Source organism: Pseudomonas sp. K2I15 (genome assembly GCF_002204795.1).
In the GTDB taxonomy this organism is placed as follows: domain Bacteria; phylum Pseudomonadota; class Gammaproteobacteria; order Pseudomonadales; family Pseudomonadaceae; genus Aquipseudomonas.
This window is the reverse complement of sequence record NZ_NIXO01000047.1, coordinates 1-50,356: the sequence shown is the minus strand read 5'-3', so window position 1 is coordinate 50,356 and position 50,356 is coordinate 1. Positions and strand designations below refer to the sequence as shown.

The following is a 50,356-nucleotide window of genomic DNA, read 5'->3' as shown; positions in this document are numbered from 1 at the left end:
GTTTTTCATAACCCGGCGTCGGCGTGCTCCAATCGCGCACCACGCCCGCCGGCGTATCCTCCAGCCAGCCCATGCGCTTGCCCGGGAAGTAGCCAAACACCGCCGTCACCAACGGCATCACCACATGCCACTTGGCAAACATCCGCCAGCGCCCGCTCGCCTCATAGTCGCGCCAGTAGGCAAACTGCGCGCCCACGGTGACCAGACGCCGAATCACCGCGCCGGACGCCCCGAGGCCCGCCGCACAGCCACCAAAACTGTGCCCGACCACATCAATCGGCTGCCCCGGAAACTCGCGCTGAGCCCGCTGCAGGATCGCCTCGAAATCCAGCACGCCCCAATCCGACCACGAGGCCTTGAACCCCTTCAGCGAGCCGCTGCGGGACTCGCCGATGCCGCGGTAGTCGTAAGTGATTACGTCGAAGCCATTGGCAAACAGGTAATCGGCAAAACGCGAATAGTGTCGGCAGCGCACGGATGTGGCAGCGTTGATGATCACCACGGGGCGCTCAATGTCAGTTCTGATGTGGCGCCAGGTAAAGCCGCCAATCAGGTAACCGTCGGCGGCGGGCTCGCGGAATGCTTCGGCTGGAGGTCGGGTCGGCAAGTTCATGAGCGGGCTCGGTGTTTGCGCTTTCGATGGGGCGTCAAAGGCCCGTGTGCAGTTTTATAAGAACTCGAAACTAACAAATTTCGCGCAACAAAAAACCCCAACGATTTCTCCTTGGGGTTTTGGCGTTTGCCGTTCTACTGCGCCAACGGCAGTGTCACCACAAATTCGCTGCCCAACCCGTCGCCGTCACTCATGCCGATCACCGTGCCGCCATGGGCTTCCACTAGTTCGCGCACCACCGTCAGGCCAATCCCCAGGCCCGCACCGTTGAAGCCGACGGCGTGCACATCCTGAACAAACGGATCAAAGATAAACGGCAGTGCCTGTGCCGAGATGCCGATGCCGGTGTCGATCACGCTCAATACCAGCAGGTTGCGCTCCAGGGTCACCGACAGCCGCACGATGCCGCCGGGAGGCGTGTATTTGATGGCGTTGCCCAGGATGTTGCCGAGGATTTGCGTGAGGCGAATCGAGTCGCCATTGATCATGAATTGCTCTTCAGGCACTTGAGAGGTGAAGTGCAGCTTTTGGGCGAGCATCGATGGGGTGCAGGCTTCGATGGCTCGCTCAATGATCGGCACGATGTTCAGTATCTTGCAGTCCAGCCGCAGTTTGCCGGTGCTGGCGCGGGACACGTCCAGCAGGTCTTCGACCAGGCGCGACATGTGCTGCACCTGGCCTTCGATCAGCGATTGCATGCGGGGCAGTTCGGCACTGGGGACGCGCGCCAGGCGACCGGCGATCATGCTGATGGGCGTCAGCGGGTTGCGCAGTTCGTGGGCCACGAGCGCCAGGATGTTCTTTTGTTGAATCAGTGCCCGTTCGGCGGCGGCTTGCAGGTCTTGGGCGCTGAGGGCGGCAATCACCAGTTGCGCGTTGGCTTCGCGCATTTCCTGGGACAGCTGCTGTTGCTCCGTGTGCTGGGGGGGCACCGCATCCGACTGGGCGAGGAGGATGGCGAGGACCAATTGTTGATTGGCCTCCACCAGTTGCTCGATCTGCTGGCTGTCGCCCAGGCGATTTTTGACGTCGATCAGTTCTTGTTGCAGGGCCGCGAGCACGGCGCGGGCCTCGACGGTTTTTTGGCCGAGCAGGAACAGTTCGCGCGCGGCACTGGCCACGGCGTCCTTGTTCTTGTCATCGGCCTTGCTCATAAGAGTGACTCACGCATTGACGCCGCCGGGGTGCTGTCGGGTTGGGCGGCCACCGAGCAAGCCTTCCTGGTCGGGCAGGCGCTCGCCGATCTGCAGGCCGTTGTCATCAATGTGGTATTGGCGCAGCTCATCGGAATGCGCACTGCTGCGCACCTTGACCACGGCCATGATGCGCAGCAGTCGGCTTTGCACTTCGATGTAGCGCTGCACGATGATCGCGTCGGTGAGGAACGCCGTGCCGTAGGGGCTGAAGCGCAGGTCGGTGTAGCGGTCTTCCAGCTCGGAGGTCATCAGCACGCTGACGCCGGCGCCGGTGAGCGCTGAGACCATGCGTGACAGTGACTCGCGAAAGTCATCGCGAAAGGTCGGCGCCAGCGCCAGTTCGAAGCCCGACAGCGAATCGATCACCACACGGGTGGCCTTCAGGCGGGTGATTTCGGTGAGCAGCAACTGCACCACTTCATCGATGGACAGGTCGGGGGCGCGGCTGTCCACCAGGCCCACTTGGTCGCTTTCAATCAGTTTGGCGAGCGCGACGTTTTGCTGGTGGTTGGGGCGTTGTTCAAACGCCGCGATCACGCCGGTTTCGCCGTTGCGCGCACCTTCGGCAAGGAACGATGCCGCAAGGATGCTTTTACCTGAGCCGGAAGGGCCCGCCACCAACAACGAATAACCACGGGGCAGGCCGCCGCCGAGCATTTCGTCCAGGCGCGGTATACCCATTTTCAGGCGTGGCGTTGCCGCTGTCAGGGTTGCCGCAGGGTGGGCAACTGCAGGAGGGAAAACCTTGATGCCCGAGGTCGCAATACGGAAGGTGTGCAGCCCCGGCAAGGTCGGCTGGCCGCGCATCTTCATGATTTCCATTTTGCGCACCATGGAATTGCGCTGCACGCTCTGGCGCAGCCAGATCAAGCCATCGGCCACGGTGAAAATCGGGTTGGTGTCGGTTTCGGTGAAGTACTCGCCGATCAGGAAGGTGGTGGCCTGCCAGGTGGTCATCAGCATGCCCAGTTGCTGGACGAACTGCGGCAGGTTGTTGTTGGGGTTGTCCTGGGTCTGGCTGGCCAGCACCACCGAGCGGAACGAGTCGACAAACACCAGCGCCGGGGCGTGGGTTTCGACGGCGACGACGATGCGCCGCAGCACTTCGTCGAGGTCACCGGCCAAGGTGTCGTCGGCCAGGTTGATATAGCGAATAGAATGGTTGATGGCCTCGCTGTCGAAAAAATCGAACTGCTGCTGGTAGCGCAGCATTTTCAGCGGTGGCTCGCCCAGCACGGTGAAAAACAGCGCCGGGCGTTCGGGGGTGGCCAGGGCGAACATCATCTGGTGGGCCAGGGTGGTCTTGCCGCAACCCGGAGGGCCGGCGATCAGGTTGAACGAAAACTCCGGCAAACCTCCGCCAAGCACCTCGTCCAGTCCTGGCACGCCGGTGGCCAGGCGGTTGATTGTCACTTTGGTGCTCATGGCGAAGTATCCTGCGCAGGGTTGCCGCTCAAAGAGTTTTCCCACACGGCGCGCAGCAAGCGTGCGGTGAGCGAGGGCCCGATCAGTGTGGTCAGCAACTCATAGAGTGTCTTGAGCAGCGTTTCGCCAAAAAACAGGCTGTCGGCTTCGCTTTGCTCAAGCAGTAGGGTTTTGAGGGCGGTCATGTCGCCGGCGGGCAGGCTGTCAAAGCTGCCGGCCAGACGCGGATGGCCGGCGGCGCACAACAGCAGGCTGCGCCGGTACAGGGCGGCAACGCCGTGCTGGCCGATAATCGGGGTGAGGGCGCTGTCGATGTCCTGCAGCGTGGCAATAATTGCATCAGTTGCCCGTGACGGGCCGGAATTACCGCCCATCCGCTGCGCCAGAGAGGCGACTATCTGGCTACTCTCTTCGCTTTCCGGGGGCATGGCAGACTGATTGTGGTTGAATGCAGCCTTGATGGTACACCTTCTATACGGGTATAGAGATTCATTTGCCCCTGTGCTGGCATATCGTTAAATCCACTTCGATGGGATGTTCGACTTGGTGCCTGCCGATGCTAGGCTTGCGACCTTTTAGCCAGGAAGGAAGCATTAATGAGCCGCGATGCACTTGAGCGCAACCAGATACCGATCTACTTCTGCGCGGTGATCGTGGCGGCTGTCGCCGGGCTGCTGGCGCCTTCGATGGCGCGGGAACTGAATGCGTGGGTCACGCCCGCCATCGCTGTGTTGATGTACGCGATGTTCCTGCAAATTCCCTTTCTGGACCTGCGCCAGGGCTTGGGCAACAAGCGCTTCATGGCCGCGTTGCTGCTGGCCAATTTCATCCTGATTCCGCTGCTGGTGTGGGCGTTGACCCGTGGCCTGGTGGCGCACCCGGCAATCCTGGTGGGGGCGTTGCTGGTGCTGTTGACGCCGTGCATCGACTACGTGGTGGTGTTCACCCATATCGGCAAGGGCGATTCGCGGTTGATGCTGGCCGCGACCCCGATTCTGTTGCTGCTGCAACTGCTGCTGTTGCCGGTGTACCTGGGGGTCATGCTCGGGGCGCAGTCGCCGGTGGTGGTTTCGGTGGGGCCGTTTGTGGAGGCCTTCCTGCTGCTGATCGTTGCACCCATGATTCTGGCGGTGCTGACGACTTCCCTGTCCCGGCGATCACGCGTCATCAGTGCCTGGAACGATGCCTGGGCCTGGTTGCCCGTGCCGGCCATGGCGCTGGTGCTGATGGTGGTGATCGGTTCGCAGATCACTGCGGTGGTCCGCGATATTGGCCTGCTGGCGCCGGTGATCCCGGTGTATATCGGCTTCCTGTTGCTGGCCCCGCTGATGGGGGCACTGGCTTCGCGGCTGTTCGCGCTGCCGGCGAGCATGGCGCGGGCGGTCACCTTCAGCGCTTCCACACGCAACTCCTTGGTGGTGCTGCCGCTGGCGCTGGCGTTGCCTGAAGACATCCGTGGGCTCGCCGCCGCCGCGGTGATCACGCAAACCCTGGTGGAACTGGTGGGAGAGCTACTCTACATCCGGCTTATACCGCGGCTGATATGGCCCGCTCGTCGTTAGGCTGATGAATGTTTGATTCCGTTCAGGGGTTATTCAGGGGGGCGTTCGGCAACATGGGCCGGTTTACCCCACCTGACAGGCTGAATAATGGATCAACACAACCGCTTTCGAATGGAATCGCTGGGTATCTTTTTTATCGCCTTGCTGCTCTTCACCCTGGGCATCTGGGACCAGCAGCCACAAGGCTTTGACGGCCGCTGGGCCGTGTTCATGCAAGAGATGTTTCGCCACGGCGCGAGCCTCTTTCCTACCACTTATGGCGAGCCTTACCCGGACTATCCGGGCACCGCGACCTACCTGAGCTACCTCTTTGCCCGCTTGTTCGGTGCGCCCAACGACCTGGCTAACGTGATGCCCACCGCCCTGGCGTCTGCCGGGGTCATGGTGCTGATCTACCGCCTGCTGGCGCCGTCCAGCCGGGCGTGGGCGCTGCTGACGGTGCTACTCACGGCATTGACCGCCCAGTTGCTGGAGAAGTCGCGCTCGGTATGCCTGGACCAGATGGTCTCGTTTCTGTGCCTGTCCAGTTTCTATCTGTTGCATACCGGCGAGCGCATGGGCTCGAGGCTGCGCCAATACGCGGTCTTTCCGTTGTTTGTGGTTGCGTTTGCCATTCGTGGCCCGCTGGGGCTGATCGAGGTGTGCGGGGTGGTCTGTGTCTACTGGGCACTGGGCACTGCGCGCACGCGGCAAGAGCGAATTGCACTGCTGAAAAAGGTCATTGCCTACGGGGTTGTCGGGCTCATTCTGCTGGCCGGCTGTTGGTGGGTGCTGCTGAAGCTGGCGCGGATCAGCGGCGGCGATGCCTTCGTCGATGATGTGCTGCGGATGCAGTTTGCCGGGCGCCTCGATGACACCGGCGAGGCGTTCTACTTCTACTTCCAGTTGAGCCTGTACCGCTATTTCCCGGTGGTGCCGCTGGCGTTGGCGACGATGATTGCCCTGCGCCACAAATGGTCGATGCGTAGCGAGGATGCCGACGTGCAGCTGATGCTGCGCCTGGCCGCCTGCGGGTTGATGATTTTGCTGGGCCTGTCCATTCCGCACTTCAAGCGCGCCTATTACATCGTGCCCATGGTCCCGATGTTTGCTGCTGTGGCTGCCTACGGTTTGCTCCAGGCCCAAGGCTGGCTGCGCGGGGTGCGTCGTGGCTATGAGTGGCTGGTGGCGGCCTTGCCAGTGCTGGGCATCATCGTGGTGTTCGTCTGTCGGCAGCTGTGGCAAAAGCACGGTTACTGGCCGCAGGTTTCAGTGCCGGCGTTGGTTGGTGTGCTGATTGTGCTGCAACTGGCAGCGGTGATTGCCTGGCAGCGTTTGCGGGGCAATCTGGGGCAGCGGCTGGTGGTGCTCAGCCTCATTGCGCTGGCCAGCCAATGGCTGGTGCTGGTGAAGATTGTGGAGCCGGCCAAGGACCTGCAATACGACACCAAGAACTTCGTTGTCGCGGTGGAGAAGCTGCGTGCCGATAATCCTGGAACCCTGGTGTTTGTCGACCTCGCCAAGGACACCTGGGCGATTCGCTACATCATGAACCTGGATCACGACGAGCAGCCATTGTTCATCGGGCGCAACGAGCCCTTGCTGCAGGACGCACTGCCGCGTCCGGCCTGGGTGATTGTGGAGCGCAAGCAAACCGCATTGCTGAGCGGCACGCCACTGGAGCATATGGCGCCGGTGTTCAACGGGCGGCTGAATGACAACCCGCTACTGGTGTTCCTGGTGAAGTGAGTCAGTCGCCCTATTGGTCGAGTGCTGCTTTCCATTTATCGGGCGCGACAATTTCGGGCAGTGCGGTTGTCATGGCGGGATCCTCGTTCCTGGCTCGTGGAGTGGTGCGAGTGGCGATCACCAAGGGAATTAAGGATAGATCAGGGACTCATAAGGTGGAGCTGATCACCGATGGTTTGGATCGTCTTGCTGTATGGTCGCCGTTTAAATGACCGGTGGGTCTGATAACGCGCTTTGCGGCCTGTCGGAAAGCAGGCGTCTGCTAGGCTTTGGTACTTTCGTAGTGATGATTTTGGGTGCGACATGGAAGCAGTAAAAATGGATTTTGAATACGCGGGTGCTGAGAGTGTCGATAGTGCTCACGTGATAGGCCGCTCCTGGTTTGGAGGCCTGAGCATTTGTTTTGACGGAGGCTGCAGCTATCCCTCGATGATCGGGGTGCTGGAGGCGGTGTTTAAGCGCTACGGGCGCCTGGTGCGTTTTGGTGAGTCGCTTTCGGCCCAAGACTGGATTGCCCGGGTGGAGGAGAGTGGTTTTCACATCTCCGAGCAGGAGCGGGCTGCGGTGTTGACGTTGATGCGGGGTGGGGGTTGAGGGACTGCTTCAGGCCTGCTTATGCGTAAGGCTTTTCCAACTGCTCCGGTATGAAGCCTTCTTCGCGAAGTGATTTGATGACGCCTCTTATCAAATAATTGTTTGAGAAACCGATGGTGTATTGCCGCGCGCCTGGGCTAATGGGCAGTAGCATGCCTTGGTCGACTAATTTCTTTATTGGGTAGGTTCTCTGTGCTGCGGAAAGTTTTGGCAACGCCTTGGCGAAAAAACCGCATTAGGGTTAAGTACTCGACCTTCAGTACTGACATTGAAGCCGTACTTCATCAGTAACGCGTAGGTGAGAAGGCGTACGACTCGACCGTTCCCGTTGCCGAACGGGTGAATCCAGCCGAATCGATGGTGGGCAAGTGCAACCTTCATCAGGTCATATTTGGGTGGGTCTTTTTTATTGATAAAGGCGACCAGCTCTTGCATGTATCCGGGCACCAATACTGCGTCCGGGGGCAAATGGTCTGACTGAGCGATACGGACCCCGGCTCCATGATGCTTTCAATGTATTCCATGGCTCTTTCGATATTCGCGATTTCCCGCAACTGGTCAGTTGCTTGCGCCGTTCCTTCGACCTTGCTTTCGATGTAATCGGCCAAGGTCGTGTGGTTGCCTTCGATCCGGGCTGATCCCAGGCTTTCCAGCGTGTGGAAAAGCTCCTTTAACTGGAGGAAAACCGCGGGCGGCGTGTCCCGACCCAATTGCAGGCGTCGCAGATGTTCCAGTTCGCTCAATACGTCAACCAGGCCCGAGTCGAACGAGGGGTTCAAAAGCTCGAGGTCGTGGTGAAGAAACTCGGCCTTGGAAGGAATATCTCAGATGGGGTCGAGGGGGTATCTCGGATAGTAGGCGATTGGGTGCCTATAGATTAGGCACTTGTGCCTAAATGAGAAGCCACACTATCTCAAAAATGCTATTGAGATAAGTAGGATTGTCCAGGACTGGAAGTGGAAAGCTCTCTGTACCGTGTCGTACGGGGTCGGGCGAGGCCACAAATCCCAGACAACAAAAAACCCGCGCTAGGCGGGTTTTTTGTGTGTTTCAGATGACGTTAGCACCACCTGAAACTAATTAGTGGTGCCCAGAGACGGAATCGAACCGCCGACACGGGGATTTTCAATCCCCTGCTCTACCGACTGAGCTATCTGGGCAACGGGGCGCATTAAACGGGTTTTTCAGGGGGTCGTCAAGCAAGTTTTCAAAAAATATTTAATTATTACCGTCGCTTACGGGCCAACCCCCAAATTTGATCAATTATTCAGCAGGTGGCACGTAGCCGTCGGCCTTGGCGTATTCCTCGCCGGAAAAGAACTTGTCCATCTCGCCCTGAAGGTATTTGCGGTCTTCGGCGTTCATCATGTTCAGACGTTTTTCGTTGATCAGCAGGGTCTGGTGCTTTTGCCAGTCGGCCCAGGCCTTGGCCGAGACGTTATCGAAGATGTCCTGGCCCTTGGCGCCAGGGAACGGGGCGCGCTCCAGGGCGGGCAATTCTTCGTGGTACTTGCGGCAGATGATGGTGCGGGTCATGACGGAACTCCTGCGTTCAATACTTCAGCCGCGCGCTTCAGCAGTTTCTTTACCGGGGCGGCAAGGCCCAGGCGCGGCGGGGTGGCGAGGTTATACCAGAGCCAGTCAGCCTCGGCCACGTGATGGGCAGACTCCTGGACCTGGACCAGCCAGGGTTCGATAGCCAGTTGGAAGTGGCTGAAGGTGTGGATCAGGCTCGGCAGTTCCTGCTGCTTGCCCAGCGCCAGCGAGTGCTGGTTGGCCAGGTGTTCCAGGTCGCTCAGGTCATCGAGCTCCGGCAAGCTCCACAAACCGCCCCACAGGCCCGTGGAAGGGCGACGGTAAAGCAGGATCGCGCCCTCGGCATTGGCCAGCAGCGGCATCAGCGTGCGCTTCTGGGGCACGGCTTTGCGCGGCTTGGGGATCGGGTAGCGGGTTTCCAGGCCAAGCATGTGGGCTTCGCAGCCTTTTTCCAGCGGGCACAGCAGGCAGCTGGGTTTGCTGCGGGTGCAGAGGGTGGCGCCCATGTCCATCATCGCCTGGGTGTAGGCGTTGACACGATCATGCGGCGTAAAGCGCTCTGCGGTGGCCCACAGCTGTTTGGCGACCTTCGGCTCCCCCGGGTAACCTTCTTGCGCGGTAAAGCGCGCCAACACGCGTTTGACGTTGCCATCAAGGATCGGCGCTCGCAGGCCCATGCTCAGGCTGGCAATCGCGCCGGCGGTGGACAGCCCGATGCCCGGCAATTCGGTGAGCTTTTCGACGTCACGGGGAAACTCGCCGCCGTATTCGGCAACGACGATCTTTGCGGTCTTTTGCAGGTTGCGGGCGCGGGTGTAGTAACCCAGCCCTGTCCACAGGTGCAGCACTTCGTCTTCCGGTGCGGCTGCCAGGGCTTCGACCGTTGGCAGGGACGCCATGAAACGGTCGAAGTAGTTCAGCACGGTGCTGACCTGGGTCTGCTGCAACATGATCTCCGACACCCACACCCGGTAAGGTGTGATGCCTTGTTGCCAGGGCAGGTCGTGGCGACCGTGGCGGTCGTACCAGTCCAGCACCGCCGTTGAAAATTGCTCGTTTCTCATCGCTTGAACAGGCCCTTCAGAGCGTCTTTCAACTGTGGATTAACCTTGTCGAGCTTCTGTTCAAGCTTCTCGCTGAGCTTGTTGCCCGCCGCCTTGATCGCGACCTGGCTCAAGCCGTCCTTGTCCAGGCGGCAAGCCTTGGCGCCCAGTTCGAGCGGGCCACGGCAGCGCAGCGGGACTTCGATGTTCTGGAAGTTGGAGCCCACTTCGCAAGCCGGGTCCGGAATCTCGCGCTGGTCGCCTTCGACGATGATGCCGACGCGGTAGTCCATGCCCAGCACGCGCAGGTCGATGTCGCCGTTGCCGTTGACGGTCAGGCCCGGGATGCGCACTTTCAGGTCCGGGTTACTGGCCACGCCGTTGCGCAAGGTCAGGTTGCCCTTGAGTTCCTGGAACGGGGTGTCCTTGCCGCGCTGGTCGCCGCTGAGGGTCTTGCGGTTGAGCAGGGCAATGCCGGTGCACAGCTGTTGCTCAAGGTTGGCGTTGAGCAGCACACCGTTGTTGATTGCAAAGCTGGCGGTGCCGTTGAGGCTGTCGATCAGGGCTTTCTGGCTATTACCGCGGCCATTGAGGTTGCTGTCGAGGGTGAGCTGGCCCTTCACCGGCGGGTTCTGCCCCTGGGCTTGCAGGATGCGTTCGACCGGTACTTGCTTGATGCGGGTTTGCAGCGCCAGCAGCGGGATGTCCTGGCGCACGTCAAGGTTGCCGTTGGCCTGGAAAGTGCCGTTGTAAAGGCCGCCGCTCAAGGTGTCGAGCTTGAGCTGGCCATCGAGGCCGGAGGCTTTCAGGGCGGCATTCTGGATCGGCAGCTTGCTCAGGGTCAGTTGGCCGAAGGACAGGTCGGCGTTTACGTCCAGGGTGCGCAGGCGCGTCAATGGCAGCAGTTTGTCGGTGCTCCACGCGCCCTTGGTCGGGGCGTCTGGCAGTGGTGTGGTGCCACCGGCGGCCATGGCGCCGGCTTCGCTGTTCTGCACTTCAGCCTGGCGTGCGGCTGCAGCGCCTTTGGCGGATTCGGACTTGGCCGGCAAGTAGTTGTCAGCGTTGAAGGTGTCGGCCTTGAGCTGCACCCGCAGGGACTGTTTGGCGAAATCTTCCACGGCCACGCGACCGGTAAAGGTGCTGTCGTCGAGTTTCAGGTTGAGGTCTTCAAGCGCCAGGCTGGTGGGCGTGCCCTTGAGGCGGCTGACCAGCTCGACCTTGCTCAGGCTGCCGGCGGCCATCGGCGGCAGCGGGTTGCCGACGCTGTCGAGGAACTTGGCCAGGTCAAACTGGGCAATCGACAGGGCGCCGCTGAGTTGCGGGGTTTTATCCAGGTCGTTGACCTTCAGCTCGCCCAAGGCGCGCAGTTGGTTCAGCGACAGCTTCATGCTGGTCCATTCGGCAATGTTGGCCGACTGGTCCACCAGCAATTGGCCTTGGGTCGAAAAGGTCACTGTCTTGCCTTGCAGCGGTTCGCCGGTTGCTTCACCGGTGACTTTCATGTCTTCGAACTGGTAGCGCTTGAGGGCGCGCTGAATGCGCAAGTTGCCGTTGACCTCGGTCTTGACGCGCATCAGCGGCTGGTTGCTGCCGAAGAAGGCGGTGAGTTTCACCGGGATGCTTGCGCCTTCGTGCACGGCGCCGGCGCTCAGCTGGATGCTTTCGGCGCTGAACTGCTTGCCGGTCTGCTCGTCGTTGTATTCGACGCGGGCGTTGTTGATGGTCAGGCTGTCGATGTCCAGGCGGATCGGCTGGGGCGGTTTTTCAGGCTTGGGCGGCGTGGCCGCTTCAGTCACGGCGGGCGCGGCGGCGGGTGTACCCGCGTCGGGCACATTCTTGCCGATGTCTTCCCAGTTGCCGTGGCCATGCACATCTTTGTTCAGGCGCAGGTTCAGGCCTTCGACACGCACATCGCTCATCTGCACTTCACGGCGCAGCAGCGGCAGCACGCGCACCGACAGGCCAAGCATCTGCAAATCGGCGAACGGTTGGGTCGGGTTGGTCAGGGTCGCAACGCTGGCCTCGTGCAATTCAAGACCGAGCCAGGGGAACAGGCTCCACCCGATGTCGCCATTGAGCGTCAGCTCGATGTGGGCCTTGTCGCGGGCAATCTGGCGAATCTCGTCTTTGTAGTCGTTGGGATCGAAGAGATGGGTCAGGGCAAAGCCTAGAGCCACAATGATCAGCAACAGCCCGAGAAGTACCAGACCCAGGATTTTGCCGAACGCTTTCATGGGCGAGTCCTTGTATGTCGTTTTAAAATTTAGCCGCAGAGTATAACGCCCGAAGGCTTACGTCAGTTCGCGGATAGTTACATTGTATCTATGGCCGGCAAAACGGAATTTTGGCGCCAAAAAAAACAGATAACCTGGAAAAGATGATGGCAGTTTGGTTTTTCTGTCATCCACAGATGCTAATCTCTGCGTGTTCGTCCGCCTTCTGCGGCTAAACGTCGCGCAAAAATGGAGCTTTACTCAACAAATATGGCCACGCCTTGCGTGTAAGGCCAAAAGGAGAGAGCGCCCGACGGACACATACTAATAACTGGGGGAAACACCAATGAGCACTAGCACTGCGGCAGCTTTAACTGCCGCACAGCCCGCGTTCCTGTCCAAGGAACGCATTATCGCCAAGCCCGGGTTCAACCGTTGGCTGGTACCACCGGCCGCCCTGGCCATCCACCTGTGCATCGGCATGGCCTACGGCTTCTCGGTGTTCTGGTTACCGTTGTCCAAGGCGCTGGGTATCACCGCACCGGTCGCCTGCGCGCCGGACATGAGCTTTATCAGCCAGGTCTTCTCGTCCCAATGCGACTGGCCCATCTCCATGCTGGGCTGGATCTACACCCTGTTCTTTATCTTCCTGGGCTGCTCGGCAGCGATCTGGGGCGGCTGGCTGGAACATGCCGGGCCACGTAAAGCGGGTGTCGTGTCGGCCTTGTGCTGGTGTGGCGGCTTGCTGATCTCCGCATTGGGGATCTATACCCACCAGATCTGGCTGATGTGGATCGGCTCCGGGGTCATTGGCGGTATCGGCCTGGGCCTGGGCTATATCTCGCCGGTGTCGACCCTGATCAAGTGGTTCCCGGACAAGCGCGGCATGGCCACTGGCATGGCGATCATGGGCTTCGGCGGCGGCGCGATGGTTGGTGCCCCGTTGGCAGCAGCCCTGATGGGTCACTTTGCCTCGCCGACCAGCGTTGGTGTGTGGCAGAGCTTCGTGGTCATGGCCGTTATCTACTTCGTGTTCATGATCGGCGGCGCCTTGTCGTACCGCGTTCCGCCGACCGGCTGGAAGCCTGAGGGCTGGACTGCCCCGGCGAAGAAAGCCAGCAACGCGATGATCACCCACCGTCACGTGCACGTGAACGTGGCCTGGAAAACCCCGCAATTTCGTCTGGTGTGGCTGGTGCTGTGCCTGAACGTGTCTGCCGGTATTGGCATTCTCGGCATGGCTTCGCCGCTGCTGCAGGAAGTGTTCGGCGGCAAATTGCTGGGTAACGGCCTGACGTTTGGCCAACTGGATGCCGGTCAACTGGCGTCCATCGCGGCCATTGCAGCTGGATTTACCGGTCTGTTGAGCCTGTTCAACATCGGTGGCCGGTTCTTCTGGGCGTCGTTCTCCGACTACCTGGGCCGTAAAAACACCTATTTCGTGTTCTTTGCGCTGGGCTTTGCCCTGTACGCGTTGATCCCGAACCTCGGTCACCTGGGTAACGTTGCCCTGTTCGTGGCCGCGTTCTGCATCATCCTGTCGATGTACGGCGGTGGTTTTGCGACGGTTCCGGCTTACCTGGCCGACCTGTTCGGTACACAAATGGTGGGTGCGATCCACGGTCGTCTGCTGACGGCGTGGGCAGCGGCGGGCGTGTTGGGCCCGGTGCTGGTGAACTACCTGCGTGAGTATCAGCTGAGCATCGGCGTTGAACGCGCTGCCGCTTACGACATCACCTTGTACATCCTCGCCGGCCTGCTGGTGCTGGGCTTTATCTGCAACCTGCTGGTACGGCCGGTGGCAGACAAGTACTTCATGACCGACGCCGAACTGGCCGCCGAACAGGCGCTGGGCCACGACAAGGGCGCCGATTCCAGCACTGTGCTGGAATGGAAAGCCTCCTCCGGCAGCGTGCCATTGGCGGTTGCCGCCTGGCTGGCGGTGGGTATTCCGTTGGCGTGGGGCGTGTGGGTCACGCTGCAGAAAACCGCAGTACTGTTCCACTAACACCGCGTAACCCTTGTGGGGGCGGGCTTGTGTGGGAGCGGGCTTGCTCGCGAATGCGATGGATCAGTCAGTACATGTATTGGCTGACACACCGCTTTCGCGAGCAAGCCCGTTCCCACACAAAGCTGCTCCCACACTTGTACTGACATGTCTATCCTCGACACTCCATCAGTCTTATCCCCTCCGATGTTTCTGTTTAGCGCCCGCGCCCCTATAATGGCTGCCTTTTTCGCCCAATGATTTTGCGGAGCTGGTGATGGCCGAACGTAAGGCGTCCGTCGAGCGCGACACTCTGGAAACCCAGATCAAAGCCTCGATTAACCTGGATGGCACCGGAAAGGCCCGATTTGATATCGGTGTACCTTTTCTTGAGCACATGCTGGACCAGATCGCCCGTCACGGGCTGATCGACCTGGATATCGTCAGCAAGGGCGACCTGCATATCGACGACCACCACACGGTGGAAGACGTCGGTATCACGTTGGGCCAGGCATTTGCCAAAGCCATTGGCGACAAAAAAGGCATCCGTCGCTACGGCCACGCCTATGTCCCGCTCGATGAGGCGCTGTCGCGTGTGGTCATCGACTTCTCCGGCCGCCCAGGCCTGCAGATGCACGTGCCCTACACCCGTGCCACCGTGGGCGGCTTCGACGTTGACCTGTTCCAGGAATTCTTCCAGGGCTTCGTCAACCACGCGCTGGTCAGCCTGCACATCGACAACCTGCGTGGCACCAACACCCACCACCAGATCGAGACCGTGTTCAAGGCCTTCGGTCGTGCCCTGCGCATGGCCGTGGAGCTGGATGACCGCATGGCCGGGCAAATGCCGTCGACCAAGGGCGTCCTTTAATGCAGACGGTCGCGGTTATCGATTACGGCATGGGTAACCTGCACTCGGTGGCCAAGGCCCTCGAGCACGTAGGTGCCGGCAAGGTGCTGATCACCAGCGATGCCGACGTGATTCGCGAAGCCGACCGGGTGGTTTTCCCGGGTGTTGGCGCAATTCGCGACTGCATGGCCGAGATTCGCCGCCTGGGCTTTGACAGCCTGGTGCGTGAAGTCAGCCAGGACCGGCCGTTCCTCGGCATCTGCGTGGGCATGCAAGCCCTGCTCGACAGCAGTGAAGAGAACGCCGGCGTCGACTGCATCGGCCTGTTCCCGGGCCAGGTGAAGTTTTTCGGCAAAGACCTGCACGAAGACGGCGAACACCTGAAGGTGCCGCACATGGGCTGGAACGAAGTGCGCCAGACCGTGGATCACCCGCTGTGGCACAACGTGCCGGACCTGGCGCGTTTCTACTTCGTGCACAGCTACTACATCGCCGCCGGTAACCCGCGCCAGGTGGTGGGTGGCGGGCACTATGGCGTCGACTTCGCCGCGGCCCTGGCCGACGGTTCACGCTTTGCCGTGCAGTTCCACCCGGAGAAGAGCCATACCCATGGCCTGCAATTGCTGCAGAACTTCGCCGCGTGGGACGGGCGCTGGTAATGGCCAAGAAGGTCAAGCCGCCGATCTTGAACCTCACTCCCCAACAGGAGAGTGAGGCCACCGACAAGATCAAGCGTTTCATGGAAGACCGCTTCGAGCTCAAGCTCGGCTCGTTCGAGGTTGCAGAAATCCTCGAACTGTTCACCACTGAAATTGCTCCGCACTATTACAACAGGGCGATTTTCGATGTGCAGACGCACCTTAAAGAAAGGTTCGAAAGCATCGAAAGCGACTTGTGGGCGCTCGAGAAACCCTGATTTCCCGAGCAACGCTGAATATCGAATAAGGTTTGCCAGATGCTGATTATTCCCGCTATCGATCTCAAGGACGGCGCCTGCGTACGCCTGCGCCAGGGCCGCATGGAAGATTCCACGGTGTTCTCCGATGACCCGGTGAGCATGGCTGCCAAGTGGGTGGAAGGCGGTTGCCGTCGTCTGCATCTGGTGGACTTGAACGGTGCGTTCGAAGGCCAGCCGGTCAACGGCGAAGTGGTGACGGCGATCGCCAAGCGCTACCCGAACCTGCCGATCCAGATCGGCGGCGGCATTCGCTCCCTGGAAACCATCGAGCACTACGTGAAAGCGGGCGTGAGCTACGTGATCATCGGCACCAAGGCCGTGAAAGACCCGGCCTTCGTCGCCGAAGCCTGCCGTGCGTTCCCCGGTAAAGTGATCGTGGGCCTGGACGCTAAAGACGGTTTTGTCGCCACCGACGGCTGGGCTGAAATCAGCACCATTCAGGTGATCGACCTGGCCAAGCAGTTTGAAGCCGACGGCGTCTCTGCCATCGTTTATACCGACATCGCCAAAGACGGCATGATGCAGGGTTGCAACGTACCGTTCACCGCTGCGCTGGCTGCTGCCACCAAGATCCCGGTGATCGCTTCCGGCGGTATCCACAACCTGGGCGACATCAAGTCGCTGCTGGACGCGAAGGCCCCAGGGATCATCGGCGCCATCACCGGCCGTGCGATCTATGAAGGCACCCTGGACGTCGCCGAAGCTCAGGCTTACTGCGACGCCTACAAAGGCTGAGGACTGACCATGGCGCTGGCCAAACGCATTATCCCTTGCCTGGACGTCGACAACGGTCGCGTGGTCAAGGGCGTCAAGTTCGAGAACATCCGTGACGCCGGCGACCCGGTGGAAATTGCCCGTCGCTACGACGAGCAGGGTGCTGACGAGATTACCTTTCTCGACATCACCGCCAGCGTCGACGGTCGCGACACCACGTTGCATACCGTGGAGCGCATGGCCAGCCAGGTGTTTATCCCGCTGACCGTGGGCGGTGGCGTGCGTACCGTGCAGGACATTCGCAACCTGCTGAACGCCGGCGCAGACAAGGTCTCGATCAACACCGCGGCCGTGTTTAACCCGGAGTTTGTCGGCGAAGCTGCGCAGCACTTCGGTTCGCAGTGCATCGTGGTGGCCATCGACGCCAAGAAAGTCTCCGGCCCCGGCGAAACCCCGCGCTGGGAGATTTTCACCCACGGCGGGCGCAAGCCTACCGGGCTGGACGCGGTGCAGTGGGCGATGAAGATGGAAGCCCTGGGCGCCGGTGAAATCCTGCTGACCAGCATGGACCAGGACGGCATGAAAAACGGCTTCGACCTGGGCGTGACCCGCGCCATCAGCGACGCGCTGGGCATCCCGGTGATCGCGTCCGGCGGCGTCGGCAACCTGCAGCACCTGGCCGACGGCGTGATTGAAGGCCACGCCAGCGCAGTGCTGGCGGCGAGTATTTTCCACTTTGGCGAATACACCGTTCCCGAGGCAAAGGCCTACATGGCGGCGCGCGGTATCGTCGTTCGCTAAACGCTACTGGACACCATGGCAGGCTCGCGGCACTCTCTGGGCTTGCCATGGATTCCGGTAACTTTCATGTTCAAAGACTTGCTGCTCGCCCTCGCCAGTACCTCCATTCTTTTGGCGGGTTCGGCTCACGCCGACGAACCGTCTGACAGCGCTTCCCTGGTGTTGCTGACGGAAAACTTCCCGCCTTACAACATGGCGAAAAACGGCAAGAATTTCGCCAAGGAAGAGAACATCGAAGGCATCGCCGTGGACATCGTCCACGAGACCTTCAAGCGTGCCGGCATCTCCTACAACCTGACCCTGCGTTTCCCTTGGGAGCGAATCTACAAACTCGCCCTGGAAAAACCCGGTTACGGCGTGTTCGTGATGGCGCGCCTGCCGGACCGTGAGGCGCTGTTCAAATGGGTCGGCCCCATCGGCCCGGACGATTGGGTGCTGCTGGCCAAGGCTGACAGCAAGATTGAGCTGACCGACCTTGAGCAGGCCCGGCGCTACAAAATTGGCGCCTACAAGGGCGACGCCATCGCCGAAACCCTGGAGAAGCAGGGCCTCAAACCGGTGATCGTACTGCGCGACCAGGACAACGCACAAAAGCTGCTGGATGGCCAAATAGACCTGTGGGCCACCGGCGACCCGGCGGGCCGTTACCTGGCACGCCAGGTCGGGGTGACCGGGCTCAAGACCGTGCTGCGCTTCAACAGTGCCGAGTTGTACCTGGCGCTGAACAAGCAGGTGCCGGACGAAGTCGTCGCCAAGCTCCAGGCGGCCCTGGATCAGTTACGGCAAGAGGGTGTCGTCGACCAAATCATGGGGCGATATCTCTAGGGTGTTTTCGTCTGCCGTGGGCGGTGCCTGTTCGTCATCGGCTGCGATGGGCTCTGCCGGAGGCGGCAGTAACGGGTTTTCTGCGGGCACCACCGCAGTCGAATCGCTGAAATACACCGTGTCGCCGTTGGTGTAGCCAACCGTGGCGGACAATTGGCTCCCGTCCTGTCGCAGCAACCGGTACTCACTGCGGATAAGGTGCGCCGCAACGGTCTGGTTTGCCGGAACATAAGCGGCCACTTCCAGCGAAGCCGAAGAGCCCCAGCCTTTTGCCGATTGGCTGGTATGGGTGAAGAGCTTGTCCAGATTCGCCGAGAAGCTCAATGGCAGCGCAATAGAAGACCACTCGTTGCTAAAGTCGATGCCGGTGATCGCCGTAAAGTCGATGGAGTCATCACCGTTCTCACCCCTGCGTGCGGTCCAGTTGAACGTTTTGCCTTCGGCGGTCGTATTGTGGCCAACGCCAACCGAGAGATAGCGATCGCTTCGTTCCAGCCTGTAGGTGGGGGTGCTTTGCAGTTGTTCGATCGGCGTCAGGTTGCTGTCTTTCACCGTAAACCACGGCAGCTCGCAAACATGTGGAGGGTGCTCCGCAGAGTCCTGCATGTCGGCGGGTGCAGGCAGAGGGCTTTCCAGCAGCGCCAGCTCCATGCGTAAAGCATAAGGTCGGGCGCCAAAAGAGGGCCGGGCGAAGCTGCCATTGCCGAAAAACGTACCGGGCGCAATATACGCTTCGCCCGGTTCGACCTCGGGGCTTTGGACGTCCCAGGCACTGAAGTCCATGCGCGAGCCGCTGCCTTTGTCATCCCAGATCGAGTTGCCGATGTAGGCGTCCACGACCAGATCGGCCCGGATACAGCGCACAATGTTGACCGAAGGCTTGTCGTAACCGACGTAGCACACCATCCCCATGGTTACGTAACCCTCGGGCGCTATGGGCTGCCATACGGAGACTTCGGAGCGAACCCTTTTGCCGGAGTTTTGCCACACCAACTGAAAGTCTGTCGGCGCCCTGAGTGCGGTGCCGTTGACCTTGTCCGCCTCACTGACCACCGCGACGACTTTTCGGTTGTTTATCGTGCGGTATCCTTCAAATACAACATCGCCCAATGAGGAGAAGGTGTTCAGCGCATCAGCGGACGTGTTGGGGCGCCAGAAGCTCGCGGACTTCAGGGCGCCTGAGCCTTTGTCGTTCCAAAGCAGGTCGAATTCCGTGGTGAAACTGATCAGCAGGTCTTTAAATATGATGGGGGCCATTTCTCTTGTTTTCCCAATTCAATACAACGTTGTCGAAGAGCGCCTGTATGGCGCACCTCGCAACTATTGAATAAACCGGGAGCAGCAGAGTGGTAGCTATGTAGCGCCGTGAAAAGGCGCCACGGGATCAGCGATAAGTGCCGTCTTTGCCGTGCCCTGCCATGGCGCGATTGCTGCGCAGGCTGATCATCAGCTTGATATCGATCCACTCGATGCCTTGGGCCTTGAGCTTGGGCAGCTCACGTTCCAGCACCGCCAGGGTTTGTGGATAAGGGTGGCCGATCATCACGGCCGAACCCTGTTTGTGGGCCAGCTTGATCGCGGTCTGCAACTGAGTGGTGATGGCCGCTTCGGTGCGTTCGTCATCGAGGAACACATCCCGCGAGACGCTGGCCAGGCCGATCTTCTGCGCTTCGGCCGCCGCTACGGTCTTGGCGCTGGTGCGGCTGTCGACGAAGAATTTGTGGCGCCGCTGCAACTCAGCCATCAACCAGGCCATGGCCTCGGGCTGCGCCGTCATGCGGCTGCCCATGTGGTTGTTGATGCCGGCGGTGTAGGGCACGGCCTTGAAGGCCGCGTCCAGGCGTTTGCCCAGCTCTTCGATGGGCAGGTCGGGGTGCCAGGCGAACGGGCCGGTGGCCGGGTCCATGGGCATGTGCAGGATGACGATCTTGCCGGCCTTGTGGGCTTCGCGGGCGAATTCGGCGGCGTGGGGTGTGTCGGGCATGACTGCCGTGGTCACCGGGCCTGGCAGGGCGAGCACGCGACGATCCCGGGGCAGGTTTTGCCCCAGGTCGTCGATGATCAGGGTCAGGTAGGCTTTGTGTTCTGCGGTGGCTGCACTGGCGGGGTTGCCTTGGGCAACTCCCGCCAGACAGCACAGCAAAGCGATGATCAGTGCACAACGCATATCAACGGCTGCGCGTAATGCTCAGGCCCTTGAGCAGGCTCAGCGCCTGGGCCAACTGGTAATCGTCGTCCTGTGGCATCGGCTTGGCCTTGGAACCGCTGCCGGTAGGCTGGTCGGCGCCGCCGTTGCCATTGCCCAAGTGACCTTGCAGGTCCGCTTCCTTGTAGAACTCGCTGTCGGCTTCGTTGGTGATCTTGGCCTTGCGCACTTCGATGTCTGGCACGATGCCCTGGGCCTGGATCGAGCGACCATTTGGCGTGTAGTACAGCGCCGTGGTGATCTTCAAGGCGCGCTCGTTGTTCAGCGGCAGCACGGTTTGCACCGAGCCTTTGCCGAAGCTGGTGGTACCCATCAGCACGCCGCGCTTCTGGTCTTGCAGGGCGCCGGCGACGATTTCCGAAGCCGAGGCGCTGCCGCCGTTGATCAGCACAACCATCGGTACGCCTTCGCTGAGGTCGTTGCCGGTGGCCGAGAAACGCAGCTCGGAGTTGGCGATACGGCCCTTGGTGTAGACGATCAGGCCCTTGGTGATGAAGTGGTCGACCACTTCCACCGCCGCCTGCAACACGCCGCCTGGGTTGTTACGCAGGTCGAGCACGATGCCGGTGAGTTTCTTGCCGTTGTCTTTACGCAGCTTGGCCAGGGCCTTGGCCACTTCGTCGCCGGTCTTGACCTGGAACTGGGTGATACGGATGTAACCGTAGCCCGACTCCAGCAGTTGGCTCTTCACGCTCTTGACCGTGATGGTCGCGCGCGCCAGGGTCACGTCAAACGGGTTGCCGCCGTCGCGCACCAGGGTCAGGGTGATCTTCTGGCCGATCTTGCCGCGCATCTTGTCGACGGCTTCGGTCATGGTCTGGCCACGGGTCGGCTGGCCGTTGATCTTGACGATCAGGTCGCCCGCCTGGATCCCGGCCTTGGAGGCGGGCGTGTCGTCGATCGGCGAGACCACTTTGATCTGGCCGTCTTCGGCGCCGACTTCAATGCCCAGGCCACCGAATTCACCGCTGGTGCTTTCCTGCAGTTCGGCGAAATCTTCCGGGCCCAGGTAGGCGGAGTGCGGGTCAAGGTTGCTGAGCATGCCCTTGATGGCATTTTCCAGCAGGGTCTTGTCGTCTACAGGTTCGACATAGGCGGCCTTGATCCGGTCCATGACCTCGGCGAAGGTGCGCAACTCGTCCAGCGGCAGCGGGGCCTTGGTGGTCGCGGCCGTGGCTGACTGGGCGGTTTGGTCGGCAAATGCCAAAGGCGCGCCGATCACCAGGGCGATCGTCAGGGCCAGCGATGTGAGGCGGGACAAATGCAGCATGTCGAACGAACTCCTAATGTAGATGCGACCCTTATCCTTGGGTGCGGCACCATTGTGCCGGGTCGCTCGGGCGGCCCTGCTGACGAATAGCGAAGTACAGCGCCGGCGTGTCCTGGCCACCACTGTTACCGACAGTGGAGATGGATTCACCGGCTTTTACAACATCACCTGCCGCTTTAAGCAAAGTTTGATTGTGGCCGTAAAGGCTCAAATAGCCATTACCGTGGTCAAGAATCACCAACAAACCTGCGCCACGCAGCCAATCGGCGAACACCACGCGGCCGCCGTGAATGGCGTGGACCTGGGTGCCGGCGCCGGCACTGATCATCACACCGTCCCACTTGGCGCGGGTGTCATCGCCGCGGGTTTCACCAAAGCGTGCCAGTAATCGACCATCAACTGGCCATGGAAGTTTGCCCCGGGCTGAAGCAAAAGGTCCGCCGAAGGATTCGCCGGCGCTGGAAACCAGCGGGCCAGGCGCTGCACGCGCCGGTTTACGCGGGGCCGGGGCATCAGTGGCAACTGCCTCGGCGGCCTCACGCTCGCGCTTTTTTTCGGCTTCCTGCTGGGCCAGCAGCGCTTTTTGCCGCGCTTGCTCTGCCTCACGGGCCTGGCGCGCCAGGGTTTCCTCGATGGTTTTCAGGACTTTACCCAGGTCGGCCTGGTCCTGCTCGCGGGCCTGGAGCTTGGCGTCACGGGCCTTAACGTCGTCATTGAGCTTGGCCAGGGCTTGCTGGCGCTCCTTGCGAACCTTGTCCAGCTCGTCGCGTTGGGTGTCGAGGCTGCTTTTCTGGTCGAGCAACTGCGACTGCTGGTTGGCGATTTCTGTTTCGACGTTGGCCAACTGGCGCAGGGTCTCGTTGAAGCTTTTCAGTTGCTCCAGGCGGGCCTTGCTCAGGTAGTCGTAATAGGTGAGGGTGCGGGCGAATTTTTCCGGGTTCTGCTGGTTCAGCAGCAGCTTGAGGTATTCCTGGCGGCCGTTCTGGTAGGCGGCGCGGGCCTGGATCGCGATCAGGCGTTGCTGTTCAACGCGGGCGCTCTGGAGTTTTTTTTTCTCACCGTCGAGTCGCTCCAGTTCCGACTCGCTCTTCTTTAGTTCTTTTTGCAGCTCCTGGACCTGCTTCTCCAGCTTGCCCATCTCGGTTTCCGTGCCGCGCAGGTCTTTCTGCACGCCGGATTTCTCTTCCTGGAGCTTGCCGAGCAGTTTCTTCAGCTCGGTAATGTCCTGACGCGTAGCGTCCAACTGTTGTTGGGTTTGTGCGCGCTCATCGGCAAACGCCGGTTGGAGCAGGCAGACAAGAGCGAGGGTAATCAAGGCGCGAAGCATAGAGGCGGGCGACACCAGGGAAAGGGACGGCCTAGTATGCCCGCCAAGCGCTGCAAAAAAAACGCCCAATTCGGGCTGGCGGGCAAGTTAGCTGCCGAGTGGCGGCAGTATGGCAAAAAGACATCTATCAAACATCGCCAAACCAATGTGGGAGTGGGCTTGCTCGCGAAAGCGGTTTGTCAGCCACTGTATCCGATGACTGAAAGACTGCTTTCGCGAGCAAGCCCGCTCCCACACTGTTTTGTGGTGGGCTTTAAATCAGACGAGGATTGAAGTCCCGGTCATTTCCACCGGCTTCTCCAGCCCCATCAGCATCAACATGGTCGGTGCCACGTCGGCCAACACGCCGCCTTCACGCACCTTCAGGTCGCGCTTGCCCACGTAGATGAACGGCACTGGCTCGGTGGTGTGGGCGGTGTGGGCCTGGCCGGTGGATTCGTCGGACATTTGCTCGCAGTTGCCATGGTCGGCCGTGATCAGCGCTTCGCCGCCCACCTTGTCCAGGGCGTCGACGATGCGGCCGACGCACAGGTCCAGGCATTCCACGGCTTTGACGGCCGCTTCCAGGTTGCCGCTGTGGCCAACCATGTCACCGTTGGCGTAGTTGACCACGATCACGTCGTAACGCTGGTGCTCGATGGCGTCGACGATCTTGTCGGTGACCTCCGGGGCACTCATTTCCGGCTGCAGGTCGTAAGTAGCGACTTTTGGCGACGGGATCAGGATGCGTTCTTCGCCCGGGAACGGTTCTTCACGGCCGCCGGAGAAGAAGAAGGTCACGTGGGCGTATTTTTCGGTTTCGGCAATGCGCAGCTGGGTCTTGCCGTTTTTCGCCAGGTAATCGCCCAGCACGTTGTCCAGGCTGCCCGGGGCAAACGCCGACGGGGCCGGGATGTTGGCGGCGTATTGGGTCAGCATCACGAATTCGACTTTCGGCTGGCGCGCGCGCTCGAAGTCCTTGAAACCGTCATCGACAAACACATGGCTCAGCTCGCGGGCACGGTCGGCGCGGAAGTTCATGAACACCAGGGCGTCGCCGTCCTCGACCTTCACCGGCTCACCGATGGTGGTGGCCTTGACGAATTCGTCGCTCTCGCCACGGGCGTAGGCGGCTTCCAGGCCTTCCTGGGCGGTGGCGGCGTTGAATTCGGCCTGGCCGTCGACGATCAGGTTGTAGGCCTGTGCTACGCGGTCCCAGCGGTTGTCACGGTCCATCGCGAAGTAACGGCCCACCAGGCTGGCGATGCGGCCTTTGCCGAGGGTCTTGAAGGTTTCGTCCAGCAGTTCGATGGAGGACTTGGCGCTTTTGGGCGGCGTGTCACGGCCGTCGAGGAACGCGTGCAGGTAGATTTTCTCGGCGCCGCGCTTGAAGGCGAGTTCCGCCATGGCGATCAGGTGGTCCTGGTGGCTGTGGACGCCACCGTCCGACAGCAGGCCCATGAAGTGCACGGCCTTGCCGGCCTTGACTGCTTTATCCACTGCCGCACAGATGGTTGGGTTTTCGAAAAACTCGCCGTCGCGGATCGATTTGGTCACGCGGGTGAAGTCTTGATATACCACTCGTCCGGCCCCGAGGTTCATGTGGCCGACTTCCGAGTTGCCCATTTGGCCGTCCGGCAGGCCAACATCCATGCCCGAGCCCGAGATAAGGCCGTTCGGTACGGTAGCGCTCAGACGGTCCAGTACTGGCTTCTTGGCCGAGTACACAGCGTTGTCGTGGTGGCTTTCACTGTGTCCGAAGCCATCGAGAATTATCAGGACCAAAGGTTTAGGCGTAGTAGTCATAGATCCTCTCGCGGCGGTAATGAATGAAGGCAATTGAAAAGGGAGTGGCAGTTTAAAGCGAAGTTCCGACCACGTCACCGCTTTACGGGGGTTGGCCGACCATGGCGGCTGTGTATACTTACCGCCATTTTAACGCCCTGGAACCTCCTTGATGGTTGATCACCTGATTGCATTTGCCACTACCCACTATTTGCTCGCTGGTGCGTTCGTCGTACTGCTGGCGCTGCTGATCGCTCACGAAATGAGCCGCGGTGGCCGCAGCCTCAGCACGTCCGAGCTGACCGCCCTGGTCAACAAGGATGAGGCTGTAGTGGTGGACATTCGTCCCGCCAAGGATTTCGCCGCCGGCCACATTGTTGGCGCGCTGAACATTCCCCAGGACAAGCTGATTTCGCGCCTGGCCGAGCTGGAAAAGCACAAGGCCAAGACCATCATCCTGGTCGACGCCCAAGGCCAGCACTCCGGCACCCACGCCCGCGAGATGCTGAAAACCGGTTTCAACGCCGCCAAACTGTCCGGTGGCATCTCCAGCTGGCGTGGCGATAACCTGCCGCTGGTGAAGTGATATGAGCCAGGTTGTCGTTTATTCCAGCGATTATTGCCCTTATTGCATGCGGGCCAAGGCCCTGCTTGAGAAAAAGGGCATTGCCTTCGAAGAGATCAAGGTTGATGGCAAGCCCCAGGTGCGCGCCGAAATGACCAAGAAAGCGGGACGCACGTCCGTGCCGCAGATCTGGATCGGTGACAAGCATGTCGGTGGATGCGATGACCTGTTCGCACTTGAGCGCGCCGGTAAACTGGAAGCGCTGCTTCACGTCTGACTCCAAACCCCTAAAAGACCCCAAGTTCACGAAGGATCTGCGATGACTGACCAACAGAACACCGAAGCGGCAGCAGAAGAGGCTCAAGGCCCACAATTTTCCCTGCAGCGTATTTACGTACGTGACCTGTCGTTCGAAGCGCCAAAAAGCCCGGCCATCTTCCGTCAGGAATGGACCCCGAGCGTCGCGCTGGACCTGAACACCCGTCAAAAGGCTTTGGAAGGCGACTTCCACGAAGTCGTGCTGACCTTGTCGGTGACCGTCAAGAACGGCGAAGAAGTGGCCTTCATCGCTGAAGTGCAACAGGCTGGTATCTTCTTGATCCAGGGCCTGGACGAAGCGTCCATGAGCCACACCCTGGGCGCGTTCTGCCCGAACATCCTGTTCCCGTATGCCCGTGAGACCCTGGACAGCCTGGTCACCCGTGGCTCGTTCCCGGCGCTGATGCTGGCTCCGGTGAACTTCGATGCCCTGTATGCGCAAGAGCTGCAGCGCATGCAACAGGAAGGTTCGCCAACGGTTCAGTAATTTCGAACCCGACGCAGGACTAAATGTGGGAGCTGGTTTGTGTGGGAGCGGGCTTGCTCGCGAAAGTGGAGTGTCAGTCACTGAATGTGTGTCTGATGCACCGTATTCGCGAGCAAGCCCGCTCCCACGCAAGCCCGCTCCCACATTTGTTATGTGTGTTACTTGAAACCGAGTTGCCGCCAACCTTCGTAAACCGCGACGGCCACGGTATTGGACAGGTTCAGGCTGCGACAGCCTTCGCGCATCGGCAAGCGCAGACGGTGGCCGTCGGGCAGGGCGTCGAGTACGTCTGCCGGCAGGCCCCGACTTTCCGGGCCGAACAGGAAGGCGTCGCCCTCGGCAAAGCTGGCATCATGGAACGGCCGCGAACCCTTGGTGGTAAACGCGAACAACCGTGGGTGGTTCAGGCTTTCCAGGCAACTGGCGAGGTCGGCATGGCGTTGCAGGGTGGCGTACTCGTGGTAGTCGAGCCCCGCGCGGCGCAGGCGCTTGTCGTCCATGTCGAAGCCCAACGGCTCGATCAAATGCAGGTGGCAGCCACTGTTGGCGCACAGCCTGATAACGTTGCCGGTATTCGGCGGAATTTCTGGTTGAAAAAGGATGACGTGAAACATGCACGGCTCCGAAGGCAAAGATGCGCTGCATTCTACCCCTGAAGAAGACCCCAGGCCGAAGCTATTGCCACGGGTTTTGGGCTCGTTGGCGATTGTCGGCTTGATGGTGGGCCTGATGATCGGCCGGCTGACCACGCCAGACCCGGTTGAGCTGCAGCAGGTCGAGCCTGTCGCCGATGGCGTGGTGGTGTGGTTCAACAGCGAACCCAAGCTGCACGGCGAGCATATCGACGGTACCGTGGCGCTGTTGTTCGACGCGCTCGGCAAGGCGCAGGGCGGGCAGTTGAAGGTCAATGACAAGGACGTGAACTGGCGGGTACGCGAGACCGATGGCGGCTTGCTGCTCAACCTGGTGGCGGCTCGGCCGTTGCGCGGGGAATGGTCGGGGGGGAAGGTCGAAGGACGCTGGCGGTTGGAGATCCATCTCCAGGAGCAATAAAAGAGGGAATCCCCGGCCTGCCTGTACCAAGGTTCCCAAAACGGGCTGGGGCTATGGGCGAGTTGCCTCATAAGCCCCGGGTGTAAAGAAGGGAGTTCCCGGCCTGCCTGTACCAGGGCTCCCAAAACGGGGTGAAGCCAAAGGCTTCGGTGTTAAAGAGGGAATCCCCGGCCTGCCTGTACCGAGGTTCCCGAAACGGGTGTGGGGCGCGACGCGATCCGCATCAAGCGCCCCGGGTGTAAAGAGGGGATTCTCGGCCTGCCTGTACCAAGGTCCCCGAAACTGGGTAGTAACGGGGTTATTGCAGGGCGCGTGCCAGAATTGTGAAGTTGTGCAAAAAAAATTCTTCAGAAAGCGCAAAGCCCCGGAATACGGGGCTTTGGCGTTTTCAGCTTTTAATATTTATTTAACAAGACATGTGTTTCAGGCGTTGGATAAGTGCGCGATGCCGGTTCGTGGTGCATTGAAGCGGTGCACGGTTTAAAGCCTTGTGCGGATGCAAATGTGGGAGCGGGCTTGCTCGCGAAGGCGGTGTATCAGTCAATATATCCAGTGACTGACACACCGTTTTCGCGAGCAAGCCCGCTCCCACATGGGGTTTTCGGTGGATTTGAGACGGGGTCAGCCCTCATCGCCCTCATCATCGTCACCGCCATCGACCTTCATCCCCAGTTCCTTGATCTTGCGAGTCAGGGTGTTGCGGCCCCAGCCCAGCAGCACGGCGGCGTCGCGACGACGACCGGCGGTATGCTTGAGGGCGGTTTCGATCATGATCCGCTCGAAGGCCGGCACAGCGCTGTCCAGCAGGTTCGACTGGCCACGTGCCAGAGCCTGGTCGGCCCACTGGCGCAGCGCCTGCTCCCAGTTGGTCACTGGTGCCGAATCCTGAGGCAGGCTCAGCAGCTCGGGCGGCAGGTCGCTGATGTGCACTTCGCGACCCGAAGCCATCACGGTGATCCAGCGGCAGGTGTTCTCCAACTGGCGTACGTTGCCCGGCCATGGCAGGTTCTTCAGGTATTCCTCGGTCTCGTTTTTCAGCAGCTTCGGCTCGACGGCCAGCTCCTGGGCGGCGCGGCTGAGGAAGTGACGGGCCAGGGTCGGGATGTCTTCGCGGCGGTCCGACATCCGTGGGATGTGGATACGGATCACGTTCAGACGGTGGAACAAGTCTTCACGGAATTTGCCGGCATGCACCAGGGTTTCGAGGTTTTGGTGAGTCGCCGCGATGATGCGTACGTCGACCTTGACCGGCGTGTGCCCGCCTACGCGATAAAACTCGCCGTCGGCCAGTACCCGCAGCAAGCGCGTCTGGGTGTCGGCCGGCATGTCGCCGATTTCATCGAGGAACAGCGTGCCGCCATCGGCTTGTTCAAAACGGCCACGGCGCAGGTTGGCTGCGCCGGTGAAGGCGCCTTTTTCATGGCCGAACAGTTCCGACTCCATCAAGTCCTTCGGAATCGCCGCCATGTTCAACGCAATGAACGGCGACGCCGCCCGTGGGCTGTGACGGTGCAGGGCATGGGCCACCAGCTCTTTACCGGTACCCGATTCGCCGTTGATTAGCACGGTGATGTTGGAGTGGCTCAAACGCCCGATGGCGCGAAACACTTCCTGCATCGCCGGCGCTTCGCCGATGATTTCCGGAGTACGGGTCAGGACCGGCGGGGCTTCCTGGTTCTGCTGTTCCTGGGCGTGCTGGTTGGCGCGTTTTACCAGCGCCACGGCTTCGTCCACGTCGAACGGCTTTGGCAGGTATTCAAAGGCACCGCCCTGATAGGACGCGACAGCGCTGTCCAGGTCCGAGTGCGCGGTCATGATGATCACCGGCAGGCGCGGGTGCTGCTCGCGAATCCGCGCCAGCAAGTCCAGGCCACTGGCGCCGGGCATGCGGATGTCAGAGATGATCACGTCGGGCTGCTGGCGAGCCAGGCGGCTCATCACCCCGTCGGCGCTGTCGAAGCTCTGGGTGGTCATGCCTTCCTGTTGCAAGGCTTTCTCCAGGACCCAGCGGATAGAACGGTCGTCATCGACGATCCAGACAGTTTCACTACGGCTCATGTCGATGGGGCTCCTTGTTCCAGTGGCAGAAAGATCGAGAACGTGGTGTGGCCAGGATGGCTCTCACACTCGATCAAGCCCTGGTGCTGGCTGATGATGTTCTGGGTAATGGCAAGGCCCAGCCCGGTACCGTCCGGGCGGCCGCTGACCATTGGGAAAAAGATGGTTTCCTGCAGCTCTGCAGGGATGCCCGGGCCGTTGTCGATGATCTCGACCTTGGTCACCAGGCGATGGCGCACGTGGCCGATGGTGAACTGGCGCAGGGCGCGGGTGCGCAGGCTGATGCGGCCCAGGCGCAGTTCGTTCTGGCTGCTGATGGCCTGCATGGCGTTACGCACGATATTGAGCACTGCCTGAATCATCTGCTCGCGGTCGATCAATACGTCGGGAATGCTTGGGTCGTAGTCGCGCACCAAGGTGATGCAACCCTGGCTTTCGGCCTCCACCAGTTGGCAAACGCGCTCCAGAACCTCGTGGACGTTGGTCATCGCCAGCGACGGCAGCTTGTTGGAGCCGAGCATGCGGTCTACCAGGTTACGCAGGCGGTCGGCTTCCTCGATGATGACGTTGGTGTAGTCCTTGAGGTTCTCGTCCGGCAGCTCGCGGGCCAGCAACTGTGCGGCGCCGCGAATCCCGCCCAACGGGTTCTTGATCTCGTGGGCCAGGCCGCGCACCAGCATCTTGCTGGTTTCCTGCTTGGACAGTTGCGCCTCTTCCTTGGTGATGCGCAGCAGGCGATCACGGGGATGCACCTCCAGCAGCAGCAAGGTGGCGCCGTGGCTCAGGATCGGTGTGACCGCGTAGTCGACGGTCAGGGTCTGGCCGGTGAGGGCGGTGAGCATCGCTTCGCGCTTGGTGAACGGGTGCGCCTGCTCCACGGCCTGGCGCAATGAGCTCAAGGCCTCGGCCGACTCAGTGAACAGCTCACTGATGAATTGCCCATGGCTGCGCTGGCCGCTGATGGCCAGTAGCATCTCCGCCGCCGGGTTCATGTACTCAAGGCGAAGTTCGTCATTGAGCAGGATGGTCGCGGTGGTCAGGTTGTCGAGTAGCAGGCGGTGCAGTGCGTCGCTGATGGTCATTAGGACCTCTTTTGGAGCAAGGCGCGGCCTTGAGGCATGCGCTGATACAAGGAAAATGCAAAAAACAAACCAAGGCTCCGAAAAGAAGCGTTAAAGCCCTGAAATGGGGGTTTAAGGCGCGAAACTGTGGCGTTCTGCCAGCTTCAGCGGGAAGTTTCGAACCAAAATGGGCTGGGTAAGTGGGAAGGGTGCAATGTATCGCACCAATATAGTGCGGTTTTCAGAAGTCTGTTCAGGAAAGCCAAAAGGCTTTCCTGAGGCTCAGCCTTTGTAGAGGCACAGCTCGGCGGTGGCGCGGATCATCGCCAGTTGGTGCAGCGGGTCGTTTGCAGGTGCGTGATTGGCCTGGGCCAGCCATTGCGGACATTGCGGGTTGCTGCGCTCGGGCGTGAAGTCCGCCAGTTGTTGCAGCAGGCGTTTTTGCAACAGGTCCAGTTTAGGGCGAATCTGCCCGACCAAATCAGGACGTGGGTCGTTGGGTGCCTTGCCTTGAAGCTGCCAGTCGGACAAGTGGGCGTACTGCACCAGTTTGTTCGCCTCGATCTGGGCCGAGAAAAACTGCTCGGCCTGCGCCGGTGCCAGCTTGTAGCTCGGCGCCTGGGCGACGACGCTGGCGATCACATCCTGCTCTCGCGGCCGGTCTTCAACGGGCTTGTGGCTGTCCCATTTGCTCAGGGCCACCTGGTCGGCAATCGCCAGGCGTTCGGCGATGCTGTCGTGCAGTGGGGCCAGAGTCGGTGGTGCGGCGAATACGTTGGTGCTGATGGCCAGCAAGATGAACCCAAGTTTGAGTTTCAAGGCAGATCCCTCTTCTGTAGGAGCGAGCTTGCTCGCGAAGGTCGTTAACGATAACGCGTAAATATTGAAGAAATACGGCGCCTTTGAATTTTTCGCGAGCAAGCCCGCTCCCACAGGGTTTTGCGGGCAAAAAAAGACCTCCCGAAGGAGGTCTTTTTTGTCACGCTACGTTAAGCGGCGCTACCGGATCAGCAGCTGTAGTACAGCTCGTATTCCAGTGGGTGTACGAAGGTGCGGACCTTGATTTCTTCTTCGCTTTTCAGGGCGATGTAGGCATCGATAAAGTCGTCGCTGAACACGCCGCCTTTGGTCAGGAACGCACGGCCCTTGTCCAGCTCTTCCAGGGCTTCTTTCAGGCTGCCGCACACTTGTGGGATCTCTTTGGCCTCTTCAGGCGGCAGGTCGTACAAGTTTTTGTCGGCGGCGTCGCCTGGGTGAATCTTGTTCTGGATACCGTCCAGGCCGGCCATTACCAGGGCCGCGAAGGCCAGGTACGGGTTGGCTGCTGGATCCGGGAAGCGAGCTTCGATACGGCGAGCACGAGGGCTGGACACGTAAGGAATGCGGATCGAAGCGGAACGGTTGCGAGCCGAGTAGGCCAGCATGACTGGAGCTTCGAAACCTGGGACCAGACGCTTGTAGGAGTTGGTCGACGGGTTGGTGAAGCCGTTCAGGGCCTTACCGTGTTTGATGATACCGCCGATGAAGTACAGGGCAGTGTCGGACAGGCCGGCATAACCTTCGCCAGCGAAGGTGTTCTTGCCATCTTTGGCGATGGACAGGTGAACGTGCATACCCGAACCGTTATCGCCGTACAGAGGCTTAGGCATGAAGGTAGCGGTACGGCCGTAGGCATCAGCCACGTTGTGTACGCAGTACTTCAGGGTCTGAACTTCGTCAGCCTTGGCAACCAGGGTGTTGAACTTCACACCGATTTCGTTCTGGCCGGCAGTCGCCACTTCGTGGTGGTGAACTTCGATGACCAGGCCCATCTCTTCCATGGCGTTGCACATGGAGGTACGGATTTCGTGGTCGTGGTCGAACGGAGGAACCGGGAAGTAGCCGCCTTTGATACCAGGACGGTGGCCTTTGTTGCCGCCTTCGATGTCCTGGTCGGACATCCACGAACCTTGTTCGGAGAAGATCTTGAACATGGAGCCAGAGATGTCGGACTTGAACTTGACCGAATCGAAGATGAAGAATTCTGGTTCTGGGCCAACGAATACGGTGTCACCGATACCGGTCGACTTCAGGTATTCCTCGGCACGCTTGGCGATCGCACGTGGGTCACGGTCGTAGCCTTGCATGGTCGAAGGCTCGATCACGTCGCAGACGATGATCAAAGTTGGGTCTTCGGTGAACGGGTCGAGTACGGCGGTGCTGTCGTCCGGCATCAGGATCATGTCGGAAGCTTCGATGCCTTTCCAACCGGCAATGGAGGAACCGTCGAACATTTTGCCTTCTTCGAAGAAGGCGTCATCCAGCGCGTCGCGAGCCGGCATGGTCACGTGGTGCTGAGTGCCTTTTGTGTCCGTGAAGCGCAGATCAATCCATTTGACGTCATGATCTTTGATGAGTTGAACCGACTTCGACATAGTGTCCTCCGGGTGGCTTCGGGCTGGGGTAGTGGAGTTAGCCCTTAGAATGTGGGTGATGCCGGCGCGAATACTCGACCAAGGCAACCTGCCTCACAAGAGAGCAAATTGCATGCCAGTGCCCCGACATGGGTTTTTTGCCACAAAAACGCCCCTATAAAGGTGCAATCCGCTAAAACGGAAGAAATTGCGCACCGCAATGTAGCGCTAATTTTCGATTATGACCCGTTTTGGTGCGCGAAAGGTCCGTTGCATATTAACTGGTTAAACCTTGAGCGATTTCCGCTATAATCCGCGCCCCCCTTTTTCGGCTGGGCCTGCGCGCGCTGTTTTCATGAAATTAATCGTTAAAGTATTCCCCGAGATCACCATCAAGAGCCGACCGGTACGGATGCGTTTCATCCGTCAATTGGCCAAGAACATCCGTGCCGTGCTCCGCGATCTGGACCCGGCTGTGGTGGTGAACGGTGTGTGGGACAATCTCGAACTGGAAACCCGCCTCACAGACCCCAAGGCCTTGAAGGACATGACCGAGCGCTTGAGCTGCGTGCCGGGCATCGCGCATTTCCTGCAGGTTGACGAGTACCCGCTGGGCGACTTCGACGACATCACCGAAAAGTGCAAACAGCACTACGGCGATGTACTGGCGGGCAAGGTGTTTTCGGTGCGCTGCAAACGCGCCGGCAAGCACCCGTTCACCTCCATGGATGTAGAGAAATACGTTGGCAGCAAGCTGCGTCGCGAGTGCGGCGCAGCCGGAATTTCCCTGAAAGAGCCGCAAATTGAAGTGCGCATGGAAATTCGCGACCAACGGTTGTTTGTGATCCACAGCCAGCACGACAGCATCGGCGGTTACCCGCTGGGCGCACTGGAACAGACCCTGGTATTGATGTCTGGCGGTTTCGATTCCACCGTGGCGGCCTACCAGATCATGCGCCGCGGGCTGATGAGCCACTTCTGCTTCTTTAACCTGGGCGGGCGTGCCCACGAATTGGGCGTGATGGAAGTCGCGCATTACATCTGGAAGAAGTACGGCAGCTCGCAACGGGTGCTGTTTGTCAGCGTACCGTTCGAGGAAGTCCTGGGAGAAATTCTCGGGAAAGTCGATAACAGTCATATGGGCGTAGTATTGAAGCGTATGATGTTGCGCGCTGCGTCCCGAATCGCGGATCGGCTGGAAATCGACGCACTGGTCACCGGTGAAGCGATTTCCCAGGTGTCCAGCCAGACCCTGCCGAACCTGTCGTTGATCGACTCTGTGACCGAGAAGCTGGTATTGCGCCCGCTGATCGCCAGTCACAAGCAAGACATCATCGACCTGGCGACCCAGATCGGCACGGCGGATTTCGCCAAGCACATGCCGGAATATTGCGGGGTCATCTCGGTGAACCCCAAGACCCACGCCAAGCGCAACCGCGTGGAGTACGAAGAACAACAGTTCGACATGGCGGTGCTCGAGCGTGCGCTTGAGAACGCCAAACTGGTGCCGATCGATCGGGTTATCGACGAATTGGGCCAGGATTTGCAGATCGAAGAAGTCAGCGAGGCTCTGGCCGGTCAGATCATCATCGACATCCGTCACCCGGATGCCGCTGAAGACGAGCCGCTGGAAATTGCTGGCATCGACGTACAAACGCTGCCGTTCTATGCATTGAATGCGCGTTTCAAGGAACTGGATGACAGCCGTCAGTACCTGTTGTATTGCGACAAAGGCGTGATGAGTCGCCTGCATGCCCACCATTTGCTCAGTGAGGGGCATGCCAATGTGCGCGTTTATCGACCGAGCTAAGAGCCCGGGGCTGTTTGCCTGTGGCCTGCGTCACCGGCCCCCCGACTCTGCCGTCAAGCTGTAACGGCAAGGCCTGACTCTACTGTTAATCGCTGCCACGACCTGTCAGCACACCGAATCCTCTGATCGAGATACACAAGTGATCGAAAATCTACGCAACATCGCCATCATTGCTCACGTTGACCATGGTAAGACCACCCTGGTAGACAAACTCTTGCGTCAATCCGGCACCCTGGAGCGCAACGAGCTCAACGACGAGCGCGTGATGGACTCCAACGACCAGGAGAAAGAGCGCGGTATTACCATTCTGGCGAAAAACACCGCCATCAACTGGAACGGCTACCACATCAACATCGTGGACACCCCGGGCCACGCCGACTTCGGCGGCGAAGTTGAACGCGTAATGTCGATGGTTGACTCCGTTCTGCTGCTGGTTGACGCTCAAGACGGCCCTATGCCGCAAACCCGTTTCGTGACCAAGAAGGCTTTCGAAGCCGGCCTGCGTCCAATCGTGGTGATCAACAAGGTTGACCGTCCAGGCGCACGCCCGGACTGGGTTCTGGACCAGATCTTCGACCTGTTCGACAACCTGGGTGCTACCGAAGAACAGCTGGACTTCAAAGTCGTCTACGCCTCGGCCCTGAACGGCATTGCCGGTCTGGAACACACCGACATGGCTGAAGACATGACCCCGCTGTACCAGTCGATCGTCGACAACGTACCTGCGCCGAAAGTCGACCGCGATGGTCCGTTCCAGATGCAAATCTCCGCACTGGACTACAACAGCTTCCTGGGCATCATCGGCGTTGGCCGTATCGCTCGTGGTCGCGTCAAGCCGAATACTCCGGTTGTGGCTATCGATGCTGATGGCAAGCGCCGTAACGGCCGTATCCTGAAGCTGATGGGTCACCACGGTCTGCACCGTGTAGACGTTGAAGAAGCAGCTGCCGGCGACATCGTCTGCATCAGCGGCTTCGACCAGCTGTTCATCTCCGACACCCTGTGCGACCCACAGAACGTTGAAGCGATGAAGCCGCTGACCGTTGACGAACCCACCGTTTCGATGACCTTCCAGGTTAACGACTCGCCGTTCTGCGGCCGTGAAGGCAAGTTCGTCACCAGCCGTAACATCAAAGAGCGTCTGGACAAAGAACTGCTCTACAACGTTGCCCTGCGCGTTGAAGAAGGCGACACCGCCGACAAGTTCAAAGTCTCTGGCCGTGGTGAGCTGCACCTCTCGGTACTGATCGAAACCATGCGTCGCGAAGGCTTCGAAATGGGTGTTGGTCGTCCGGAAGTGATCATCCGCATGGTTGACGGCGTCAAGCACGAACCGTACGAAAACGTGACCATCGACCTGCCGGAAGAATCGCAAGGTTCGATCATGGAACAGATCGGTATCCGTAAAGGCGACCTGACCAACATGGTTCCGGATGGCAAGGGCCGTGTGCGCCTTGAGTACAACATCCCGGCTCGTGGCTTGATCGGTTTCCGTAACGAGTTCCTGACCCTGACCTCCGGTGCAGGCATCCTGACCTCGATCTTCGACCGTTACGACGTGATGAAGTCCGGCGACATGTCCGGCCGTCAGAACGGCGTGCTGGTTTCGGTTGCTACCGGTAAGGCTCTGACTTACTCGCTGGAAACCCTGCAAGCTCGCGGCAAACTGTTCCTGGGTCACGGTGAAGACGTGTACGAAGGTCAAATCGTCGGCATCAACAGCCGCGACAACGACCTGGGCGTCAACCCAACCAAAGGCAAGAAGCTCGACAACATGCGTGCTTCGGGTAAAGACGAAACCATCGCTCTGGTTCCGCCTATCCGCTTCACCCTGGAGCAGGCTCTGGAATTCGTTCAAGAAGACGAATTGTGCGAAGTCACTCCTAAGTCCATCCGTCTTCGCAAGAAGATCCTGGGCGAAAGCGAGCGTACCCGCGCTGCGAAAAAATCCGGTAACTAAGTCTCTTAGTTAGCTGTAAAAAAAACGCCCCCGACCTTACGGTCGGGGGCGTTTTTGTTTGTCTGGGGTTTGTGCGGTGACTATCCGGGCCCCTTCGCGAGCAAGCCCGCTCCCACATTTGGAATGCATTTCAAATGTGGGAGCGGGCTTGCTCGCGAAGGCGGTAGTTCAGGCAATAAAGAATTTGGATCAGAACTTATCGAGCGTGCGCAATTTAGTCTCGCGCACCACTTCCTTCGGCTTGTACGCGCAATACCCAGGCCGTGGCCCGATTTTCGGGTGATTGCGGCAAGTATCCGGGCGCTTGTCATAAATAGTGCAGAAGCGGCTCTTACGATCCAGGTACAGGCAATCGTTGTTGCTCATGCGCTGCAGGGTAAAAATCTCGGATTTGGAGTTGAAGCGCTCCACGATGCCTTCTTTCTGCAAGCGCTTGGCGATGTTCTTCGGCGGGTCGCCACGCTCGAACTCATCGACGATACCGATGCGGATCAGGTCCTTGATCTTCACCTCAACCGGCAGGGTGCAGCAGCTCGACACACAGCCGCCACACATATGGCTTGAGTATTTCTGCCAGGTCTCGAGACGGTCGAGTTCCGCGGCGGCGATCAGTTGAGGCTTCATCAGGTTTCCAAGAGGGGTGTTATCCGGCGCGGGATCATACCGGAATTGGTGTTTTTTTGAACAATATCTTCCAGGTTTCAGCTCGAAGGCTGTGTTAAGCCACAAACGGGCACGGCCCCTGCATCTAATTAGCGCAAAGGTGAATGAGTTAAAAAACTGCCGAACCAGAGCGTCTACGGTCTGTCAGACCGTCTAGGCTCTAGCAACTCCTTCTATCTCGCCCGAGGTCGCATCGATGTCTCAGGAACCGCTTGTACGAGAAGCAGAGGTAGCCGCATTTCGCGATGCTGTCTTGACCAAACTTACCTATGCGGTGGGCAAGGACCCCGATCACGCCTTCGACCACGACTGGTTCGAAGCCATTGCACTGGCCGCCCGCGACCATATGGTCGAGCACTGGATGGACCACACGCGGAACATCTACCGCAAGGGACAGAAGCGGGTCTATTACCTCTCGCTGGAATTCCTGATCGGCCGTCTGCTCTACGACAGCCTGAGCAACCTCGGCCTGCTGGACGTGGCCCGCGAGGCCATGAGCGAGCTGGGCGTGGACATGGAGCGCATTCGCCTGCTGGAGCCCGACGCGGCCCTGGGCAACGGTGGCCTTGGCCGTCTGGCTGCGTGCTTTATGGAAAGCATGTCGACGCTGGGCATTGCCGGCCACGGTTATGGCATTCGTTATGAACACGGGCTGTTCCGCCAGGCGATTGTCGATGGCTGGCAGCAGGAACAAACCGAACGCTGGCTGGATTTCGGCAACCCATGGGAGTTCGAGCGCGCTGAAGTGATCTACCCGATCGGCTTTGGCGGCAGTGTGGAAACCCTGTTGGACGCCTCCGGCAAGTCGATTCAGGTCTGGTCACCGAATGAAACCGTACGCGCAGTAGCTTATGACACGCCGGTAGTCGGCTGGCGCGGCGCCAGCGTCAACACCTTGCGCCTGTGGCGTGCCCGCGCGGTAGAGGACCTGCACCTGGAACGCTTCAACGCCGGTGACCACCTGGGCGCCGTTGCCGAAGTGGCCCGCGCCGAAAGCATCTCCCGAGTGCTTTACCCGGCAGACAGCACCGAAGCAGGGCAGGAACTGCGCCTGCGCCAGGAATACTTCTTCGTTTCCGCCTCGCTGCAGGATTTGCTGCGCCGCCACAAAAACATGCACGGCTCAGTGCTGAGCCTGGGCGAACACGCGGCCATCCAGCTCAATGACACGCACCCATCGATTGCGGTGGCCGAGTTGATGCGCCAGTTGGTCGACCTGCACGACATCCCGTGGGAGGCCGCGTGGGACGTGACCGTCGAAACCCTGTCGTACACCAACCACACCCTGCTGCCCGAGGCCTTGGAGACGTGGCCGGTAGGTTTGATGGAACGCATGCTGCCGCGGCACATGCAGATCATCTACCTGATCAACGCCCAACATATCGACTCGCTGCGGGCCAAGGGCATTCATGACTTTGACGTGCTGCGCGCAGTGTCGCTGATCGAAGAAGACAACGGCCGCCGCGTGCGCATGGGCAACCTGGCATTCCTCGGTTCCCACAGCGTGAACGGCGTGTCGGGCCTGCACACCCAACTGATGCGCAGCACGGTGTTCTCCGAACTGCACAAGCTCTACCCGGACCGCATCAATAACAAAACCAACGGCATTACCTTCCGCCGCTGGCTGTTCCAGGCCAACCCCAAGCTCACCGCGATGCTGGTGGAAGCGCTGGGCCCGGACATTCTCGACAACATCGAAACCCGCCTGGTAGAGCTGGAAACCTTTGCCGAGAAGCAAGCCTTCCGCAAAGCCTTCGCCGAACAGCGCCTGCACAGCAAGCGCGCGCTGGCTGACATCATTCACGAACGCCTGGGGATTTCGGTCAACCCGGCGGCGATGTTTGATGTGCAGGTCAAGCGGATCCACGAGTACAAGCGCCAGTTGTTGAACCTGCTGCACACCGTCGCGCTGTACCAGGCGATTCGTGCCGAGCCGGGCACCGACTGGGTGCCTCGGGTGAAGATCTTTGCCGGCAAGGCGGCGGCCAGTTATCACCAGGCCAAGCTGATCATCAAGCTGACCAACGACATCGCCCGTACCGTCAACAACGACCCTACCGTGCGCGGTTTGCTCAAGGTGGTGTTCCTGCCCAACTACAACGTCAGCCTGGCGGAAAGCATCATTCCGGCGGCCGACCTGTCGGAGCAGATCTCCACCGCTGGCTTTGAGGCCTCTGGCACCAGCAACATGAAGTTCGGCCTCAACGGCGCGTTGACCATCGGCACCATGGATGGCGCCAACGTCGAGATGCACGAGCGGGTGGGCGGCGACCACATGTTCATCTTCGGCCTCAGCGCCGAGCAGGTGGAAGCGCGCAAACATGCCGGTGAGTTCAATGCCGGGCCGGACGTTGCCGCGTCCCATCGCTTGAACGATGTGCTGCAAGCGATTCGCGGCGGGGTGTTCTCGCCGGATGATCCGGGCCGTTACGCTGGGCTGGTGGATTCGCTGATCGACTACGACCGCTTCCTGGTATGCGCTGACTTCGATTCCTACTGGGATGCCCAGGCGCGGGTCGAGGCGCATTGGCACGACTCCAAGGAATGGTGGCGCTCGGCGGTGCTCAATACCGCGCGCATGGGTTGGTTCTCGTCGGACCGGACCATCCGCGAATACGCGACCGAGATCTGGAAAGCGTTGGATTAGACACCGCAATACAAAATGTGGGAGCGGCGGTGCGACGATTCGACTTGCTCGCGAAAGCGCAGTGTCAGTCGACGAATTTGTGACTGATCCACCGCCTTTGCGAGCAAGCCCGCTCCCACATTGGGTCCGTGTCGATATACTGAGCATCGCCTTTGCCCGCTTCGGGCTGCTTAGGGATATCGACCATGCAATGGATTTTCATGCTGATTGGCCTGGTGCTTGGCTGGACACTCGATGAGTCGTTCAGTGATGCGGGCATTGGAGCGCTGCTCGGTTTGGGCATTGGCCAGGCGATTCGCCTGTCGATGCTCGCCTCGCGCACGGATGAACAAGGCCGTCAGCTGGAATCTGCCCGCAACGCCCTGAAGGTGGTCGAGCAACGTCTGGCCTTGCTGGAAAGGCCGGGTCCCGTTGAAACCCTCGAACCAATCTTTGTCGAAGAGCCACTGCCGGCAACGGCTGCGCCCGAACTCGTCTGGGAATTACCCGCCGATCTGGAACCTGCCTACGCAACGTTAGCGGCCGAACCCAGCCAGCCATTGCCGGCTGACGTCTGGAGGGCTGAACCGAGCGAAAGCATCCCTGAACAACCTGCCGCGCCTGCGGTACCTCGTGGCCCCAACTTCATCGAGCGCGCCATCAGCGGTGCACGCAACTGGCTGTTCGGTGGCAACACCGTGCTGCGGGTCGGCGTGGTGCTGTTGTTCCTCGGCCTGGCCTTCCTGCTGCGTTATGCCACTGAAGGCATGGTGGTGCCGATCGAGTTGCGTTACGCGGGCGTTGCTGGCTGCGCGCTGGCCTTGCTGGGCCTGGGCTGGTGGCTGCGGCTGCGCAACAGCAATTACGGGTTGATGCTGCAAGGTACCGGCATCGCCGTGTTGTACCTGACGGTGTTCGCCGCCATGCGCCTGCACCCGCTGCTTGATCCCGGTGCAGCCCTTGGCTTGCTGGTGGCTGTCACGGTGTTCTCGGCGATCCTGGCGATTACCCAGGACGCCCTCGGCCTGGCCTGCGCCGCCGCGCTCGGCGGGTTTGCCGCGCCGATTCTTACGTCTACCGGCGCCGGCAACCACGTGGCGCTGTTCAGCTATTTCGCCCTGCTCAACGCGGGCATTCTTGCCATCGCCTGGTTCAAGGCCTGGCGCCTGCTCAACCTGATCGGTTTCGTCGGCACCTTCGGCATCGGCTTCGCCTGGGGCATGCGCTCCTATACGCCGGAGCTGTTGTGGAGCACCGAGCTGTTCCTGGTTCTGTTTTTCCTGATGTACCTGGGCATTGGCCTATTGTTCGCCCGGCGCAAGCTGCTGGAGATGAACGACGCACCGGACGATGACAGCCGTGGCGCGTTGCTGCGCTGGTCGGCGGCCAAGGGCGATTATGTCGACGGCAGCATGCTGTTTGGCCCGCCGGTGGTGGGCTTCGGGTTGCAGTTTGCGCTGGTGCAGCACCTGGAGTTTGCTGCTGCGTTCAGTGCGCTGGCTCTGGGCATCATCTACATGGGCCTGGCTCGTTTGCTGAGTGGCGGTCGCGCCTTGCTGCTGGCGGAAACCTGCCTGGCACTGGGTGTGATCTTCGCCAGCCTGGCGATTCCCCTGGGCCTCGACGCACGCTGGACCGCGGCGGCCTGGGCCGTGGAAGGCGCCGGGATCTTCTGGCTAGGCCTGCGCCAGCAGCGGCCTTTGGCGCGGGCGTTCGGCTTGCTGTTGCAAGTCGGCTCGGCGCTGGCGTTCCTCAGCGAATTGCGGATTGGAGAGACCAGCCTGTTGGATGGCGCACCGTTGGGTGCGCTGCTGCTGGGCGCTGCATTGCTGTTCAGTTTCCATCAACTGCGCAAGGCCCCGGCTGAGCAGTCGGCGGATTGGGAACGTCGTGGCTTGCCGGTATTGGCCAGTGTCGGCCTGGGCTTCTTGTACCTGCTGGCTCCGCTGCTGTTGTTGACCCAAGGCACGGCCATCAGTTGGGCGATTGCCGGCCTTGCGACCTTGCTGGTCGGCCTGCGCATCGGCTCGCGCACGTTCCTCTTCACCGCGTTTGCCGTGCAACTGCTGGGCGGGGCGCTGTTCTTGCTGCGGTTGCAGGCGGGCGCCGATTCGGGTGCGGTGTTCAGTGCGGGCTGGAGCGGCTTGCTCACCGCCTCGCTGATTGGCCTGGCGTTGATCGGCGGCATGCTGCTGGCGGCGCGGGACAGCATGGTGCGCAGCGATGTGCGGTTGTTGCGTGGCCTCTCGTTGGTGCTGCTGGCCGGGCTGGTGCTGATCAACCTGGCGGTGCTGTTTGTATTGCCGTGGGAGACCGCCAGCGGCGTGTGGGCGGCCAGCGGCTTGTTGATCATCTGGCTGAGCCTCTACCTGCAACAGCGCGTGAGCTTTGTCTTCGGGTTGCTGCTGCAAGTCATCGGCGGCGCTTCCTTCCTGATCGCGGTGCCGGACCTGCTCGGGCCGCTGACCAGCGAGGGCTTGCGGCCTTTGGGCCATAGCGGTTTCTGGACGCCAATGGTGCTCGGGCTGGCAGCGCTGATCGGTGCCTGGCGCTTGCAGCGTCGGCCCCATGCGCCGGTGTTCGAGGTGCTGAGTTTGCAGCGGTTGTCCGACGTGCTGTTGGTGTGGGGGGCGGCCTGGTGGACGCTGGCGTTGGTCAGCGAAGTGCTGCGTTTTGCGCCATCGATGCTGCAAGGCACCTGGTTGCTGGCAATGGCGGCAGTGAGTGTGGCGATCTGGGCGGTGCTGGCCCTGCGGCTGCAATGGGCGTCGCTGGGCCTGTTGTGCACGCTGTTGATGCCGGCGGCGGGCGTGGTGTTGCTGGGCGCGTGGGGCTCGCGTTATCACCCGGCGGCGAATGTCGCCTGGCTGGCGTGGGCGGCGGTGTTTGCGGTGCACTTCGTGTCGCTGCGTCGTCTGGCCTTGGTCATCCCGGAAAAAGCCCTGAGCGCTGCGCATGTGCTCGGCTGCTGGCTGCTGATCGGCGTGCTGGCGCTGGAGTTGCGCTACGGCCTGTTGTTGCTGTCCGAGGAATACAACGCCTGGCGCTGGCTGGGCTGGGCGATTCTGCCAAGCCTGTACCTGGTGCTGGCCGCCGCGCCGCGCAGTTGGCCATGGCCGGTGTCGGCGTACCCGCGCGAGTACCGGTTGTATGCCGCGTTGCCTCTGGCAGTGCTGATGCTTGGCTGGTTCTGGCTGGCGAATATCTTCAGTGACGGCACCGCCGAGCCGCTGCCGTATGTGCCACTGCTTAATCCGCTGGATCTGGGATTGTTGTTCGCGCTGCTGGGTGTGTACCTGTGGTCCCGAAGCGCGGCTCCCCAGCGCGGGCCGCGCGCCGAGCTGGTCGCCCAGGCGGTTGCCGGCGTTTCGTTGTTCGCCTTCTTCACCGCGCTGGTGATGCGCACGGCTCACCATTGGGGCGGCGTGCCGTTCCATCTGGATGCGCTGCTTGCGTCGATGCTGGTGCAGGCCGGGCTGTCGATCGTCTGGACCCTGATCGCCCTGAGCCTGATGATCGGCGGCCATCTGCGTCATCGTCGCGAGGTGTGGCTGATCGGTGCGGCGCTGATTGCCGTGGTGGTCGCCAAATTGTTCTTCGTCGAATTGAGCAACCGTGGCGGGCTGGCGCGGATCGTATCGTTTATTGGTGTGGGCGGGCTGTTGCTGGTGGTGGGCTATTTCGCCCCGCTGCCGCCCAAGCGCGCCGAGCCGGTGGTTGAAACTGAAGGAGTGGCCTCTTGATGGGCAAACTGAGTGTGGCGCTGTTGGGGTTGTGCACAACGTTATCGGCCTGGGCCCAGGAAACACCTGCCGATTTCACCACGCGGGTACCGCTGACGGTCAGCGGCGAAGGCCCGTGGTACCGCCTGGAGCTGCCGCTGGCGGTGCAGTTGAGCGCCCGCCAGGCCGACCTGAGTGACGTACGTGTGTTCAACGCAGCCGGCGAGCAACAGGCCTACGCGCTGGCGCGGCAGTCGGCGCAAAGCACTGAAAGCCGCAGCCCGGCCAACGTGAAGTGGTTCCCGCTGTACGCCGCCGCTGACTCCACTGAAGCCGTGCCCAGCGTGCGCGTGCAATCCACGGCCACCGGCACGCTGGTGCAGGTGCAGCCGCCGAGCCAACTGGAAGCGGGCGAAGAAGTGTTGCGCGGTTGGCTGCTCGATGCCAGTGCGATCAAGGCGCCGTTGCAGCAACTGATCCTCGACTGGACCAGCGAGCGCGACGGCTTCCAGCGTTTCAGCATCGAAGCCAGCGACGACTTGCAGCACTGGCGCTCGTGGGGCGAAGGGCAGGTCGCTCGGCTGTCGTTTGCCGATGAACGCGTCGAGCAACATGAAGTGAGTTTGCCGGGGCAATCGGCGCGTTATCTGCGCCTGTTGTGGAAAGGCCAGGCGGCACCGGTGCTGACGTCGGCGCAACTGGAGAGTGTCAGTGCGCATAGTTTGCCGTTGCCGCTGGTATGGTCGCAGCCACTGTCGGGTAGCCGTCTCAAGGCGGGCGAATATAGCTGGCAGCTGCCCAACGCGCTGAACGTCGAACGTCTGCGCATCGACTTGAACCAAGCCAATAGCCTCGCGCCGGTCACCTTGTCGGGCCGCCGGGAAAGCAATCAGGCCTGGCAGCCCCTGAGCAGCGGGTTGCTCTACCGGCTGACGCAAAACGGCCAGGATGTTTTACAGAACGAATTGCAGCTGCCGGGCCAGGCTGTTGCGCAGCTCAAGCTCGACGTGGACGAGCGTGGCGGTGGTCTGGGTGTGGAAGCGCCGACCTTGAGCTTTGCGGTACGGGCCACGCAGTTGGTGTTCCTGGCGCGGGGCGAGCCACCGTTTACCCTGGCGTTGGGCAATCCGTCGGTGAAAGGTGCGAACTTGCCGCTGTCGACGCTGATTCCGGATTACAGCGCCGAACGCCTCGCCGGGCTTGGGCAGGCCAAGGCGGCGGGGGCGGTGGTGGTCACATCGCCGACAGTTGAGGCCCCTGTTGATGCCGGGCCGAACTGGAAAAAGCTCGGTCTTTGGGCCGTGCTGCTGCTCGGTGTGGCGGCACTGGGAGCCATGGCCTACAGTTTGCTGCGCAAGCCGCCGGTGGCGCGTTAAATAATGTCCATGAACTCTATTGGGTTTAAATCCTCTGATAGGAGGAAATACGCCCCGACTCGCGTTAAACTGCGCGGGTTTTTAGCCCCCAAATTCCGGAGCCTTCCATGTCCCGCGTTACCCTGAGTCGCTATTTGATCGAGCAGACCCGCAGCAACAACACGCCTGCCGATCTGCGCTTCCTTATCGAAGTGGTGGCGCGTGCTTGCAAGGAAATCAGCCACGCCGTCTCCAAAGGCGCGTTGGGTGGTGTCCTGGGCAGCATGGGCACTGAAAACGTACAAGGCGAAGTGCAGAAGAAACTCGACGTGATTTCCAACGAAATCCTGCTCGAAGCCAACGAATGGGGCGGTCACCTGGCCGGCATGGCGTCCGAAGAAATGGACAATGCCTACCAGATCCCGGGCAAATACCCGAAAGGCGCGTACCTGCTGGTATTCGACCCGTTGGACGGCTCGTCGAACATCGACATCAACGCTCCGGTCGGCACCATCTTCTCGGTACTGCGTTGCCCGAACGAATACCTGAGCCAGAACGAAGCGCTGAACGAAAAGGCCTTCCTGCAGCCAGGTACCGAGCAGGTTGCTGCCGGTTATGCGATCTACGGCCCGCAGACCATGCTGGTACTGACCCTGGGCGACGGCGTCAAAGGCTTCACCCTGGACCGCGAAATGGGCAGCTTCGTGCTGACCCACGAAGACATCACCATTCCTGCGTCCACCCAGGAATTTGCGATCAACATGTCCAACCAGCGCCACTGGGAAGAGCCAGTCACCCGCTATGTGGGCGAGTTGATGGCAGGTGAAGAAGGCCCGTTGAAGAAGAACTTCAACATGCGCTGGGTGGCCGCGATGGTTGCCGACGTGCACCGTATCCTGACCCGTGGTGGCCTGTTCATGTACCCACGTGACAGCCGCGAGCCCTCCAAACCGGGCAAACTGCGCCTGATGTACGAAGCCAACCCTATGTCGTTCCTGGTTGAGCAGGCGGGCGGAGCGTCTACCGACGGCCACCAGCGCATCCTCGACATCCAGCCTGAAGGCCTGCACCAGCGTGTGGCGGTGTTCCTGGGCTCGAAGGAAGAAGTTGAGCGTGTGACCGGTTACCACAAGGCGTAAGTCTTTGCGCAAGCCCTTGTGGCGAGGGAGCTTGCTCCCGTTGGGCTGCGAAGCGGCCCCAAGAAGCTTGCGGGCGCTGCGCACCCGAACGGGAGCAAACTTCCTCGCCACAGATGAATTCAAGACGTGAAGTTTTGAACGATAAGAAGCCCCGAAACGTTTCAGCGTTTTCGGGGTTTTTTTGTTTTCGCTCGTCGGGAACCAGACACCTCTTTTCCCTTCTAAGCTTCTGGCAGACCCCCAAGCTGCTTCGTCTCTCCAGGAGTTATTCCATGTCGTTACGCCGTCTCGCCCTGTTGTCGTTTTGCGTGCTTCTGGCCGCTTGCAGCAAGGTCACTCAAGAAAATTACGCAAAATTGTCGGCCGGCATGCCCAAGGCCGAAGTTGAGTCGTTGCTGGGTAAGCCGACTGATTGTTCTGGCGCACTGGGTATGTCCAGTTGCACCTGGGGCGATAAAAACAGCTTTATCAGCGTGCAATACGCCGGTGACAAAGTACTGATTTTTTCCGGGCAAGGCCTGAAGTAAACCGGGGCGAAAGCCCGCGGGAGAAAAACAACATGATGCGTTTCGTTCTATACCTCTGCGCCAGCCTGTTTTTGGCGGGCTGCGCCAGCCATTCTGGCGATGATCTGCAACCCAAGACTGTTGGCAGCGTCAACTTCAAGCGTTACCAGGGCACCTGGTATGAGTTGGCCCGTTTACCGATGTACTTCCAGCGCAATTGCGCACAGTCCGAAGCCCGCTACACGCTGTTGCCCGATGGCAATATGTCGGTGTTCAACCGCTGCCTGACGCCTGAGTGGAAGTGGCAAGAAGCCAAGGGCACCGCAACGCCGCAGGTCGCCGGCAAGACCGACAAGCTCTGGGTCGAATTCAATAACTGGTTCACCGCGTTGTTGCCGGGTGTGGCCAAGGGTGATTACTGGGTGCTTTACGTCAGCGATGACTACAAGACCGCCATTGTTGGTAGCCCGAACCGGCGCTACATGTGGTTGTTGTCACGCACGCCGACCGTCAGCGCCGACACCCGCGAAGACCTGCTGAGCAGGGCGCGGCAACAGGGGTATGACACCACTCGGTTGATCTGGCGTACGTCGGACAAGCAGATGGCGAAGACGTCTCAGTAATACGAAACAGCGCCAATCCAATGTGGGAGCGGGCAAGCCCGCTCCCACATTTGTTATGTGTCGTCTGTTAGCCCAGTAAATCCCGCAATACCTGGGTAAACGCGCGGCTGCTGTCTTCTTCGGCGGCGTGATGCCCGTCGCGAATCACCCACTGGCCGTTGACCAGCACGTCGCGCACCTGGCGATCACCACCGGCAAACAGCCAGCGATTGAGAATCCCGTCTTCGTTCGCCGTCGCCAGGTACGGATCATTGCCGTCCAGCACCAGCCAGTCTGCACGCTTGCCGACTTCCAGGCGCCCAATCGGCTGCCCCAGCGCTTCGGCACCGCCGTCCAGCGCGGCATCGAACAGCGTACGGCCGACCATCGGCTGATCGCTGCGATACAGCCGGTTGCGCCGTTGGTCCCGCAACCGCTGGCCGTATTCCAGCCAGCGCAATTCTTCCACCACGCTCAAGGAAACGTGGCTGTCGGAACCAATCCCCATACGCCCGCCCTGGGCCAGGAAATCAACCGCCGGGAAAATCCCGTCGCCCAGGTTGGCTTCGGTGGTCAGGCACAGCCCGGCAATCGCCCGGCTCTTGGCCATCAACGTCACTTCTTCCGGGTTGGCGTGGGTGGCGTGCACCAGGCACCAGCGCTGATCCACTTCAACATTGTCATACAGCCATTGCAGCGGACGCTTGCCGCTCCACGCCAGGCAGTCGTTGACTTCCTTCTGCTGCTCGGCGATGTGGATATGCACCGGGCACGCTTTATCGCTGGCGGCCAGCACTTCGCTGATCTGCTGCGGTGTGACCGCGCGCAGCGAGTGGAAGCACAAGCCCAGTTGCTGCGCCGGTTGCGCGGCCAGAATCGGTTGCAGGCGTGATTGCAGGTTCAGGTAGTTCTCGGTGCTGTTGATAAAACGCCGCTGGCCTTCGTTGGGGGCCTGGCCGCCGAAACCGGAGTGGCTGTAGAGCACCGGCAGCAAGGTCAGGCCGATACCGCTGCTGGCGGCCGCCTGGCTGATTTGCCGCGACAGCTCCGCAGGGTCGGCATACGGCTGGCCGCTGACGTCGTGGTGCACATAATGAAATTCGGCCACCGAGGTGTAGCCGGCCTTGAGCATCTCGATATACAGCTGGCGGGCGATGACCTGCAACTGGTCGGGGCTGATCTTGCCGACCATCCGATACATCAGGTCGCGCCAGGTCCAGAAGCTGTCATTCGGGTTGCCGGCCACTTCCGCCAGCCCGGCCATTGCCCGCTGGAACGCGTGGGAATGCAGGTTCGGCATGCCCGCCAACACCGGGCCCCTGAGCCGTTCGGCGCCGTCTGCGCTGGCGTTGGGCTCAACCTTGGTCAGCACGCCATCGGCGCTGACTTCAAGACGTACATCATTGGCCCATCCATTAGGCAGCAGCGCGCGTTCGGCAAAGAAAGCGGACATGATTCAGGCACCCCGGTCGTGTGTTTATTTGTATATACATATACAGACGTTTGCCTGCTCGGTAAACTCCGGCAAGCTATGCTTCTTTTTCACCAACAAGGATTCCCTGTGCCGACTCCGCCCGCCAAGTCTCCACTGGCTGCCCACATGGACGAAAGTCCGGCGCCCTTGTATGCCCGTGTCAAACAGATGATCAGCCAGCAGATTCTCAACGGCAACTGGCCGCCGCATTATCGCGTGCCGTCGGAGAGCGAATTGGTCAACCAGTTGGGCTTCAGCCGCATGACCATCAACCGCGCCCTGCGCGAGTTGACCGCCGAAGGCCTGCTGGTGCGCATGCAAGGCGTGGGCACATTTGTCGCCGAGCCCAAGAGCCAGTCGGCCCTGTTTGAAGTGCACAACATTGCCGATGAGATCGCCTCCCGCGGTCATCGTCATACGTGCAAGGTGATCACCCTCGGTGAAGAAGCCGCCGGTTCCGAGCGCGCCGTGGCCCTGGAAATGCGCGAAGGCGGGCGGGTGTTCCACTCGCTGATCGTGCACTACGAAAACGACATCCCGGTGCAAATCGAAGACCGCTTCGTCAACGCCCTGGTAGCGCCGGAATACCTGCAACAGGATTTCACCCAGCAAACACCTTATGCCTACCTCAACCAGGTGGCGCCGCTGACCGAAGGCGAGCACGTGGTGGAGGCGATCCTGGCCGATGCCCACGAATGCAAGCTGCTGCAAATCGAAACCAGCGAGCCGTGCCTGTTGATTCGCCGCCGCACCTGGTCTGGCCGCCAACCGGTAACAGCGGCGCGTTTGATCCACCCCGGTTCGCGTCATAGCCTGGAAGGACGTTTCAGTAAATGAGTTCGATGAAAGTCTGGCGCGCCGCCGATTACGTGCGTATGCCGTGGAAAAACGGCGGCGGCAGCACTGAAGAAATCACCCGTGACGCGGGCGAGGGCCTGGATGGCTTTGGCTGGCGCCTGTCGATTGCCGATATCGGCGAGTCGGGCGGGTTCTCTACCTTTGCCGGGTACCAGCGCATCATCACCGTGCTGCAAGGCTCGGGCATGGTGCTGACGGTGGATGGCGACGAGCAGCGCGGGTTGTTACCGCTGGAGCCGTTCGCGTTCAAGGGTGACAGCCAGGTGTCCTGCCGGTTGGTGGGCGGGCCGATCCGCGACTTCAACCTGATCTATTCGCCGCAGCGCTATCAGGCGCGGTTGCAGTGGATGGACGGCACGCAGCGTTTCTTCAGTGCGGCGCACACCGTGCTGGTGTTCAGCGTGGGCGACGAGGTGAAGGTGCTCGATGAGCGGCTGAACCGTCACGACTGCCTGCAATTGGACGGTAACACCGGCCTGCTGGACGTCAGCGTCACTGGCCGCTGCTGCGTTATTGAACTGACCGCACACTAAACCACTGTAGGAGCGAGCTTGCTCGCGAAGGTATTTCAGGCGTATTGCTGTGTTGAATGTACCTTTTTCGCGAGCAAGCTCGCTCCTAAAAAAACTGTTCCCACTCCTCGCACCAACTTGTTACCGAATGCCCCAGCATGGCGCAAAAGCCTGCCTGAGTAACAAGCCTCCCTCGCTGTAAAAAACCTCTGCAAGAAAATTCACCAAGGCGCTTAGCCCTGTTTTTCAAGGCCTGCGCTCCCGTTCACAAAAAATCTGCAACTGCCCTCAGCCAAGTTGGCCGCTTGATTGCATATGCTTGTATGTACAAGTAAAGATGTGTGCGTAAGAGTCCATGAATATCTCTTCGCACCAGTCATGTTCGCGCATTGATCGTTGAGGAATTTTTTGTGACCAAGCCTACCCAGTACCGTGACGTCGAAATCCGCGCTGCCCGCGGCAACACGCTGACCGCCAAAAGCTGGCTGACTGAAGCGCCGCTGCGCATGCTGATGAACAACCTCGACCCACAGGTGGCCGAAAACCCGAAAGAACTGGTGGTGTACGGCGGCATCGGCCGTG

General features: G+C 60.5%; 44 protein-coding genes, 1 tRNA gene and 2 pseudogenes. 26 read left to right on the top strand and 21 right to left on the bottom strand.

What is annotated here, in order from left to right:
• The 4 genes from CEC48_RS23455 to CEC48_RS23440 all read right to left on the bottom strand — a co-directional run.
• On the bottom strand, window positions 1-613 hold a 613-nt coding region (locus CEC48_RS23455), incomplete at its 3' end, for an alpha/beta fold hydrolase (RefSeq protein ID WP_088425917.1).
• 134 nt (window positions 614-747) lie between these two features.
• Window positions 748-1,767 (bottom strand): HAMP domain-containing sensor histidine kinase, encoded by a 1,020-nt coding sequence (locus tag CEC48_RS23450; protein ID WP_088425916.1) that lies wholly within the window; start codon window positions 1,765-1,767, stop codon window positions 748-750.
• Window positions 1,768-1,776: 9 nt separating this feature from the next.
• On the bottom strand, window positions 1,777-3,234 hold the full coding sequence (locus CEC48_RS23445) for an ATPase domain-containing protein (protein WP_088425915.1): 1,458 nt from the start codon (window positions 3,232-3,234) through the stop codon (window positions 1,777-1,779).
• A complete protein-coding gene (locus tag CEC48_RS23440; RefSeq protein ID WP_088425914.1) occupies window positions 3,231-3,608 on the bottom strand; it encodes a hypothetical protein in 378 nt (125 codons plus the stop codon). The genes CEC48_RS23445 and CEC48_RS23440 overlap by 4 nt, the downstream gene beginning before the upstream one ends.
• A 222-nt stretch (window positions 3,609-3,830) precedes the next feature.
• On the opposite strand from CEC48_RS23440, the gene CEC48_RS23435 reads away from it, so the two are divergent.
• The 3 genes from CEC48_RS23435 (at window position 3,831) to CEC48_RS23425 (ending at window position 7,118) form a co-directional block, all read left to right on the top strand.
• Window positions 3,831-4,796: an arsenic resistance protein gene (locus tag CEC48_RS23435; protein WP_088425913.1), complete on the top strand. Its 966-nt coding sequence runs from the start codon at window positions 3,831-3,833 to the stop codon at window positions 4,794-4,796.
• Between the two features lie 87 nt (window positions 4,797-4,883).
• The gene (locus CEC48_RS23430; protein WP_176438773.1) at window positions 4,884-6,524 is read left to right on the top strand and encodes a glycosyltransferase family 39 protein; all 1,641 of its coding nucleotides are present in this window, start codon (window positions 4,884-4,886) and stop codon (window positions 6,522-6,524) included.
• A gap of 303 nt (window positions 6,525-6,827) precedes the next feature.
• Window positions 6,828-7,118, top strand: a complete 291-nt coding sequence (locus tag CEC48_RS23425) for a hypothetical protein (protein WP_256579768.1) — start codon at window positions 6,828-6,830, stop codon at window positions 7,116-7,118.
• Window positions 7,119-7,137: 19 nt separating this feature from the next.
• On the opposite strand, the pseudogene CEC48_RS23420 reads toward CEC48_RS23425, so the two are convergent.
• The 5 genes and pseudogenes from CEC48_RS23420 to CEC48_RS23400 all read right to left on the bottom strand — a co-directional run bounded on the left by CEC48_RS23420 (window position 7,138) and on the right by CEC48_RS23400 (window position 11,931).
• Window positions 7,138-7,939: pseudogene (locus tag CEC48_RS23420) on the bottom strand (Fic family protein).
• A 263-nt stretch (window positions 7,940-8,202) separates the two neighbouring features.
• Window positions 8,203-8,278: transfer RNA gene (locus CEC48_RS23415), tRNA-Phe, on the bottom strand.
• 103 nt (window positions 8,279-8,381) lie between these two features.
• Entirely contained in the window at window positions 8,382-8,654 is a 273-nt protein-coding gene (locus CEC48_RS23410; RefSeq protein WP_088425910.1) for an oxidative damage protection protein, read from the bottom strand.
• Entirely contained in the window at window positions 8,651-9,718 is a 1,068-nt protein-coding gene (gene mutY, locus CEC48_RS23405; RefSeq protein ID WP_088425909.1) for an A/G-specific adenine glycosylase, read from the bottom strand. The genes CEC48_RS23410 and mutY overlap by 4 nt, the downstream gene beginning before the upstream one ends.
• A complete protein-coding gene (locus CEC48_RS23400) occupies window positions 9,715-11,931 on the bottom strand; it encodes an AsmA family protein (protein WP_088425908.1) in 2,217 nt (738 codons plus the stop codon). Before CEC48_RS23400 ends, mutY begins: the two co-directional genes overlap by 4 nt.
• Window positions 11,932-12,256: 325 nt before the next feature.
• Here CEC48_RS23400 and CEC48_RS23395 point away from each other — a divergent pair, with 325 nt between their 5' ends.
• From CEC48_RS23395 to CEC48_RS23365, 7 genes are all read left to right on the top strand, one after another.
• Window positions 12,257-13,918, top strand: a complete 1,662-nt coding sequence (locus CEC48_RS23395; protein WP_088425907.1) for an OFA family MFS transporter — start codon at window positions 12,257-12,259, stop codon at window positions 13,916-13,918.
• A gap of 256 nt (window positions 13,919-14,174) precedes the next feature.
• Window positions 14,175-14,768: an imidazoleglycerol-phosphate dehydratase HisB gene (hisB, locus tag CEC48_RS23390; protein ID WP_003218037.1), complete on the top strand. Its 594-nt coding sequence runs from the start codon at window positions 14,175-14,177 to the stop codon at window positions 14,766-14,768.
• Window positions 14,768-15,406 (top strand): imidazole glycerol phosphate synthase subunit HisH, encoded by a 639-nt coding sequence (gene hisH / locus CEC48_RS23385; protein ID WP_017478168.1) that lies wholly within the window; start codon window positions 14,768-14,770, stop codon window positions 15,404-15,406. The genes hisB and hisH overlap by 1 nt, the downstream gene beginning before the upstream one ends.
• The gene (locus CEC48_RS23380) at window positions 15,406-15,663 is read left to right on the top strand and encodes a DUF2164 domain-containing protein (RefSeq protein WP_003218033.1); all 258 of its coding nucleotides are present in this window, start codon (window positions 15,406-15,408) and stop codon (window positions 15,661-15,663) included. The genes hisH and CEC48_RS23380 overlap by 1 nt, the downstream gene beginning before the upstream one ends.
• A 39-nt stretch (window positions 15,664-15,702) precedes the next feature.
• On the top strand, window positions 15,703-16,440 hold the full coding sequence (gene hisA, locus CEC48_RS23375) for a 1-(5-phosphoribosyl)-5-[(5-phosphoribosylamino)methylideneamino]imidazole-4-carboxamide isomerase (protein WP_088425906.1): 738 nt from the start codon (window positions 15,703-15,705) through the stop codon (window positions 16,438-16,440).
• A gap of 9 nt (window positions 16,441-16,449) precedes the next feature.
• On the top strand, window positions 16,450-17,220 hold the full coding sequence (gene hisF, locus CEC48_RS23370; protein ID WP_003218030.1) for an imidazole glycerol phosphate synthase subunit HisF: 771 nt from the start codon (window positions 16,450-16,452) through the stop codon (window positions 17,218-17,220).
• A 66-nt stretch (window positions 17,221-17,286) separates the two neighbouring features.
• Entirely contained in the window at window positions 17,287-18,045 is a 759-nt protein-coding gene (locus tag CEC48_RS23365; protein ID WP_088425905.1) for an ABC transporter substrate-binding protein, read from the top strand.
• Here the strand turns inward: CEC48_RS23365 and CEC48_RS23360 are convergent.
• From CEC48_RS23360 to CEC48_RS23345, 4 genes are all read right to left on the bottom strand, one after another.
• Window positions 17,998-19,302 (bottom strand): Vps62-related protein, encoded by a 1,305-nt coding sequence (locus tag CEC48_RS23360; protein WP_088425904.1) that lies wholly within the window; start codon window positions 19,300-19,302, stop codon window positions 17,998-18,000. The genes CEC48_RS23365 and CEC48_RS23360 overlap by 48 nt on opposite strands.
• A gap of 127 nt (window positions 19,303-19,429) precedes the next feature.
• Window positions 19,430-20,212 carry a divergent polysaccharide deacetylase family protein gene (locus tag CEC48_RS23355; protein WP_088425903.1) on the bottom strand — a complete coding sequence of 261 codons (783 nt, stop codon included), beginning with the start codon at window positions 20,210-20,212 and terminating at the stop codon, window positions 19,430-19,432.
• A gap of 1 nt (window position 20,213) precedes the next feature.
• On the bottom strand, window positions 20,214-21,521 hold the full coding sequence (locus CEC48_RS23350; RefSeq protein WP_088425902.1) for a S41 family peptidase: 1,308 nt from the start codon (window positions 21,519-21,521) through the stop codon (window positions 20,214-20,216).
• Window positions 21,522-21,552: 31 nt separating this feature from the next.
• Window positions 21,553-22,848, bottom strand: coding sequence for a murein hydrolase activator EnvC (locus tag CEC48_RS23345; protein ID WP_088425901.1), 1,296 nt, complete (start codon window positions 22,846-22,848; stop codon window positions 21,553-21,555).
• A 36-nt stretch (window positions 22,849-22,884) separates the two neighbouring features.
• Here CEC48_RS23345 and CEC48_RS31650 point away from each other — a divergent pair, with 36 nt between their 5' ends.
• Window positions 22,885-23,121: a hypothetical protein gene (locus CEC48_RS31650; protein ID WP_176438772.1), complete on the top strand. Its 237-nt coding sequence runs from the start codon at window positions 22,885-22,887 to the stop codon at window positions 23,119-23,121.
• Here the strand turns inward: CEC48_RS31650 and gpmI are convergent.
• A complete protein-coding gene (gene gpmI, locus CEC48_RS23340; protein WP_088425900.1) occupies window positions 23,107-24,633 on the bottom strand; it encodes a 2,3-bisphosphoglycerate-independent phosphoglycerate mutase in 1,527 nt (508 codons plus the stop codon). The genes CEC48_RS31650 and gpmI overlap by 15 nt on opposite strands.
• 151 nt (window positions 24,634-24,784) lie before the next feature.
• Between gpmI and CEC48_RS23335 the strand changes: the two genes are divergently transcribed.
• From CEC48_RS23335 to secB, 3 genes are read left to right on the top strand one after another with little or no spacing between them, the layout of a single operon-like run.
• Window positions 24,785-25,198, top strand: coding sequence for a rhodanese-like domain-containing protein (locus tag CEC48_RS23335; RefSeq protein WP_063033506.1), 414 nt, complete (start codon window positions 24,785-24,787; stop codon window positions 25,196-25,198).
• A gap of 1 nt (window position 25,199) precedes the next feature.
• Window positions 25,200-25,454 carry a glutaredoxin 3 gene (gene grxC, locus CEC48_RS23330; RefSeq protein WP_088425899.1) on the top strand — a complete coding sequence of 85 codons (255 nt, stop codon included), beginning with the start codon at window positions 25,200-25,202 and terminating at the stop codon, window positions 25,452-25,454.
• Between the two features lie 42 nt (window positions 25,455-25,496).
• The gene (gene secB, locus CEC48_RS23325; protein WP_003218009.1) at window positions 25,497-25,982 is read left to right on the top strand and encodes a protein-export chaperone SecB; all 486 of its coding nucleotides are present in this window, start codon (window positions 25,497-25,499) and stop codon (window positions 25,980-25,982) included.
• A 158-nt stretch (window positions 25,983-26,140) separates the two neighbouring features.
• On the opposite strand, the gene CEC48_RS23320 is transcribed toward secB, so the two are convergent.
• A complete protein-coding gene (locus CEC48_RS23320; RefSeq protein WP_003218007.1) occupies window positions 26,141-26,596 on the bottom strand; it encodes a tRNA (cytidine(34)-2'-O)-methyltransferase in 456 nt (151 codons plus the stop codon).
• Between CEC48_RS23320 and CEC48_RS23315 the strand changes: the two genes are divergently transcribed.
• Window positions 26,595-27,035 (top strand): hypothetical protein, encoded by a 441-nt coding sequence (locus CEC48_RS23315; RefSeq protein ID WP_088425898.1) that lies wholly within the window; start codon window positions 26,595-26,597, stop codon window positions 27,033-27,035. The two genes, CEC48_RS23320 and CEC48_RS23315, sit on opposite strands and share 2 nt — an antisense overlap.
• A 621-nt stretch (window positions 27,036-27,656) precedes the next feature.
• Here the strand turns inward: CEC48_RS23315 and ntrC are convergent.
• The 4 genes from ntrC to glnA form a co-directional block, all read right to left on the bottom strand.
• Window positions 27,657-29,093: a nitrogen regulation protein NR(I) gene (gene ntrC, locus CEC48_RS23305; RefSeq protein ID WP_088425896.1), complete on the bottom strand. Its 1,437-nt coding sequence runs from the start codon at window positions 29,091-29,093 to the stop codon at window positions 27,657-27,659.
• The gene (gene glnL, locus CEC48_RS23300) at window positions 29,090-30,175 is read right to left on the bottom strand and encodes a nitrogen regulation protein NR(II) (protein WP_003218001.1); all 1,086 of its coding nucleotides are present in this window, start codon (window positions 30,173-30,175) and stop codon (window positions 29,090-29,092) included. Before glnL ends, ntrC begins: the two co-directional genes overlap by 4 nt.
• Window positions 30,176-30,436: 261 nt before the next feature.
• Window positions 30,437-30,973: a chorismate mutase gene (locus CEC48_RS23295; protein ID WP_088425895.1), complete on the bottom strand. Its 537-nt coding sequence runs from the start codon at window positions 30,971-30,973 to the stop codon at window positions 30,437-30,439.
• 188 nt (window positions 30,974-31,161) lie between these two features.
• Complete coding sequence (gene glnA, locus CEC48_RS23290) at window positions 31,162-32,568, bottom strand: glutamate--ammonia ligase (RefSeq protein WP_076018125.1); 1,407 nt, start codon at window positions 32,566-32,568, stop codon at window positions 31,162-31,164.
• 334 nt (window positions 32,569-32,902) lie between these two features.
• Between glnA and thiI the strand changes: the two genes are divergently transcribed.
• Window positions 32,903-34,357, top strand: a complete 1,455-nt coding sequence (thiI, locus tag CEC48_RS23280; RefSeq protein WP_088425893.1) for a tRNA uracil 4-sulfurtransferase ThiI — start codon at window positions 32,903-32,905, stop codon at window positions 34,355-34,357.
• A gap of 139 nt (window positions 34,358-34,496) precedes the next feature.
• Window positions 34,497-36,317 carry a translational GTPase TypA gene (gene typA / locus CEC48_RS23275; RefSeq protein ID WP_088425892.1) on the top strand — a complete coding sequence of 607 codons (1,821 nt, stop codon included), beginning with the start codon at window positions 34,497-34,499 and terminating at the stop codon, window positions 36,315-36,317.
• 189 nt (window positions 36,318-36,506) lie between these two features.
• Here typA and CEC48_RS23270 read toward each other — a convergent pair whose 3' ends face one another.
• Window positions 36,507-36,941 carry a YkgJ family cysteine cluster protein gene (locus CEC48_RS23270; protein ID WP_088425891.1) on the bottom strand — a complete coding sequence of 145 codons (435 nt, stop codon included), beginning with the start codon at window positions 36,939-36,941 and terminating at the stop codon, window positions 36,507-36,509.
• A 235-nt stretch (window positions 36,942-37,176) separates the two neighbouring features.
• Between CEC48_RS23270 and CEC48_RS23265 the strand changes: the two genes are divergently transcribed.
• The 6 genes from CEC48_RS23265 (at window position 37,177) to CEC48_RS23240 (ending at window position 46,951) form a co-directional block, all read left to right on the top strand.
• Window positions 37,177-39,627: a glycogen/starch/alpha-glucan phosphorylase gene (locus CEC48_RS23265; RefSeq protein WP_088425890.1), complete on the top strand. Its 2,451-nt coding sequence runs from the start codon at window positions 37,177-37,179 to the stop codon at window positions 39,625-39,627.
• A gap of 185 nt (window positions 39,628-39,812) precedes the next feature.
• Window positions 39,813-43,349, top strand: coding sequence for a DUF2339 domain-containing protein (locus CEC48_RS23260; RefSeq protein ID WP_088425889.1), 3,537 nt, complete (start codon window positions 39,813-39,815; stop codon window positions 43,347-43,349).
• Window positions 43,349-44,704 carry a DUF3999 domain-containing protein gene (locus CEC48_RS23255; protein ID WP_088425888.1) on the top strand — a complete coding sequence of 452 codons (1,356 nt, stop codon included), beginning with the start codon at window positions 43,349-43,351 and terminating at the stop codon, window positions 44,702-44,704. The genes CEC48_RS23260 and CEC48_RS23255 overlap by 1 nt, the downstream gene beginning before the upstream one ends.
• A 107-nt stretch (window positions 44,705-44,811) precedes the next feature.
• Entirely contained in the window at window positions 44,812-45,822 is a 1,011-nt protein-coding gene (locus tag CEC48_RS23250; protein ID WP_003217989.1) for a class 1 fructose-bisphosphatase, read from the top strand.
• A 272-nt stretch (window positions 45,823-46,094) separates the two neighbouring features.
• Entirely contained in the window at window positions 46,095-46,349 is a 255-nt protein-coding gene (locus tag CEC48_RS23245) for a hypothetical protein (protein ID WP_003217986.1), read from the top strand.
• Between the two features lie 32 nt (window positions 46,350-46,381).
• Entirely contained in the window at window positions 46,382-46,951 is a 570-nt protein-coding gene (locus CEC48_RS23240; protein WP_088425887.1) for a lipocalin family protein, read from the top strand.
• A 67-nt stretch (window positions 46,952-47,018) separates the two neighbouring features.
• Here CEC48_RS23240 and CEC48_RS23235 read toward each other — a convergent pair whose 3' ends face one another.
• A complete protein-coding gene (locus CEC48_RS23235) occupies window positions 47,019-48,383 on the bottom strand; it encodes a formimidoylglutamate deiminase (RefSeq protein ID WP_088425886.1) in 1,365 nt (454 codons plus the stop codon).
• 147 nt (window positions 48,384-48,530) lie between these two features.
• Between CEC48_RS23235 and hutC the strand changes: the two genes are divergently transcribed.
• The 3 genes and pseudogenes from hutC to CEC48_RS23220 all read left to right on the top strand — a co-directional run.
• The gene (hutC, locus tag CEC48_RS23230) at window positions 48,531-49,241 is read left to right on the top strand and encodes a histidine utilization repressor (RefSeq protein WP_256579770.1); all 711 of its coding nucleotides are present in this window, start codon (window positions 48,531-48,533) and stop codon (window positions 49,239-49,241) included.
• Entirely contained in the window at window positions 49,238-49,795 is a 558-nt protein-coding gene (locus CEC48_RS23225; protein WP_088425885.1) for a HutD family protein, read from the top strand. The genes hutC and CEC48_RS23225 overlap by 4 nt, the downstream gene beginning before the upstream one ends.
• Before the next feature lie 389 nt (window positions 49,796-50,184).
• A pseudogene (locus CEC48_RS23220) lies at window positions 50,185-50,356 on the top strand (urocanate hydratase); the annotation flags it as partial.

Bases quoted from the DNA above. Each gene is read 5' to 3' on its own strand.
- hisH (WP_017478168.1), top strand. From the start codon at position 14,768: ATGCAGACGGTCGCGGTTATCGATTACGGCATGGGTAACCTGCACTCG.
- CEC48_RS23355 (WP_088425903.1), bottom strand. From the start codon at position 20,212: ATGCGTTGTGCACTGATCATCGCTTTGCTGTGCTGTCTGGCGGGAGTT.
- CEC48_RS23410 (WP_088425910.1), bottom strand. From the start codon at position 8,654: ATGACCCGCACCATCATCTGCCGCAAGTACCACGAAGAATTGCCCGCC.
- hisA (WP_088425906.1), top strand. From the start codon at position 15,703: ATGCTGATTATTCCCGCTATCGATCTCAAGGACGGCGCCTGCGTACGC.
- CEC48_RS23445 (WP_088425915.1), bottom strand. From the start codon at position 3,234: ATGAGCACCAAAGTGACAATCAACCGCCTGGCCACCGGCGTGCCAGGA.
- secB (WP_003218009.1), top strand. From the start codon at position 25,497: ATGACTGACCAACAGAACACCGAAGCGGCAGCAGAAGAGGCTCAAGGC.
- mutY (WP_088425909.1), bottom strand. From the start codon at position 9,718: ATGAGAAACGAGCAATTTTCAACGGCGGTGCTGGACTGGTACGACCGC.
- CEC48_RS31650 (WP_176438772.1), top strand. From the start codon at position 22,885: ATGCCCGCCAAGCGCTGCAAAAAAAACGCCCAATTCGGGCTGGCGGGC.
- CEC48_RS23260 (WP_088425889.1), top strand. From the start codon at position 39,813: ATGCAATGGATTTTCATGCTGATTGGCCTGGTGCTTGGCTGGACACTC.
- CEC48_RS23235 (WP_088425886.1), bottom strand. From the start codon at position 48,383: ATGTCCGCTTTCTTTGCCGAACGCGCGCTGCTGCCTAATGGATGGGCC.
- ntrC (WP_088425896.1), bottom strand. From the start codon at position 29,093: ATGAGCCGTAGTGAAACTGTCTGGATCGTCGATGACGACCGTTCTATC.
- CEC48_RS23250 (WP_003217989.1), top strand. From the start codon at position 44,812: ATGTCCCGCGTTACCCTGAGTCGCTATTTGATCGAGCAGACCCGCAGC.
- glnA (WP_076018125.1), bottom strand. From the start codon at position 32,568: ATGTCGAAGTCGGTTCAACTCATCAAAGATCATGACGTCAAATGGATT.
- thiI (WP_088425893.1), top strand. From the start codon at position 32,903: ATGAAATTAATCGTTAAAGTATTCCCCGAGATCACCATCAAGAGCCGA.
- CEC48_RS23245 (WP_003217986.1), top strand. From the start codon at position 46,095: ATGTCGTTACGCCGTCTCGCCCTGTTGTCGTTTTGCGTGCTTCTGGCC.
- CEC48_RS23365 (WP_088425905.1), top strand. From the start codon at position 17,287: ATGTTCAAAGACTTGCTGCTCGCCCTCGCCAGTACCTCCATTCTTTTG.
- CEC48_RS23440 (WP_088425914.1), bottom strand. From the start codon at position 3,608: ATGGGCGGTAATTCCGGCCCGTCACGGGCAACTGATGCAATTATTGCC.
- CEC48_RS23255 (WP_088425888.1), top strand. From the start codon at position 43,349: ATGGGCAAACTGAGTGTGGCGCTGTTGGGGTTGTGCACAACGTTATCG.
- grxC (WP_088425899.1), top strand. From the start codon at position 25,200: ATGAGCCAGGTTGTCGTTTATTCCAGCGATTATTGCCCTTATTGCATG.
- hisB (WP_003218037.1), top strand. From the start codon at position 14,175: ATGGCCGAACGTAAGGCGTCCGTCGAGCGCGACACTCTGGAAACCCAG.
- CEC48_RS23380 (WP_003218033.1), top strand. From the start codon at position 15,406: ATGGCCAAGAAGGTCAAGCCGCCGATCTTGAACCTCACTCCCCAACAG.
- CEC48_RS23435 (WP_088425913.1), top strand. From the start codon at position 3,831: ATGAGCCGCGATGCACTTGAGCGCAACCAGATACCGATCTACTTCTGC.
- CEC48_RS23450 (WP_088425916.1), bottom strand. From the start codon at position 1,767: ATGAGCAAGGCCGATGACAAGAACAAGGACGCCGTGGCCAGTGCCGCG.
- CEC48_RS23320 (WP_003218007.1), bottom strand. From the start codon at position 26,596: ATGTTTCACGTCATCCTTTTTCAACCAGAAATTCCGCCGAATACCGGC.
- CEC48_RS23335 (WP_063033506.1), top strand. From the start codon at position 24,785: ATGGTTGATCACCTGATTGCATTTGCCACTACCCACTATTTGCTCGCT.
- CEC48_RS23270 (WP_088425891.1), bottom strand. From the start codon at position 36,941: ATGAAGCCTCAACTGATCGCCGCCGCGGAACTCGACCGTCTCGAGACC.
- CEC48_RS23400 (WP_088425908.1), bottom strand. From the start codon at position 11,931: ATGAAAGCGTTCGGCAAAATCCTGGGTCTGGTACTTCTCGGGCTGTTG.
- glnL (WP_003218001.1), bottom strand. From the start codon at position 30,175: ATGACCATCAGCGACGCACTGCACCGCCTGCTACTCGACAACCTGACC.
- CEC48_RS23265 (WP_088425890.1), top strand. From the start codon at position 37,177: ATGTCTCAGGAACCGCTTGTACGAGAAGCAGAGGTAGCCGCATTTCGC.
- CEC48_RS23425 (WP_256579768.1), top strand. From the start codon at position 6,828: ATGGAAGCAGTAAAAATGGATTTTGAATACGCGGGTGCTGAGAGTGTC.
- CEC48_RS23395 (WP_088425907.1), top strand. From the start codon at position 12,257: ATGAGCACTAGCACTGCGGCAGCTTTAACTGCCGCACAGCCCGCGTTC.
- hutC (WP_256579770.1), top strand. From the start codon at position 48,531: ATGGACGAAAGTCCGGCGCCCTTGTATGCCCGTGTCAAACAGATGATC.
- CEC48_RS23315 (WP_088425898.1), top strand. From the start codon at position 26,595: ATGCACGGCTCCGAAGGCAAAGATGCGCTGCATTCTACCCCTGAAGAA.
- CEC48_RS23225 (WP_088425885.1), top strand. From the start codon at position 49,238: ATGAGTTCGATGAAAGTCTGGCGCGCCGCCGATTACGTGCGTATGCCG.
- hisF (WP_003218030.1), top strand. From the start codon at position 16,450: ATGGCGCTGGCCAAACGCATTATCCCTTGCCTGGACGTCGACAACGGT.
- CEC48_RS23345 (WP_088425901.1), bottom strand. From the start codon at position 22,848: ATGCTTCGCGCCTTGATTACCCTCGCTCTTGTCTGCCTGCTCCAACCG.
- CEC48_RS23360 (WP_088425904.1), bottom strand. From the start codon at position 19,302: ATGGCCCCCATCATATTTAAAGACCTGCTGATCAGTTTCACCACGGAA.
- CEC48_RS23430 (WP_176438773.1), top strand. From the start codon at position 4,884: ATGGATCAACACAACCGCTTTCGAATGGAATCGCTGGGTATCTTTTTT.
- CEC48_RS23350 (WP_088425902.1), bottom strand. From the start codon at position 21,521: ATGCTGCATTTGTCCCGCCTCACATCGCTGGCCCTGACGATCGCCCTG.
- gpmI (WP_088425900.1), bottom strand. From the start codon at position 24,633: ATGACTACTACGCCTAAACCTTTGGTCCTGATAATTCTCGATGGCTTC.
- CEC48_RS23240 (WP_088425887.1), top strand. From the start codon at position 46,382: ATGATGCGTTTCGTTCTATACCTCTGCGCCAGCCTGTTTTTGGCGGGC.